General features: G+C 36.6%; 41 protein-coding genes (2 of these 41 running past the window's edge). 19 read left to right on the forward strand and 22 right to left on the reverse strand.

Annotated elements, in window-relative coordinates; all coding sequences use genetic code 11:
• Both mnmE and rho read right to left on the reverse strand, forming a co-directional pair.
• Window positions 1-156, reverse strand: partial view of a tRNA uridine-5-carboxymethylaminomethyl(34) synthesis GTPase MnmE gene (mnmE, locus tag ACFIMK_RS05455; protein ID WP_375638143.1) — the beginning only. Its footprint begins 1,152 nt before the window's first position; 156 of the gene's 1,308 nt are visible here — the first part of the coding sequence; it begins with the start codon at window positions 154-156; its stop codon lies off the left edge, out of view.
• Window positions 157-187: 31 nt separating this feature from the next.
• Window positions 188-1,453, reverse strand: coding sequence for a transcription termination factor Rho (gene rho, locus ACFIMK_RS05460; RefSeq protein WP_015857121.1), 1,266 nt, complete (start codon window positions 1,451-1,453; stop codon window positions 188-190).
• Window positions 1,454-2,005: 552 nt separating this feature from the next.
• Between rho and ACFIMK_RS05465 the strand changes: the two genes are divergently transcribed.
• From ACFIMK_RS05465 to polA, 6 genes are all read left to right on the forward strand, one after another.
• On the forward strand, window positions 2,006-2,845 hold the full coding sequence (locus tag ACFIMK_RS05465; protein WP_375612767.1) for a pyruvate, water dikinase regulatory protein: 840 nt from the start codon (window positions 2,006-2,008) through the stop codon (window positions 2,843-2,845).
• Window positions 2,842-3,438: a Maf family nucleotide pyrophosphatase gene (locus ACFIMK_RS05470; RefSeq protein WP_375611343.1), complete on the forward strand. Its 597-nt coding sequence runs from the start codon at window positions 2,842-2,844 to the stop codon at window positions 3,436-3,438. The genes ACFIMK_RS05465 and ACFIMK_RS05470 overlap by 4 nt, the downstream gene beginning before the upstream one ends.
• Window positions 3,431-4,303 (forward strand): shikimate dehydrogenase, encoded by an 873-nt coding sequence (locus ACFIMK_RS05475; protein ID WP_375629126.1) that lies wholly within the window; start codon window positions 3,431-3,433, stop codon window positions 4,301-4,303. Before ACFIMK_RS05470 ends, ACFIMK_RS05475 begins: the two co-directional genes overlap by 8 nt.
• On the forward strand, window positions 4,300-4,887 hold the full coding sequence (gene coaE / locus ACFIMK_RS05480) for a dephospho-CoA kinase (protein WP_375612770.1): 588 nt from the start codon (window positions 4,300-4,302) through the stop codon (window positions 4,885-4,887). Before ACFIMK_RS05475 ends, coaE begins: the two co-directional genes overlap by 4 nt.
• A 4-nt stretch (window positions 4,888-4,891) precedes the next feature.
• Window positions 4,892-5,599 (forward strand): DNA polymerase III subunit epsilon, encoded by a 708-nt coding sequence (gene dnaQ, locus ACFIMK_RS05485; RefSeq protein ID WP_375629128.1) that lies wholly within the window; start codon window positions 4,892-4,894, stop codon window positions 5,597-5,599.
• Window positions 5,600-5,897: 298 nt separating this feature from the next.
• On the forward strand, window positions 5,898-8,825 hold the full coding sequence (gene polA / locus ACFIMK_RS05490; RefSeq protein ID WP_375668168.1) for a DNA polymerase I: 2,928 nt from the start codon (window positions 5,898-5,900) through the stop codon (window positions 8,823-8,825).
• Between the two features lie 5 nt (window positions 8,826-8,830).
• On the opposite strand, the gene ACFIMK_RS05495 is transcribed toward polA, so the two are convergent.
• The 7 genes from ACFIMK_RS05495 to ihfB all read right to left on the reverse strand — a co-directional run bounded on the left by ACFIMK_RS05495 (window position 8,831) and on the right by ihfB (window position 14,740).
• Window positions 8,831-9,694: an endonuclease/exonuclease/phosphatase family protein gene (locus ACFIMK_RS05495; RefSeq protein WP_375612773.1), complete on the reverse strand. Its 864-nt coding sequence runs from the start codon at window positions 9,692-9,694 to the stop codon at window positions 8,831-8,833.
• A gap of 112 nt (window positions 9,695-9,806) precedes the next feature.
• On the reverse strand, window positions 9,807-10,580 hold the full coding sequence (locus tag ACFIMK_RS05500) for a Bax inhibitor-1/YccA family protein (RefSeq protein ID WP_375611347.1): 774 nt from the start codon (window positions 10,578-10,580) through the stop codon (window positions 9,807-9,809).
• Window positions 10,581-11,700: 1,120 nt separating this feature from the next.
• Window positions 11,701-12,204 carry a signal peptidase II gene (gene lspA / locus ACFIMK_RS05505; protein WP_375611348.1) on the reverse strand — a complete coding sequence of 168 codons (504 nt, stop codon included), beginning with the start codon at window positions 12,202-12,204 and terminating at the stop codon, window positions 11,701-11,703.
• Window positions 12,194-13,048, reverse strand: a complete 855-nt coding sequence (locus tag ACFIMK_RS05510; protein ID WP_375668167.1) for a TrmH family RNA methyltransferase — start codon at window positions 13,046-13,048, stop codon at window positions 12,194-12,196. Before ACFIMK_RS05510 ends, lspA begins: the two co-directional genes overlap by 11 nt.
• 2 nt (window positions 13,049-13,050) lie before the next feature.
• Window positions 13,051-13,983 (reverse strand): class I SAM-dependent methyltransferase, encoded by a 933-nt coding sequence (locus ACFIMK_RS05515; protein ID WP_375611350.1) that lies wholly within the window; start codon window positions 13,981-13,983, stop codon window positions 13,051-13,053.
• 174 nt (window positions 13,984-14,157) lie between these two features.
• Window positions 14,158-14,454: a lipopolysaccharide assembly protein LapA domain-containing protein gene (locus ACFIMK_RS05520; protein WP_273790185.1), complete on the reverse strand. Its 297-nt coding sequence runs from the start codon at window positions 14,452-14,454 to the stop codon at window positions 14,158-14,160.
• A gap of 7 nt (window positions 14,455-14,461) precedes the next feature.
• Window positions 14,462-14,740, reverse strand: coding sequence for an integration host factor subunit beta (gene ihfB / locus ACFIMK_RS05525; RefSeq protein ID WP_273790186.1), 279 nt, complete (start codon window positions 14,738-14,740; stop codon window positions 14,462-14,464).
• 183 nt (window positions 14,741-14,923) lie between these two features.
• Here ihfB and lptC point away from each other — a divergent pair, with 183 nt between their 5' ends.
• From lptC to rlmN, 6 genes are all read left to right on the forward strand, one after another.
• Window positions 14,924-15,568, forward strand: a complete 645-nt coding sequence (lptC, locus tag ACFIMK_RS05530) for an LPS export ABC transporter periplasmic protein LptC (protein ID WP_375611351.1) — start codon at window positions 14,924-14,926, stop codon at window positions 15,566-15,568.
• A gap of 76 nt (window positions 15,569-15,644) precedes the next feature.
• Window positions 15,645-16,244, forward strand: a complete 600-nt coding sequence (locus tag ACFIMK_RS05535; RefSeq protein WP_375611352.1) for an LptA/OstA family protein — start codon at window positions 15,645-15,647, stop codon at window positions 16,242-16,244.
• Between the two features lie 6 nt (window positions 16,245-16,250).
• A complete protein-coding gene (lptB, locus tag ACFIMK_RS05540; RefSeq protein WP_012754448.1) occupies window positions 16,251-17,045 on the forward strand; it encodes an LPS export ABC transporter ATP-binding protein in 795 nt (264 codons plus the stop codon).
• Between the two features lie 912 nt (window positions 17,046-17,957).
• Window positions 17,958-18,422, forward strand: coding sequence for a PTS IIA-like nitrogen regulatory protein PtsN (gene ptsN / locus ACFIMK_RS05545; protein ID WP_375638147.1), 465 nt, complete (start codon window positions 17,958-17,960; stop codon window positions 18,420-18,422).
• Between the two features lie 1,885 nt (window positions 18,423-20,307).
• Window positions 20,308-20,811, forward strand: coding sequence for an invasion associated locus B family protein (locus ACFIMK_RS05550; protein WP_375611465.1), 504 nt, complete (start codon window positions 20,308-20,310; stop codon window positions 20,809-20,811).
• Window positions 20,812-20,852: 41 nt separating this feature from the next.
• Window positions 20,853-22,079 carry a 23S rRNA (adenine(2503)-C(2))-methyltransferase RlmN gene (rlmN, locus tag ACFIMK_RS05555; protein ID WP_375682866.1) on the forward strand — a complete coding sequence of 409 codons (1,227 nt, stop codon included), beginning with the start codon at window positions 20,853-20,855 and terminating at the stop codon, window positions 22,077-22,079.
• Between the two features lie 790 nt (window positions 22,080-22,869).
• On the opposite strand, the gene ACFIMK_RS05560 is transcribed toward rlmN, so the two are convergent.
• Window positions 22,870-23,511, reverse strand: coding sequence for a LysE family translocator (locus tag ACFIMK_RS05560; RefSeq protein ID WP_375612781.1), 642 nt, complete (start codon window positions 23,509-23,511; stop codon window positions 22,870-22,872).
• 170 nt (window positions 23,512-23,681) lie between these two features.
• Here ACFIMK_RS05560 and ACFIMK_RS05565 point away from each other — a divergent pair, with 170 nt between their 5' ends.
• The 6 genes from ACFIMK_RS05565 (at window position 23,682) to trxA (ending at window position 36,009) form a co-directional block, all read left to right on the forward strand.
• Window positions 23,682-24,917 carry an argininosuccinate synthase gene (locus ACFIMK_RS05565; protein ID WP_375612782.1) on the forward strand — a complete coding sequence of 412 codons (1,236 nt, stop codon included), beginning with the start codon at window positions 23,682-23,684 and terminating at the stop codon, window positions 24,915-24,917.
• Window positions 24,918-25,290: 373 nt separating this feature from the next.
• Window positions 25,291-26,952: a lysine--tRNA ligase gene (locus tag ACFIMK_RS05570; protein ID WP_375620882.1), complete on the forward strand. Its 1,662-nt coding sequence runs from the start codon at window positions 25,291-25,293 to the stop codon at window positions 26,950-26,952.
• Window positions 26,952-28,526: a peptide chain release factor 3 gene (locus ACFIMK_RS05575; RefSeq protein WP_375638149.1), complete on the forward strand. Its 1,575-nt coding sequence runs from the start codon at window positions 26,952-26,954 to the stop codon at window positions 28,524-28,526. Before ACFIMK_RS05570 ends, ACFIMK_RS05575 begins: the two co-directional genes overlap by 1 nt.
• 386 nt (window positions 28,527-28,912) lie before the next feature.
• Window positions 28,913-32,035, forward strand: a complete 3,123-nt coding sequence (gene addB, locus ACFIMK_RS05580; protein ID WP_375682594.1) for a double-strand break repair protein AddB — start codon at window positions 28,913-28,915, stop codon at window positions 32,033-32,035.
• Window positions 32,032-35,508, forward strand: a complete 3,477-nt coding sequence (gene addA, locus ACFIMK_RS05585; RefSeq protein ID WP_375682867.1) for a double-strand break repair helicase AddA — start codon at window positions 32,032-32,034, stop codon at window positions 35,506-35,508. Before addB ends, addA begins: the two co-directional genes overlap by 4 nt.
• A gap of 177 nt (window positions 35,509-35,685) precedes the next feature.
• Window positions 35,686-36,009 (forward strand): thioredoxin, encoded by a 324-nt coding sequence (trxA, locus tag ACFIMK_RS05590; protein WP_273790200.1) that lies wholly within the window; start codon window positions 35,686-35,688, stop codon window positions 36,007-36,009.
• 680 nt (window positions 36,010-36,689) lie between these two features.
• Here trxA and tsaE read toward each other — a convergent pair.
• From tsaE to gyrB, 11 genes are all read right to left on the reverse strand, one after another.
• Complete coding sequence (gene tsaE, locus ACFIMK_RS05595) at window positions 36,690-37,160, reverse strand: tRNA (adenosine(37)-N6)-threonylcarbamoyltransferase complex ATPase subunit type 1 TsaE (protein ID WP_375612787.1); 471 nt, start codon at window positions 37,158-37,160, stop codon at window positions 36,690-36,692.
• A 51-nt stretch (window positions 37,161-37,211) separates the two neighbouring features.
• Window positions 37,212-39,677 (reverse strand): ATP-binding protein, encoded by a 2,466-nt coding sequence (locus ACFIMK_RS05600; RefSeq protein WP_375628512.1) that lies wholly within the window; start codon window positions 39,675-39,677, stop codon window positions 37,212-37,214.
• 34 nt (window positions 39,678-39,711) lie between these two features.
• Window positions 39,712-41,109 (reverse strand): adenosylhomocysteinase, encoded by a 1,398-nt coding sequence (ahcY, locus tag ACFIMK_RS05605; RefSeq protein WP_375612789.1) that lies wholly within the window; start codon window positions 41,107-41,109, stop codon window positions 39,712-39,714.
• A 713-nt stretch (window positions 41,110-41,822) separates the two neighbouring features.
• Window positions 41,823-42,821: a complex I NDUFA9 subunit family protein gene (locus ACFIMK_RS05610; protein ID WP_375671718.1), complete on the reverse strand. Its 999-nt coding sequence runs from the start codon at window positions 42,819-42,821 to the stop codon at window positions 41,823-41,825.
• Window positions 42,822-42,865: 44 nt separating this feature from the next.
• Entirely contained in the window at window positions 42,866-44,185 is a 1,320-nt protein-coding gene (locus ACFIMK_RS05615) for a bifunctional folylpolyglutamate synthase/dihydrofolate synthase (RefSeq protein WP_375675477.1), read from the reverse strand.
• 4 nt (window positions 44,186-44,189) lie between these two features.
• The gene (gene accD / locus ACFIMK_RS05620; protein WP_375611366.1) at window positions 44,190-45,110 is read right to left on the reverse strand and encodes an acetyl-CoA carboxylase, carboxyltransferase subunit beta; all 921 of its coding nucleotides are present in this window, start codon (window positions 45,108-45,110) and stop codon (window positions 44,190-44,192) included.
• Between the two features lie 986 nt (window positions 45,111-46,096).
• Complete coding sequence (locus tag ACFIMK_RS05625; protein WP_375612793.1) at window positions 46,097-46,816, reverse strand: sulfate transporter family protein; 720 nt, start codon at window positions 46,814-46,816, stop codon at window positions 46,097-46,099.
• 1,888 nt (window positions 46,817-48,704) lie between these two features.
• Complete coding sequence (coaBC, locus tag ACFIMK_RS05630) at window positions 48,705-50,126, reverse strand: bifunctional phosphopantothenoylcysteine decarboxylase/phosphopantothenate--cysteine ligase CoaBC (RefSeq protein WP_375668161.1); 1,422 nt, start codon at window positions 50,124-50,126, stop codon at window positions 48,705-48,707.
• Window positions 50,127-50,194: 68 nt separating this feature from the next.
• The gene (gene ubiB / locus ACFIMK_RS05635; protein WP_375682868.1) at window positions 50,195-51,781 is read right to left on the reverse strand and encodes a 2-polyprenylphenol 6-hydroxylase; all 1,587 of its coding nucleotides are present in this window, start codon (window positions 51,779-51,781) and stop codon (window positions 50,195-50,197) included.
• 2 nt (window positions 51,782-51,783) lie between these two features.
• Window positions 51,784-52,566 (reverse strand): bifunctional demethylmenaquinone methyltransferase/2-methoxy-6-polyprenyl-1,4-benzoquinol methylase UbiE, encoded by a 783-nt coding sequence (ubiE, locus tag ACFIMK_RS05640; protein ID WP_375612796.1) that lies wholly within the window; start codon window positions 52,564-52,566, stop codon window positions 51,784-51,786.
• 118 nt (window positions 52,567-52,684) lie between these two features.
• Window positions 52,685-55,117 carry a DNA topoisomerase (ATP-hydrolyzing) subunit B gene (gyrB, locus tag ACFIMK_RS05645; protein ID WP_375611371.1) on the reverse strand — a complete coding sequence of 811 codons (2,433 nt, stop codon included), beginning with the start codon at window positions 55,115-55,117 and terminating at the stop codon, window positions 52,685-52,687.
• Between the two features lie 1,228 nt (window positions 55,118-56,345).
• On the opposite strand from gyrB, the gene ACFIMK_RS05650 reads away from it, so the two are divergent.
• Entirely contained in the window at window positions 56,346-57,251 is a 906-nt protein-coding gene (locus tag ACFIMK_RS05650) for a transporter substrate-binding domain-containing protein (protein WP_375632130.1), read from the forward strand.
• A gap of 11 nt (window positions 57,252-57,262) precedes the next feature.
• On the opposite strand, the gene ACFIMK_RS05655 is transcribed toward ACFIMK_RS05650, so the two are convergent.
• Window positions 57,263-57,671, reverse strand: partial view of a YifB family Mg chelatase-like AAA ATPase gene (locus ACFIMK_RS05655; protein ID WP_375612798.1) — the 3' end only. Its footprint extends 1,124 nt past the window's final position; 409 of the gene's 1,533 nt are visible here — the last part of the coding sequence; its start codon lies beyond the right edge, outside the window — the gene reads right to left on this strand; its stop codon occupies window positions 57,263-57,265.

Raw genomic sequence — 57,671 nt, forward strand, 5'->3', positions numbered from 1 at the left:
ATCACGAGCAGTAAGATTTCCATAATGCATAAAACGTGCTTTAGGTAAACGACCACAAAGCGTTTTAACTATATCCACAACATGAGGACCAGAAAGCCGAATGACTGCAACCCCTGAAGGTAACAATCCACTCGAAACAGCAAAGATTGTATCCACAGGTTTTATCCTAATAAAAACTTTAATGACTCTACGTATTCATTGAATCAAAAAATTCACTATTGTTTTTTGTTTGCTTTAATTTATCAATCAAAAATTCAATTGCATCTGTTACATTCATAGATGCTAAAATACGACGAAGAACAAAAATTTTGTGTAAATCTTGTCGTTCTACCAGAAGTTCTTCCTTACGCGTTCCTGACTTTAAAATATCCATAGCAGGGAAAATACGTTTATCAGCAACTTTTCGATCAAGAACAATTTCCGAATTACCTGTTCCTTTAAATTCTTCAAAAATAACCTCATCCATACGACTTCCTGTATCAATCAAAGCCGTTGCAATAATGGTTAAAGATCCGCCTTCTTCAATATTACGTGCTGCACCAAAAAAACGCTTTGGACGCTGGAGGGCATTTGCATCCACACCACCTGTTAAAACTTTACCTGAAGAAGGAACAACTGTATTATATGCACGCCCAAGACGTGTAATAGAATCGAGAAGAATAACAACATCACGCCCATATTCAACAAGACGTTTGGCTTTTTCAATAACCATTTCTGCCACTTGTACGTGACGTATTGCAGGTTCATCAAAAGTAGAAGAAACCACTTCTCCTTTTACTGAACGCTGCATATCAGTAACTTCTTCTGGTCGTTCATCAATTAAAAGAACAATGAGATAACATTCAGGATGATTAGTGGTAATAGAATGAGCAATATTTTGAAGTAAAACTGTTTTTCCCGTCCGAGGAGGAGCTACAATTAACCCTCTTTGTCCTTTTCCCAATGGAGATATCAAATCAATCACGCGTGATGACATATCTTTCTCTGTAGGATCTTGTATTTCCATTTGGAAACGTTCATTTGAATAAAGAGGAGTAAGATTATCAAAGTGGATTTTATAACGAATCTTTTCAGGTTTTTCGAAATTAATTGTATTAATTTTAAGGAGAGCAAAATAACGTTCTCCCTCTTTTGGACTGCGTATGGGACCTTCAATTGTATCGCCTGTTTTTAAAGAAAACGACTGTATTTGTGCAGGTGAAAGATAAATATCATCAGGACCAGGAAGATAATTAGCATCAGCAGATCTCAAAAATCCAAATCCGTCTTGTAAAACTTCAACAACACCTTCTCCTATAATTTCAACGTCTTGTAGAGCAAGTTTTTTCAAGATAGCAAACATTAATTCTTGTTTGCGCATAAGGGAGGCATTTTCAACTTCTAATGTTTCAGCAAAAGAAACAAGCTCAACGGGATTTTTGCTTTTAAGTTCTTGTAGTTTCATTTTTTGCATGAAATATGCTCTTTGTAATTAAGGAGAAGATTGTTCTAAATAATTTATGGAAATTTATGAGTGAAATATTATTAAGAAAAAATATCCTACACTCAATTTTTTTAATCTGCAAGTACCATTTATATGAAATTTGTTCCTGTAATATTAAGTAATTATATGAAAAACTTGAAAAAATATAAAATCCAAATAGTATTTAATTATTTTAATAACAAAAATGTGAGTTAGGATTATAGCATTAATGAAATGCTATTCAAAAGTATTTTTTACAGAAATTTATATTAATAAATTTATATTAAAGAAAGGATTATTCTTATTTATAACTGTGTTTAGTGTGGATTATTATTTATCCTCAATTTTATCCACAAAAGGAACTGAAAAAAGAATAAAAATATCACTATCTTAAAGATATTATCCCCTCTTTTTTTATAAGAGGGATTAAATTATCACAAGCATTTAATTTGTGCATAAAAAAGGAGAATTTTTCATAAATTTTAGTTTTATAAAAAACGGTGAGGATATATACACATGTCTTAACAAGGAGTTAAAATTTTTGTGACAAAAGAAAAAAAATTCTTTCATTTACACATGCTTTCTGATGCAACAGGAGAAACATTAATTTCTGTTGGAAGAGCTGTAGCATCGCAATATGCAATGATTCAGGCAACAGAGCATATCTATCCTATGATTCGTAATAGAATACAGTTACAGAAAGCTCTTGATGAAATACAACAAGAGCCAGGTATTGTTCTTTACACAATGATTGATGAAGAACTTAAACTACTCCTTCAAAAAAAATGCAAAAAAATAGAAGTTCCCTGTATTGATATATTGCATCCTGTTTTAAATGCTTTTCAGTCTTACCTTGGAATGCCAACACATTTACGTGCGAGCGCACAACATGATCTTAATGCAGATTATTTTCGCCGTATTGAGGCACTGGATTTTACAATAGAGCATGATGATGGACAGTCTTCCAGTAGCTTATCCGAAGCAGATGTGATCCTTGTGGGAATTTCAAGAACCTCTAAAACACCAACAAGCATCTATTTAGCAAATCGCGGAATCAAAACGGCTAATGTTCCTCTTATTCCAGGAATTGATTTGCCAGAATCTCTTTTAGAGGTAAAAAATTCTTTAATTATTGGTTTAATTGCTTCAGCTGAAAGAATCTCACATATTCGTCAAAATAGAGATTTAGGAGAAGGTTTTGCTCTTGATAATTATACTAATCGTATCAACATAGCTGAAGAATTAATCCATGCAAAACGCATTTGCGAACGTTTTGGTTGGCCTATTATTGATGTCACAAGACGTTCTATTGAAGAAACTGCTGCTGCAATATTTGAACTGTTATCACGATTTCGTGAAGGAAATGAGAGAAAATTCTCATGAACGCAGATACTTTAATATTAGCATCTCTTAGTTTTTATCGTGCAAAATTATTAAAAAAAGCAGGCTTAAATTTTTCCATTGAAGGAGCTTCTTTTGATGAAAGAGAAGTAGAAAAAAAAGCAAAAGAAAAAACACCTAAAGAACTCAGCTGTTTTCTTGCGAGCGCAAAAGCAAAAAATGTTTCAGACCGTTTTCCTGATGCTTTCGTTATTGGTTGTGATCAAGTTCTTGATTTTGAAGGTCAAGTTTTTCACAAAGCAACAAATATTAAAGAAGCACATCAACGTTTATGTGAATTATCAGGAAAAACCCATTCTCTTCATAGTGCGGTAGCTTTATTTAAAAATGGTCAAAAAATTTGGGTTGAAGCTTTTAGTGCACATATGTCCGTCCGTTTACTCTCATCAGAATTTATTGAACGTTATTTAGCACGCGTAGGAAAAGATGTTTTAAACAGCGTGGGAGTATATCAAATTGAAGGAGAAGGAATTCATCTCTTTGAAAAAATTGAAGGAGATTTTTTTACCATTGTTGGTTTACCTTTGCTGCCTCTACTCATAAAACTGCGCCACTTAGGAATTATTGATGGTTGACTTAACAATAAAAAAAACAAATTATCCGCGTGCTTTTGTTGTTGGTTCTCCAATTCATCATTCAAAATCGCCAAGAATTCACAATTTTTGGCTTAAACAATATGGTTTACAAGGAGAATATCTTGCACAAGAAGTAACATCTGAAGAGTTCAGTCATTTTATTGCGTCTTTACAAAAAATAGGCTTTTGTGGAGGAAATGTTACTTTGCCTTATAAACAGGAAGCTTTTCGTTTAGCAGATTATAAAGATGAGAGAGCAACAATGATTGGTGCTGTTAATACACTTTGGTATGAAGGAGATAAGCTTTGTGCCACGAATAGTGATGCCTATGGTTTTAGCGCTAATCTTGATGATTTTGTATCTGATTGGGGAGGGGAAACAGCTCTTGTTTTTGGAGCAGGTGGTGCCGCACGCGCTATCATATATGCCTTAAAAAGACGCGGATTTGAACAGATTTATTTAATTAACCGTACAAAACAACGTGCTGATAATTTAGCTCAGCATTTTGGAAAAATCATTAAAGTTTACGATTGGCATAAAATCCATGAAATACTTCATCAAGCTGATTTGATTGTTAATACAACCTCTATTGGCATAAAAAGTCCAGAAGAAAAAAGTGATTCTTTTTTTTGCGATTTTCATAAAGCAAAAAAAACGGCATTAGTAACAGATATTATTTATACACCATTGATAACTCCTTTTTTACAACAGGCAAAGGCTTGTGATCTCAAGACGGTTGATGGACTTGGGATGCTTCTACATCAGGCTGTTATAGGGTTTGAACAGTGGTTCGGAATAAGACCACAGGTAACAAAAGCGTTACGGACAGCTATTTTAGAGGATATGAGTGAAAAAAGAGAATGAAGATCATAGGATTAACGGGATCAATTGCTATGGGAAAATCAACAGTTGCTGATTTTTTCAAGCAAGCGGGTATTTCTGTTTTTAGTGCTGATGAAGCAGTACAACAGCTTTATAAAAGTGAGCCAGCTTTGTCATTCATAGAGCGTATTTTTCCTGGTGTGGTTGAAAACGGAGAAGTTAACCGTTTGAAACTTTCTGAAATTTTGATTGATGATAAAGAAAAATTACAAACATTAGAAAAAATAATTCATCCTTTGGTGCAAGAAAAAGAAAGGGAATTTATTGATATAGCGCGTGAACAAGGGAAAAAATTAGTTATTCTTGATATTCCACTTCTGTTTGAAAAAAATGGTGAAAGTCGTGTGGATAGCGTTATTGTTGTTTCTGCTCCACCAGAAATACAAAAAGAACGTGTAATGATTCGCCAAGGTATGAATGAGAAAAAATTTGCCTTTATCAACGCTCAACAAATGCCAGATGAAAAAAAACGAGAACGCGCTGATTTTATTATTGATACAGGGAAAGATTTAGAGAATACACGTCAACAGGTTTTTGATGTGATAAAAAAATTGCTAAAGAATTAAAATTATGCGTGAAATTATTTTTGATACAGAAACAACAGGTTTAGATAAAGAGAAAGATCGCATAATCGAAATTGGTTGTGTAGAAATGGTTGATCGTTATCTCACAGGACGCCAATTTCATGTTTATTTAAACCCTGAAGGCGTTATTATTCCTGATGAAGTTGTAGCAATTCACGGATTAACCAATGAACGCTTGAAAAACGAGAAAAGTTTTAGTGATATTGTTGATGAATTTTTGGAATTTATCAAAGACGCGACAATGATTGCGCATAATGCGAGTTTTGATATTGGTTTTATTAATGCAGAATTAAAACGCGTCAACAAACCGCTTATCAGTGTTGATAATATTCTTGATACATTGGCTATGGCGCGGCGTAAATTTCCTATGGGTCCTAATTCTCTTGATATTTTATGCAAACGTTTTGGAATTGATAACAGCCATCGTGTTCTTCATGGTGCTTTGCTTGATGCAGAGATTCTAGCCGATGTTTATATTGAGCTCATCGGTGGAAAGCAAGGTGTATTGGGTTTTGATAACAGAAGGGGTATTGATGAACATATCCAGAACGATAAAGATACATCTTATGCCGTTAAAATTCGCCCGCAGGCTTTACCTTCGAGATTGAGTATGCAAGAAAAAAAGTTACACGCTGATTTTATCTACAAAATGGGTGAAAAAGCTCTGTGGAATAACTTCAAAATTCATGAATAACATCATCTTTTATCTAAAAGAGTCACGATTGAAATTAAAGAATATCGATGTCAAAAAAAACGGTCGTTGTGGGGAGGGGAACACCACAACGACCCTGTCGCTACATCGTACCTCAGCTATCATAGGAGGAGCAAAATGAAAGCTATTAATCCTGTAACAGCAAAGAAAAGCTCTAGGTACTTAATATAAAGTGCAACGACTTCACGTCTTATGAAGAGAAAAAATGGCTTTTTAGAGGCAAAGTGAAAAAATATATAAGGGTAATTTGTTTTTTTAGCTGAAATGGAGAAAAAATGTCATGAAAGCAACAGATCATCTTTTTTTGGTTGACGGATCAGGCTATATTTTTCGTGCTTATTATGCTTTGCCGCCTTTAAAACGTAAAAAGGATGGACTTCCTGTAGGAGCAGTAGCTGGTTTTTGCAATATGTTATGGAAATTACTTTGTGATGCTCGTAATACAGCTACGGGTGTTGTTCCAACACATTTTGCTGTTATTTTTGATTATTCATCTGATACTTTTCGTAAACAAATTTATCCTGAATATAAAGCGAATCGCGTTGAACCTCCTGAAGATCTAATTCCTCAATTCGCGCTAATACGCCAAGCAACGAAGGCTTTTAATTTGCCTTGTATTGAAAAGGAAGGCTTTGAAGCGGATGATTTAATTGCTACCTATGCAAAGTTGGCAACAAAGGTTGGGGCAAAAACAACCATTATTTCTTCCGATAAGGATCTTATGCAACTCGTAAATACGCATGTATCTTTGTATGATGGAATGAAAGATAAGCATATAGGTATCTCAGAAGTTATAGAAAAATGGGGTGTTGCGCCTGAAAAAATGATTGATTTACAAGCATTAATTGGAGATTCAACGGATAATGTACCGGGTATTCCAGGCATTGGTCCAAAAACTGCAGCTCAGTTGTTAAATGAATTTGGTTCTCTTGATCTTCTATTGCAAAACGTAACAGAAATTAAACAAACAAAACGACGTGAAAACATTCAAGCTTATAGAGAACAAGTTAAAATATCTCGTGAACTTGTCAGGCTTAAAACAGATGTTCCTATAGATAATGATTTAGATGATTTTATTTTGGAGCCACAAGATGGTCCACGTTTAATTGCTTTTTTGAAAGCGATGGAGTTTTCAACATTAACGCGTCGCGTGGCAGAGGCAACAACATGCGATGCAGCTGTTATTGACGCACTTGATATAAATGTTGAATGGGAAAAACTAAGCCCCAGGAATGATTCTGATATCAGGCATGATTCTGATATCAAGAATACTGAGCGCGCATCCCTTCATAATTTTTCTGAAAATTCTCCACAAGTTTTTGCACAAGAACGTAAAGATCAAGCGCTGACTCAAAAAATTACAAGAGATGCTTATACAACAATTCTTGATGAGGAAATTTTAAAAGACTGGTTATCACAAGCACAAGAGCAGGGTTTTTTCGCTTTTGATACTAAAACAACATCTCTTGATCCGATGCAAGCAAAGCTTGTTGGTTTTTCACTCGCATTACAGCCGGAAAAAGCAGCTTATATACCTCTTGAACATTTTGATGAAGGAGAAGAGGACCTTTTGAGGGGCGGGCGCATTGCTTCACAGATTGGGGCTCGAAAAGCTTTAGCACTTTTAAAACCGATATTAGAAGATTCAGCGGTGTTAAAAATTGGTCATAATATAAAATATGATTGGTTGGTGATGAAGCAATACGACATTATGATAAGCTCTTTTGACGACACCATGCTTTTATCATATGCTTTTGATGCTGGAATGTTAACCCATAATATGGATGATTTGTCTGAACGTTGGCTTGAGCATAAACCAATTGCCTATAAAGATTTAACGCATAACGGGAAAAAAATTACTTCTTTTGCACAAGTAGATTTAAAACAAGCAACCCTTTATGCGGCGGAAGATGCTGATATAAAGCTACGTCTTTGGCAAGTATTGAAACCGCAACTTGTTGCTCGTGGAATGACAAAAATTTATGAGCGTCTTGATAGACCTCTTGTAGAAGTTCTTGCAAGAATGGAAGAACGGGGGATTCTTATTGATCGGCAGATTTTATTGCGTCTTTCAGGAGAGTTGGCACAAGCTGCTTTGATTCTAGAAGAGGAAATTTACAAACAAGCTGATGAAAAGTTTAATCTTGCTTCGCCAAAGCAATTAGGGGATATCCTTTTTGGCAAAATGGGATTGCCTGGAGGCGCTAAAACAAAGGGTGGACAATGGTCAACTTCTGCACAGACCTTAGAAGAGTTGGCTGCTGAAGGTCATATTTTACCGCGTAAAATTATTGAGTGGCGTCAACTTTCAAAGCTAAAATCTACCTATACAGACGCTTTGCCTTCTTATATTTTTTCAAAAACAGGGCGAGTTCACACGAATTATTCTTTGGCAATAACATCAACTGGTCGGTTATCATCATCAGAGCCAAATTTGCAAAATATTCCAGTGCGAACTGCTGAAGGACGTAAAATTCGAACAGCTTTTATTGCTCCCAAAGGATATGTGTTACTTTCTGCTGATTATAGTCAGATTGAGTTGCGCATTCTTGCACATATTGCGGATATAAAAGCATTAAAAGAAGCTTTTGCTAAAGGGCATGATATTCACGCTATAACGGCATCACAAATGTTTGGTGTTGCGATAGAAGGAATGCATTCAGATATACGACGGCGTGCAAAAGCGATTAATTTTGGTATTATTTATGGTATTTCAGCTTTTGGATTAGCCAATCAATTGGGAATTTCACGCCAAGAAGCGGGTCGTTATATTCAACTGTATTTTGAAAGATTTCCAGGAATTAAAGATTATATGGAGAAGACCAAAATCTTTGCACGTGAAAATGGTTATGTAGAAACAATTTTTGGACGTCGTATCCATTATCCAGAAATAAAAGCAAAGAATGTAAAAATTCGTTCTCTTAATGAGCGGGCAGCTATCAATGCTCCAATTCAAGGTTCTGCGGCCGATATTATTCGCCGCGCTATGATACATATGGAAGATGCTTTAAAAGCAGAAAAACTATCAGCAAAAATGTTGCTGCAAGTTCATGATGAACTGATTTTTGAAGTACCAGAAGAAGAAAGTAAAAAAACCATGACTGTTGTTAAAAATGTTATGGAAAATGCTACAATACCGGTTCTATCTTTATCTGTACCGCTTGAAGTAAAAGTTATGACGGCTCAAAATTGGGATGAGGCACATTAATTTTTTTATTTATTTTTAAGAATATTGATTGCGTTGGAAAGATTAAGATAGGCTTTGATAGGCAAATGATCTGAAGCAATGCGTGCAAGTGGTGAATAATGATTTTCAATACTTGTTACCAATTGGTGGGGAAAAGAAAAAACTCTATCAAGGGCTAACAAAGGAAAACGAGAGGGAAAGCTTGGTACAACTTCAAAAGTGCTATCAAAATAGGGAGAAAAATGATTTAAAGATGAGCCTTTTCCCATTCGCCATTCATTAAAATCTCCTATGAGGAGTGTAGGCATAAGGGGGCGTTTTTGGAAAATTTCAAGGAGCATTTTTGTTTGTTGTTTACGAGAGTAACGTAATAAGCCAAAATGAGCCGCAATAATACGAATAGGGCCTGCTGCCATTTCCAACTCTACAATTACAGCCCCACGTGGTTCAATACTAGGAAGAGTGACTTGTAAAGTATCACGTACATATCCCTTTCGCAAAAAAAGAGCATTCCCATGCCAACCATGGCCATGAGGTGACATAGTATTAAGAGGTACAGGAATCAAACCGGTTTCAGCTTTTAATAGCTGAAGATTAATCAAACCGATGCGTTCCCCAAAACGTTTATCTGCTTCTTGAAGAGCAAGGATATCAACTTGTAATTCAGTAATAACACGGACAATTCTTGTAGGATTAAAAACTTTATCAACACCTACACATTTATGCACATTATAGGAAGCAACGGTCAGATCATAATTACTATTTTGATTGACGATGTTTGATTGATGATGAGAGCGGCTGTGAATTGTATTTAAAAAGGAGCTATGGAGTTTTTGTTGGATAAAACCGGTAAACCAAGGGAATTTTTGCTTATAAGGGATTTTTGTCATTTTGCGAAAAGAATAGTTTCTAAGAAGCAGAGGGTAAAGATTTACACTAAAAACAAAAGAACCTTGTTTCTTTTAGAAACAAGGTTCTTTAATTAAGTAATGATTTTTGCAATCAATCACGGTTTGAGCCAAGAAACTGTAGCAAGAAGACAAACATATTGATGAAATCAAGATAAAGATTCAGCGCGCCCATAATAACTTTACGTCCTCTGGTATCGCTTTCATCTCCTTCATAATACATCAACTTAATGCTCTGGGTATCGTAGGCTGTTAAACCAGCAAAGATAAAAACACCAATCACAGAGATAGCAAACTGCAAAGCGCTTGATCCAAGAAAAATGTTCACAATCATGGAAAGCAACAAGCCGATCAATCCAATGAATAAGAATGAACCGATTGCTGTGAGATCACGCTTTGTTGTGTATCCATAAAGTGAAAGAGCTCCAAAAGTTGCGGCGGAAATGACAAAGGTTTGCACAACACTTTCTGTCGTATAGCGCAAAACGATTGAAGACAGTGAAAGACCAACCAGAGCAGCATAACCAAAAAAGAGACTACGAGCAGCATTTGTGCTCAATGTATTAATTTTAAAACTGAGAAATAAGACTGCTATGAGTGGTGCAAACATAACAATATAAGAGAATGGCGATGTATAAAATGTTACTCCAAATGGTGTTAGATAAACACTGCTATTGATTTGAGCTGCTGCTTGGCTCATATCTGTTGTCGTTGCTAATGATACAATTGCATAAGCGGCAGCAGCTGTAATAAGCAAACCAATGGCCATTGCATTGTAGACACCCAACATATAGTCGCGTAATCCCTGATCAATTGATGCATCGGCATGAGAAGCAGGTGCCGAACGTAAATCTTTAAAATTAGCCATAATATAAAATCCTTTAGCATATGTTCTGTCAGGTATAGGGCTTTAAAGGTGTCTCTGTCATTACACAGATAAGCTTGGTATAAGCCTTAATTGGGCAAATACAAAAACCCTTAAGAATCACTGACAGAATTCCAGCATATATGCTCTTATTATGGAGATTTATTTAAAAATTACAAGAGATTTATATGAAGAAGGAACCTTACAAATTGGTAAGGAAATAGTTCATTTTAATAAAAAATATTCCCATTTTTTGCCATATTTTTGCAAGATAAAAAGACTACACTCAAAATTTTTTATATTTTCACAAAAACTATGTAATACAATCCCTTATAAAATATTCACTATTTTTGCGTTTATGAGAAGAGCGGCAAGTATCATCACACTATTTTCAACCTCTAATATTGCATCTGTTTTGCACGTTTATAAGAGCTATTGAATTGGATTTTTATATAATATATTGATGTATAATGATAAATTGTCTTTTTGAATGCTAAATGATACTCCGAATATCGCAAGATTCTCTGGTTGAAAATCTGTTCATATTAAATCAATCAAGATTATTGACTTGTGTCTTGCAAGAGACATTGTTTTAATGGATTCAACATGAACAGATTCCAAATAAAAGAGATTTAGGATAGTAAGGGCTTTTATTCAATATGAAAAACGGTAATTTATATTTATAATCAATATGTTGCTTTAACAAGACACCATTGAAAATAGTTGAAAAAATGTTTTTTATTAAACAATATATAAAATAAAAAAGGAGAGTTTTTAAACGAAGCACTTAAGAAAGGCTCTGTAAAATCGATATCTGTAAAAACTAAAAAACGTACGAAAATCAATTGTTCAAATCAAATAAACAGAACTTCAAATGCTGTGAAATGTCTCCTCAAAAATTGTGATGTAGGACACATGGATAAAAAAATATTGATTCTATTTGAGTTCATTTCTTTTGCACTAACTAAGTGTAGAAATGTAAAGTTGAAAAGAAAGTAAGATTTTATAGTCCCATGAAGAGAAACACGTGAAATGACGAGCAACAAGAATTGATTAAGAGAAATCAATGCGTAATCAGACTTGTGACGGTCAATAATCTCTGTTTTCTAAGGCACTGAACATATCAGTGAGAAGATGTACTATTGGAATGACGCCTTGCTTTCATCCAAGTACGCAATTCTTCAATAAGGATGGCAATAACACCGAGAGTGATAAAACTATCTGCAAGGTTGAAAATAGCAAAATAAAAAATATCATCAATATGAAAAAGTATGTAATCAGTGACATGATGAAAGCGAATACGATCAATGAGATTGCCGATGGCTCCCCCAATAATAAGAATAAGGCCAAAGCGCATTAAAGACTTATTATATTCAGTATTTTTCCATAACCATAGAAGAAAGATAATCACAATGATCGTGATGGCGATGATTCCCCACTGAGAAAAGGAAGAAAAAAACGAAAATGCAATGCCAGAATTGCGCACATGATAAAGGGAAAGAAAAGGAATAAGCGAAATTTCTGTTCCTAAAGGCATATTGTGCATAACCCAGTATTTGACAGCTTGATCAAGTACTACTGTAAAAGCCAAGCCCAAGAGAAGAAAAGGGAGTGATTTACGAATCATGTTTTTCCTCACATGGTTCCAGTATTAAATAGGGGCGACGGATTTCATAAAGCATAACAGCTGTTGCTACAGCTAGATTAAGCGAGTCTGCTCGTCCGCTTTGTGGAATACGCGTAAGTTTATCACACCGATTCGTAAGAAGATCTGATAATCCCTGTTTTTCATTCCCCATTAAAAGGATAACAGGACCATTTTTGAAATCAAGTGTCCGATAATCCAGAGATCCTTTGAGATGCGTGCCAACGATCATGCCTTTAAAGTGAGAAGACCAGTTTAAAAAGCCGTTTTCATCAAAACGATAAAGTGGTACAGAGAAAATAGATCCCATGGTTGCACGGACTGTTTCAGGCGAGAAAGGGTCTGTTGTCTCGCCAATTAAAATAACACCTTTAGCACCTACAGCATCAGCGGTTCGAATAATGGTACCAAGGTTTCCAGGATCACGTACACGATCAAGCGCGATGTAAACATCTTTAATCTGCCCTTTTATCATTTCAAAAGAGTGCCATTTTTGCTTGAAAATACCAATAACTGTTTGTGGATTATCGCGTCGGGTAAGTGATTCCATAACCTTTTGTGAGGCTTTAATAACAAAACCACCGTTGGCTACAGCACGTGCGGCAGTATTTTCGATAGTAGCATTACCGATTTCACTTTTAGAAAAAATAAGCGTCTGTATTGTCCAGCCAAGATTGAGAGCATCAATGACCAATTTCAATCCTTCTGCCATGAAAAGACCTTCTCTATTACGGTTTTTCTTTTGGCTAAGTGCTTTAAGATTTTTTATGATGGGGTTGCTAAGAGAGGTAATTTCTTTCACTCTACCAGTTTTGGGTCTACACATATTCAAGCAATCCAACGGCTAAAAAGAGAAGTAGAAAGAGCACGTCCTGCAACTTCTTCACGCAAAATGAGTTCTCCTGATTCGACCGTACCACCAAGATTTACAAATGCATCACGCATTAAAGCATGAAGTGCAAAGAAGGAAGCACGAATAGAATAAGCTGTAAGGACAACAGAGAGCGGTTTATCAGAGAGAAGTTTACGACAATTTGTGATCATGGCGGGTAAATGATCAAACAGTTGCCAAATTTCACCATGGGGTCCACGCCCATAAGCAGGGGGATCAAGAAGAATCATATCATAGCTTTTTTTACGACGCAGTTCACGCTCGACAAATTTCATAGCATCATCGCAAATCCAGCGAATAGAATGATCTGGTAATCCTGCTCTTTCTTGATTAGCTTTTGCCCACGCAATGGCTTTTTTAGAAGCATCAACATGGGTAACATTCGCACCCGCTCGTGCTCCAATCAAAGAGGCAATACCTGTATAGCCAAAAAGATTCAACAATTTTATAGGGCGTTCGGCTTTAACAATTTGTTCTTCCATAGAGCGCCAATGGGCATCTTGTTCAGGAAAAACCCCCACATGACGAAAGGAAGTAAAACGGCCTAGAAAAGACAATCCATTCCAAGCAAGAACCCATGTTTCATCAAGTGGCTTTTTAGGAAAATGCCAACGCCCAACCCCTTCTTCATCAAGGTTTCCTGTGAAAATAGCATCAACATCAGCCCATTGTTTTTGTGGTAAAGCGGGTTTCCATAGTGCTTGACCTTCTGGTCGAATAATGCGGTAAGCTCCATAACGTTCTAATTTTTGTCCATGACCAGAATCAATGAGAGCATAGTTTTCGCTTATACCCGTTTCTAAAATAAGGGGCAGCTTTTCCTGCGGATATCTATTGTTATGGGAGAATTGAAAGCATTGTGCAGGCATGTTTTGTATCACGGTATATGAGGTATAAAAATATATTATAAAGCTCTTAAATGTTTCGTAAAAGTGCAAAAAAGCTAAAGTCAATTAAAACAATGTATAAAAAAAAGAAAAAGAGCACTTTTAACTCTGTACTGAATATAGAATACAGAGAGAAAAGATTTCATTTAAATACCATTACACCAAATTTGTGATAGATGTTTTCAATTTTTCAATCTCGGCTTTACTTTTTTTGAGAGCTTTTTTGTATTTGTGATAGGAAAACCAACTGATCAGATTTCCTAATAAAATACCAAAACCAAAGAAAATAAAGAGCCATATAAAGAGGGGAGCATGATAAGTAAAACTTTCAGGATTTGCTCGAAAAGGATCAAGGGTTAACGGAACCATTTGACGATTAGCCACGATAAAAACAATCAAAACCGCTGCGAGAATCACACCGATACTTGTTAGAAGAATACGTTTAATTATCATAAGTTTCTCACTGATTAAGACGGTCGCGTAAATCCTTGCCAGTTTTAAAAAAAGGAATCCACTTTTCTTCAACAGAAACGGCTTCACCTGTTCGTGGGTTACGTCCATTACGGGCTGAACGGCTTTTTACAGAAAAAGCTCCAAATCCACGAAGTTCAACGCGATTGCCATTTGCAAGTGCTGTTGCAATTTCCTCAAAAATAGCGTTTACAATATTCTCCACATCCCGTTGAAAAAGATGCGGGTTATGACGAGCGATAATTTGTACAAGCTCTGATTTTACCACAATAGCCTCACTTTCACACAAAAAAATTTTGTAATTGTGCACTCCATGCATATTACAATATATAAACGGATAAAAGCAAAATAAAATCAAGAAAAAACAAATTGCAAGAAACAAAATTTGAAAATACCTTCTATAAAGGGTATACAGATTAAAAATGCGGAGGATTTAAGAGATCAGGAGAGTATGTCCGTACACAATCATTATAAAGCCTTTTCAACGCAATCATCTTTTGGAGATGTTTTAAAAAAAGCATCCCGTCATTCGCGTCGCATTAGCATATTAAAAATTTTTTTACCTCTCTTAGCGTTGATTTCAGCGCTGGTTTTTTGCTGGTTTACGTTTTTCTTGGTTCCCGTTACTTCTGATTCTATGCCTTTGAATAATGGAGAAAGTGGCGTGATGAATTTGACGATGCTCAATCCAAAATTAGAAGGGTATACGCGTGCTCATGAACCTTATTGGCTTAAAGCAGAAAAGGCATTTCAAGATCATACCCACGCTGGAATGATTGGGTTGCAAAACATTACAGCTAGAGCATTTATGGGCCAACAAAGACAGGTTTTTCTCGTCGCACAAGGGGGGGTTTACGATAACATTAATGGTTTTTTACAGTTGGATAAGCCATTCACGATTACGACGAATGATGGGATGATGGTACAATTTATGTCAGCTAGTATTAACTTATCCGAGGGACAGTTAAAAACAGATCAACGTGTTAATATTCAGCAAGCCGGTTTGAATCTTGCCGCAAACGCCTTACAAATTCGAGAAAAAGGAAAAAACATATATTTCCATGGTGGTGTGCATTTAGTGCTTCAAAAGCAATAACGCAATATCAATACAAATCTTTAAAGGATATTTATAAAGAGAAGTATGTGTATATACAAACAGAAGAATTGAAATAATGAAATCGTACAAAAGATGGATAGGTGTGATGTTAGCTTTTAGCATGGGAATGTTAGGAGAAGGAGCAGTTTTAGGATATGCTGAAGTGGCTCATTTTGGAATAAGTCTATCAAGCGATAAAGAACCGGTAGAACTTCATGCAGATTCTTTGGAAATACGTGATAAAGAAGGGATAGCGCTTTTTAAGGGTGATGTTTCAGTGGTACAAGGTAAACGTCTTTTAAAAACGGCAGAATTAGTTGTTTACTACGATAAAGCATATAAAGAAATTGATAAAAACAAGGAAGATACAAAGGCATCATCTGTTTCTTTATTTGGTTCGTCGAGTATACAAAAAATGGAAGCTTTAGGAAAAGTTTATATAAAAATTGCTACGCAAGTTGCTACGGGTGATAAAGGCGTTTTTGATGGAAAGTCAAAAATGATGAGTTTGACAGGGAATCATGTTGTGTTAACTGATGGTGACAATGTGGCAACGGGGTGCAAACTAACGGCAAATATGGAAAGCGGAAAGGCTTTTTTAGAAGGTTGTGAGACGCCTAAGAAAAAAGGTCGTGTTTCTATTATTTTAAAACAAAATCAAAAGAATGGTCATTAAGATTTCATGTTTGGAATCAAAAGAAAAAAACAGACCGATAGGTATAATCTTGAAAGTGAAGCTTCAAAAAATCCCTTAAAAGGGACCTTGATTGCCAGTAATTTGATTAAAGTTTATCGAGGAAGACGAACTGTTAATGGTGTTTCTTTTGGCATTCGTACGGGAGAAGCCGTTGGCATTTTAGGGCCCAATGGGGCAGGTAAAACAACTTGTTTTTATATGGTGACAGGGCTTATAAAATCTGATGGAGGATCCATTAAAATTGATGGATTTGATATTACGCATCTTCCGATGTATCGACGTGCGCGTTTAGGTATTGGATATCTTCCACAGGAAGCGTCTATTTTTCGTGGTCTTTCAGTAGAAAATAACATTAAAGCTGTTTTAGAGGTCGTTGAAAAAGATCGCCTTAAACAACGTGAAGAGTTAGATAGCCTTTTACATGAATTTAAAATTGATCATTTACGTAAAATGTCTGCACTTTCGTTATCTGGAGGTGAACGTCGGCGACTTGAAATTGCGCGCGCTTTAGCTTCTCGTCCCCATTTTATGTTACTTGATGAACCATTTGCAGGAATTGATCCTATCGCTATTTTCGATATTCAACAACTTATTCGTCATTTAACGAGGCGTGGCATTGGTGTTTTAATAACGGATCATAATGTGCGTGAGACATTAGGGCTTGTCGATCGCGCTTATATTATTCATACAGGGCGGGTGTTAGTTCACGGTTGTCCTAACGATATTATCAACAACGTTGATGTACGCAGAATTTATTTGGGAAATCAGTTTTCTCTTTGATTTTACAGCTTTCACGAGTTTCCATTTAAGTTTAACCAAACATTATTACTGAAAATTTCCTTATTTATGCCAAAACTTCTTTTATGACTATAACCTTAATGTTGTTATTGAGTGGTGAAAAAGGCTTCATCATTAGAGGTTAGTTTGTTGTTTTATAAGTTTAGCTTACTCATAATTGTATCATAGAAAAGATATCACTAGATTAACGTGATAATGAGTGATAAACGAAGCTCTCAATAAATGCGTGTGTTATTGAAAGGTAAGAGATATTTATCATATTTTTCTCTGTCGAATCAAAAAATATATCGATGATGCTGTTTTAGGTATTTTGATGGGAGCACCGGTTTATATATTGCGGTTATTCAATAGGAGTTGTCGTATTTTATTGGTTTATATCGCCTATTTGAAAATAGGAGCTTGGCTACAGATATCAGGCTAAATCTATAAATCTTTTAAAATAATCATTAAATTTCTAAAAATCTTTATATTCTTGTTATAAGTCGATGTTCAAGCTATACAGTAATTTTCAAAGTAAAGGTCCATTTTGCTCAGTATGCTTTTCATCTTAATTTAAGGGCTCATTGTTTAAAGAAAGAAAAACTCTGATGGCGGATTATACATCAACTCTTATGACAAGTTTAATAAGTTTATGAATAATGGCCTTTTCTAGAGTCGTAAGGAAATTAACTTTATGAACAACTTCATTTGTTTGGTTTCTCATGCCGTTAATGATGATCCGAATACTATTTATTATTGTTTTAGAAGTGATATGAGATGTATTGAGCCATCACCCATTATAAATTGAAAAGTAAAAACACATGCGATGTTGCGAAAAGTGAAAGAACATTAAGTATCTATAGCGTTTATAGGTTTATTGATGAGCATTTTAGCGTGTAAGAGGAAAATTAAAGTATGAATTTGAGTGAGTTAATAGCACCGGAAGCGATCATTCCGGCTCTTAAGGCTAATTCGAAAAAACAGGTTCTGCAAATTTTAGCCGAAAAAGCTTCCAAGCTAACAGGTCTTAGTGAGCATGTGATTTTTGATGTTGTTTTACAACGCGAGAAGCTTGGTTCAACGGGTTTGGGTGGAGGTATTGCGATTCCTCATGGAAAATTACCTGATATTAATCGGATCATTGGTATATTTGCACGTCTTGAAAGTCCTGTTGATTTTGAAGCTCTTGACGACGAACCTATAGATCTCGTTTTTCTCCTTTTAGCACCTGAAAATGCTGGTGCAGATCACTTAAAAGCTTTATCACAGATCGCACGTGTTTTGCGTCACACTGAAGTTGTACAAAAGTTGCGCAGTACGCATAATGCCAATGCGCTTTATGCTTTATTGATTCAAACTTCAGAATCAAATGCAGCTTAAAAGTTATTATGAGCGTATAAATTGCGAGGTATGCACTACAGAGCGTAGGAAATAATATAATTTGCATCTTAAGACTAATAATAAAAGGTTATGTCATGAGATTTAAGAAAATTACTTCTAATTGAACCTTCTTTTTAAAGAGCAACCAACAAAAACGAAGGGCTTTTCCTTTCTTGTTCTCGTATATTAAAGCATCTAATTATTATGTTCGTGGATTCTTTTATCCTGTTATACTGTAAAAACACTATCATTTGAGATATGGTGAGATAAATTCTGTAAGTCTTCTTAATATATTAAGTGCTTTTAGAGTGCGTGGTAAATATTTTTAAACAGGACTTGTCTGTAGAGCCTTTAGTTAAGTGAATCACATGAGTGGGAAGAAAAGAGGAGATCGCTCGACAAGAATCCAAACTTTTTCAGTCCAGATTGGATTAAGAATCTTCGTCCTTTGAAAGCGGGAAAGAAATCAACAGAAAAGTTTATTTGTGCATTGAATTTTTTTGTAAGTTGAGTTTGAGTGTTTAGGGATAATATTTTAATGCTCAAGAAGAAATAAGAGATATATTGTATCTTCAGTATAGCAAGATATTGATTTTAAATATAATTCACTATTTCGCATGTTGGATGAGAGATCCGAATATTGTAAAATTCTCTCATTCCAAACTTGTTTATGTTGAATCAATCAAAACCATTTCCTTGCACGTTGTAAACGGAATTAGCGTGTGGATAAAAACTGTACAAGAAAGGGGTAAAAATGCTTCCTATGAATCGTCTAAAGTATCGAGAGTTGTGCAAAACATTGGGAGCTGGAAAATAGTGTTATGGTGCCAGCTTTCTTCTTCACAAGTGGAGAGATCAACTATTTTATAGATATGATTTAGATGTCTGCTGTTGTATAGAGCTCATGCTAAAGAACAATTTTGTACGGTAAGAATGAAAATTATACCTTTAGGTTGGGTGAAAGAGTTTTTATGCATAGGAAGATTTATTTAAGTGTCTTTAATTGATTAAAATATTGTTTAAAAAACGGTAATGTTAGAACTGCTATAGAAAAAAGTTTTATATTTCTTTTTATAAATTACTTAGAAATAAGATAAGGAGACTTTCCCAAAGAATTCTTAAGAAGTTTTTTATAACAGAAAGAAAAATATCGTCTAATACATTAAAATAATACGATTAAGCTATTATAAGCTACTAAAATCATTTTAGAAATTAATAATTGGAGATGAAGTATATAGGGAAATAAGATCAAAAGAAACAAAATTGTATGTGATTATTGAGATAGAATCTAAATTCTTTATGTTTTATTATTAATATCTTGATAATATTTTATTATTTTTACAAGGTCTTTTGAAGATTGAGAAAAAGTGTTATCGGGACGATATTGAATACGAAATATGAATGCACTATAATGAGTAAAAGATGGAGTATTCTGCGAACATAAATGTATTGAATGCATAAAGTCGAGAAGTGATATTCGTAAGGCGATTAAGCTTTTTTGCGGGGAGTCCGGGGTGTATTTTCAAAATTTTGCATCAGATTGCTTGTGATATAAAGAGTATGGTTTATTTCTTAACAGAGTGATGGTATATTTTCATCTCGTTTTGAAGTTCTATAGCTTAAAGAAATCGTTTTTTATACAAAAACGAAATAAGTAGCGTAAAATGAAGATATTATTTTTTAATGTGGTTATTGAATAAGAAGTTTATGTTTTGGTAACGATTAAAAGGTCACAATGAAACGTAGAAATCTATTTTGATTAGTGTGAAAATATTTCGCTTATTGAAGGAATTAGGACAATAACACATGAATATCGAGGAGTTTTTGTTGAATTTTTCCAATGAAGAAAATCTTGTTAGAGACTAAAGAAGTGAGCTAAATGAAGATGTTTGAAAAGACTGTTATTGCTGCATCTGTAATGGTTCTTGTTACAGCGGGAGTGGCATATGCACAAACGCCAAGCCGTTTAAATCAATTTGAAGCGTGGGGAGCCTATTCTTATAAATCGCCCAAAAATACGATTTGCTATGTGTTATCGGTACCTTTGAAGGCTCTTCCAACGACAGTTAATCATGGTGATAACTTTTTCTTGGTTACCAAGCGTTCTCATTCACCTATTTCGTTTGAACCGCAGTTTATGGCTGGTTATACCCTTCAAGAAGGGTCGAGAGTGACAGTGACCATTGGAGGTAAGGACTTTGATTTTTTCACGAAAGATTCCTCAGCTTGGCTGGCGTCATCAGAGCTAGAAAAGCAGCTTGTTTCTGCTATGCGTGCTGGAAGCAATATGACAGTGCAAGCGATATCAAAACGAGGAACGCATACCACTTATACTTATTCCTTAAAAGGGGTCACTGCTGCATTAAATGCAGCTCAAAAGTGCCATTAAGGTTTCGATAACTCTAAAATAGTGATGTGAATTGGAAAGCAATGGCCATTTCTTATGACCTTAGACCAGTTGGTTCATGTTTTGCACGAAAAACAGATAATGTGGTCGTGAAGGAGAGTTCTAAGCTCTCTTTAATTGGTTTGTCGCAAGATGAAATGATGCAAGCTTTAAAGACAGTTGGTGTACCAGAGCATCAAACGCGTATGCGTGTGCGTCAGCTTTGGCATTGGCTTTATGTGCGTGGTGTTTCAAATTTTGATGAGATGCTGAATATTTCTAAAGCAATGCAAGAAACACTTAAGTGTCATTTCTCCATTGCGCGCCCAGAAATTGTTGGAGAACAAATATCAAAAGATGGTACGCGTAAATGGCTCTTACGTTTTCCTGCACGTGGAGCTGGAAGGCCTGTTGAAATTGAAACGGTTTATATCCCTGAAGAAGGACGTGGTACTTTATGTCTTTCATCGCAAGTAGGGTGTACGTTAACCTGCTCTTTTTGCCATACGGGAACGCAGACGCTTGTTCGTAATCTGACCGCAGAAGAAATTTTGGCACAATTATTGGTTGCACGTGATTGTTTGGGTGATTTTCCTGATAAGAATACCCCTGATGGAGCAATTGTTCCCATTGAAGGACGAAAAATTACCAATATTGTTATGATGGGAATGGGAGAACCTCTTTATAATTTTGAAGCTGTTAAAAAAGCTTTATTGATTGCCTCTGATGGCGATGGACTTTCTTTATCAAAACGTCGAATTACGCTTTCAACTAGTGGAGTTGTTCCTGGAATTATCCGAACTGGAGAAGAAATTGGTGTTATGTTAGCAATTTCACTCCACGCAGTACACGATACACTAAGGGATATGCTTGTTCCCATTAATAAAAAATATCCGCTTGCTTTACTAATGGAGGCTTGCCGTAATTATCCTGGTCTTTCCAATGCAAAACGAATCACATTTGAATATGTTATGCTGAAAGATATCAATGATAGTTTAGATGATGCTAAGCGATTGATTCAGTTATTGAAAGGGATTCCTGCTAAGATTAATTTAATCCCTTTTAATTCGTGGCCAGGGAGTAATTATCAATGTTCTGATTGGGAGCAAATCGAGCGTTTTGCTGATGTCGTTAATCAAGCGGGCTATGCTTCTCCTATTCGGATACCGCGTGGACGCGATATTTTAGCTGCATGTGGACAGCTTAAATCAGCTTCAGAGCGCTTACGTAAATCTGAACGTTTACGACTTGAAAATGCCATTGGTCATTAGGTAACGCAATTTTCAGCGATATCGAGGCCTATACTTTTTTGTTTGTAATTTAATATCCAAACTTCATGCGATGGCATATGTGAGACAGAGATTAAGATGGATAAGTGCTAGACGAACAGTTTCAGCGTTTATATGCTAAATGGGGTAAGAGATTGTCTATAGTCTGTTTACATAATCTCTGAAATAAGAAGGAAACCTAATTTAGAGGGAATATGAGGTCTTAAGGATTATAACTAATTTCTACCTTATTATCATACTCGTTAATTCGGTTTTATGTCTTTTAAAAGCATCTACGGTAATATCTTTTAAAAAGTGGAGATTGTGCACTGCCTCATGCTTTTGTTTATTATTTTCTTAAATAAGATCACGCATCACAAGCAAAACAGAGGATCTAAAATATAAATACCATTGAGTTATCCATTGATATGTTTTTTAAGTATCTCTTAGTACACTCTTCATATCACGATAATGCTTGTGAGGAGTATAACAAAAAGCTTCTGTGAATGTATTGTACTCCTACACCTTTATGTTTAATAAAGGTGTAAATTGGTACCACCATTCTATTTTTCAGCTCCCAATGTTGTAACAGCTTTTAGTACTTGAGATGGTTTATAAGAGGTGTTTTTATTCTTTTCTTAGATAGTTTTTATCCATACGAAAACTCCAGCTTCTCTTGTGATGTACAAAGGAAAGGTATTGTTTTATCCAAAACAAACAGGTTTGAAATGAAAAAATCTTATAATATTTGTTTTTTTTATTTAAATTAAAAGCGATACATTACACGTATAAATCAATGTTTTGTAACCACAAGGAGATGGAGGGCAAAGCTGGTAAAAGTACCAGCAATAAGCCAGTCGAGAAAGCGAATATAAAGAGGGTTCTTTTTGAGAGTTTTGGTAAGTTTATGCGCTGTAAAAACGATTGCAATTGTAATGGGGAAAGAAATAGGAATATAAGAGAGTCCTAAAAAGAGCAATTTTTGTGTTGCCATAGGATCATTCGCATTGATAAATTGTGGTAAGAATGTCGCGTTAAAGAGTATAACTTTAGGATTGAGAAGATTAATTCCAATACCAGCAAGATAGTTACGTTTAGCGCTTTGAGATTTAGAAGATGTCTGTTCAAAGGAAAAAGTGGGGTTTCTCCGTAAAGCTTGAAAGGAAAACCATAAAAGATAAAAGGCGCCAACAATTTTCAGAAGAACAAAAGTATGTGGTGCAGCAAAAATAAGCGCTGATAAGCCAAGTGCTACAGCGGTAACCTGAATGGCAAACCCTGTTGCACTACCCAAGGCGCACATAATTCCAGCTTTTTTGCTTTGTGTAATGGTTCGTCCTACAGAAAGCATCATATCTGGTCCTGGAATAAGTGCTAAAATCAACGATGCTAAAGCAAATTGTACAACAATAGACCACTCCGGTAGAAATGACACGTAAATCTCCTTTTATTTTTAAGCAGTGTTCACTATTTATACTTTGAGGCACCTTTATTTACGCTTTTTGCGTCTTTTTAATGTTGCTTAAAAAGAATTTATTTTTATATTTCTTGCATCGTTTTGATTTTTGGGTAGAAATAAAAAAGTAGCTCATATAGAACGTTAAAATGAAAAAGTGGCAAAATATTAGAAAAGTTGTTTTGGCTTATTCAGGTGGATTGGATACGTCAATTATTCTTAAATGGTTGCAAAGTGCGCTAGGTGTTGAAGTTGTAACTTTTACAGCAGATTTGGGGCAGGGGGAAGAGCTAGAACTTGCTCGTCGTAAAGCTGAAATGCTAGGTGTTAAAGAGATCTACATTGAAGATTTGCGCGAAGAATTTGTGCGTGATTTTGTGTTTCCGATGTTTCGAGCCAATACCGTTTATGAGGGGACTTATCTTTTAGGAACATCAATTGCACGTCCACTTATTTCAAAACGCCTTATTGAAATTGCTGAGGAAACAGGGGCAGATGCCATTGCTCATGGAGCAACAGGAAAAGGCAATGATCAGGTACGCTTTGAGCTTTCCGCTTATGCGCTTAATCCTGATATAAAGATTATTGCTCCATGGCGTGATTGGGATTTTAAGAGTCGGACAGATCTCTTTGAATTTGCTCGTATTCATCAAATTCCTGTAGAAAAGGATAAGCAAGGTGAAGCGCCTTTTTCAGTGGATGCAAATTTATTGCATTCTTCATCAGAAGGAAAGATTTTAGAAGATCCAGCACTTCCTGCTCCTGAATATGTCCATATGCGTACTCTTTCGCCGGAAGATGCTCCAGATCAAGCAACCAGAATTACTCTTGGCTTTAAAAAAGGCGATGCTGTTTCAATCAATGGAAAAAATTTATCACCTGCAACTTTACTTGCAGAGTTAAATCATTATGGGCGCGATAATGGTATTGGTCGGTTAGATTTGGTAGAAAATCGCTTTGTGGGTATGAAATCACGGGGTATTTATGAAACACCAGGTGGAACCATTCTTTTGACGGCTCACAGAGCTATAGAATCTTTAACGTTAGATCGTGGCGCAGCTCATTTAAAAGATGAATTGATGCCACGTTATGCAGAACTCATTTATTATGGATTTTGGTTTTCGCCGGAACGTAAGATGTTGCAGGCAGCTATTGATTTATCTCAAGAACATGTTGAAGGTGAAGTCACGTTAAAGCTTTATAAGGGGAATGTAATTATTGAAGGGCGCCAAAGTAAAAAATCACTTTATTCCAGTGAGTTAGTAACTTTCGAGGATGATCAAGGTGTTTATGATCAAAGAGATGCAACTGGTTTTATTAAATTAAATGCTCTACGTTTGCGTACATTAGCAATGCGTCATCAAGGTGATAAAGAAAAGAAATAGAAAATTACGGTGACAAGTGTAATATGGATTAGTGCTTTTGTATGAAATGCCTAGTTTAAGCATTTTTCTGTTGGTTTTTACCGTTCTTTCGTTCAATACTAGAAGCTTATCTTCTGCGCTAATAAATATAATAAGCAAAACCCATGATAATAATAGCAATGAAGGCTTCGATAATCAAAACAGGTCAATTTTGCTTTATAATATTGAATGTTTTTGATTTTTATCAGAACAAAATATATTTATAACGAGGGCGGTTTTTGTATAGTGACTTAAGAGTATAAAGAAATTTTCATCTTTTTGCTTGCTATTATTGACGAATAAATTCAAGAACCATACACCCTATTTTGAAAGAGTGTAATTTTTAGGATAAATAATGATGCGTGATCAGTGTGATACCCTCAACCTTACGCCTGAATTAAAAGATGCAGCTTCTCAATCGAGAACTTGGCCATTTGAAGAAGCACGTAAGATTATCAAACGGTATGAAAAAACGGGTTATCCAGACAGTGTGATATTTGAAACAGGTTATGGCCCTTCTGGTTTACCGCATATTGGAACTTTTGGGGAAGTTGCACGTACAACCATGGTGCGTCATGCATTTCATATTCTCACGGAGAATAAAGTAAAAACAAAATTACTTTGTTTTTCTGATGATATGGATGGTTTGCGCAAGGTTCCTGAGAATGTGCCTGATCGCGAGAGGATGGAACATTATCTTGGTCAACCGTTGAGCCGTGTACCCGACCCTTTTGGAGATGATTATCCTTCTTTTGGAGCGGCAAATAATGCGCGGTTACGGGCTTTCCTTGATCGTTTTGGTTTTGATTATGAATTTGCAAGTGCTACGGATTATTACAATTCCGGTCGTTTTGATGAAACACTTTTGAAAATCCTTGCCTGTTATGACAAGGTTATGGCAATTATTTTACCAACATTAGGTGAAGAACGGCAAGCGACCTATTCACTCTTTCTACCGATTTCTCCCTTTTCTGGAAAAGTATTACAGGTACCGATGATTGCGCGTAATGTTGAAAAAGGGACTGTCACTTATATTGAACCTGAAACAGGAGAAACCATAGAAACAGAGGTTACGGGGGGCAAAGTTAAGTGTCAGTGGAAGGTAGATTGGGCAATGCGTTGGACAGCACTTAGCATTGATTATGAAATGGCCGGAAAAGACCTTATCGATTCCACAAATCTTTCTTCTAAAATTTGTAAAGTATTAGGTGGAACCCCCCCAGAAGGATTCAACTATGAGCTCTTTTTAGATGAGAAAGGGCAGAAAATTTCCAAATCCAAGGGAAATGGCTTAACCATTGATGAATGGCTTACTTATGCCCCAACAGAGAGTTTAGGGCTTTATATGTTTTCAAAACCTAAAACAGCAAAAAGGCTTTATTTTGATGTTATTCCTAAAGCTGTAGATGAATATTATGCTCATCTTTCTGCTTATGGTCGTCAAAAATGGCAAGAACGGCTCAGTAATCCTGTATGGCATATTCATAATGGTTGTCCACCGCAGGTTGATTTGCCTGTATCCTTTGCGATGCTTTTAAATTTGGTAAGTGCTTCAAATGCAGAGAATGCAGAAGTTCTTTGGGGTTTTATTTCTCGTTACGCTAAAGAAGCAAATGCACAAACTTATCCAGAACTTGATCAATTGGTGAAGTTTGCCATTAAATATTTTGATGTTTTTGTTAAACCAAACAAGAAATTTCGTATACCAGATGATAGCGAACGAGCAACATTAGCACAAATTGATGAAAAATTAGCTCATTTACCTGAAACTGTTGATGGCAACATATTACAAAATATGCTTCTTGATGTTGCAAGGTTAACGGAACGCTATCAAGATCATAGCAAAAAAAGCCCTGAAGGTGGGCCTGGTGTTTCTAATGTTTTTTTTCAAATGTTGTATGAAGTCCTTCTTGGACAAGAGCGAGGTCCACGATGGGGATCATTTATAGCGCTTTATGGGATTAATGAAATGCGTGCACTGATTGCTGAAACACTTGCACGTCCTGTGGAGGAATAATGGAACGAAGAGTGCAGGAAGTAAAGCGACGCCGTACATTTGCAATTATTGCTCACCCAGATGCGGGGAAAACAACATTAACAGAAAAGCTTTTATTGTTTGGTGGTGCTATTCAACTTGCAGGAGAAGTAAAAGCCAAAAAAGATCGTATTCAAACCCGTTCTGATTGGATGAATATTGAGCGTGATCGTGGTATTTCCGTTGTGACTTCGGTGATGACGTTTGAATATGAAAATCATATTTTTAATCTCCTAGATACTCCAGGACATGAGGACTTTGCGGATGATACGTATCGCACTCTCACAGCTGTTGATAGTGCTATCATGGTATTGGATGGGGCACGCGGAATTGAGCCAAGAACACTGAAATTGTTTGAAGTATGTCGGATGCGGGATATTCCTATTGTTACTTTTATCAATAAAATGGATCGTGAGGCACGTGATCCTATAGAGCTTTTAGATGAAATTGAAGAAAAGCTTGCTCTTGATACCGCCCCCATAACATGGCCCATTGGGTCGGGTAAAGATTTTGTCGGGACCTATGACCTTCATCATAACCGTTTTCGCCAAAAAGATGATGAGATAACACAGCGGATCGTTTCAAATCCCAGTGAGGTTGTCCATTTACTTCCCCAATATCAACGTTCCACTTTTCTTGAAGGAGTAGAACTCGCTCAAAGTGTTTGCAAGAATTTTGATCTTCAAGCTTTCCGTGAAGGTCATATGACACCGGTTTATTTTGGTTCAGCTTTGCGAAATTTTGGTGTTCGTGATTTGATCAATGCGCTTATAGATTTTGGTCAAAGTCCTCGTGATCAAAGTGCAGATCAGCGCAATGTCATAGCAACTGAACCTAAAATGACGGGATTTGTTTTTAAAATTCAAGCGAATATGGACCCTAATCATCGTGATCGTATTGCATTTTTTCGGGTATGTTCTGGAACACTTGAACGTGGTATGAAAACAAAGTTGGTTCGAACAGGAAAACCGATGACACTTTCGGCTCCACAATTTTTCTTTGCGCGTTCGCGCCAAATTGCTGATCAAGCCTATGCTGGTGATATCGTAGGGATCCCTAATCATGGAACATTGCGTATCGGCGATACTTTGACTGAAGGAGAAGATATCCTCTTTAAGGGAGTACCAAATTTTGCACCAGAGATTTTGCGTCGTGTTTGTTTAGGCGATCCAATGAAAGCAAAAAAGCTCAAAGAAGCTTTGCAACAAATGGCTGAAGAAGGGGTTGTACAATTGTTTATTCCTGATGATGGGTCGCCTTCTCTCATTGGTGTTATTGGTGCTTTGCAAATTGATGTCTTAAAAGAACGATTAAAAATAGAATATTCTTTGCCAGTGAATTTTGAGTCTGCGCGCTTTAATTTATGCCGTTGGATTTCAGCGCAGAGCAAAGATGAGTTGCAAAAGTTTCTCAGCAATCACCGCTCTGCTATTGCGTATGATTTAGAAGGTGATCCAGTTTTTTTAGCGGAGAACCATTTTTCATTAAATTATGAAGCAGAAAGAGCTCCTAAAATAAAATTTTCTGCTTTTAAAGATTATCAAGTACGCTCTTAAAATAAAGAAGAATTTTTTATGTAACAATTTGGTTGATAATGATTTTTCATATTGAGTTGGGGATCTGAATATTGTTATTTTTTCTGAAAACAAAAGGAGTATGTAAAGAACACTTTCAGATTGCACTGTATAAAGAATACGGTAAATTTATTTTATAATATTCAATAAGTTATAATATATTTGTAATTGTAACGTCTTTTAAAATTTTGATATATTTTTTCACAATAGCTTAAGACAAGGTCATATATTTCAGTATTTTGAATGTCAGCTAAAAATCTCCTGTATAAATAGAGCTTTTCAGTTTTTTCTTGTATGAAAATTGTATACAGTCAAAATAAAGCAAATAATCAATAAGATGAAATTTGTTATTCCCAATATGAGATCATATGACTTATAAACCACGTGTCTTTTCTATATCTTCTGGAATGGCTTTTTTGCCTCACTTTGTTGAGGCACTGCTCTCCGGTACCCTTATTGATAATTTCGCTCCCAATGGAGACATTCAAACTGCCCTTGCCGATAGCCTTATTTATGTTCCGACACGTCGTGCTGCTCGCGCTTTACGTTTAGCCTTTGTTGAAAGAAGCGATACACAATCAACTTTCTTACCAACCATTCGTGCTCTAGGAGATGTCGATGAAGACAGTTTCCTTTTTGTTGAAAATCATACCAGCACTCTGAATCCACCCATTGGAAAAAGTGAACGCTTACTGCTTTTAGCGCGCCTTATTCGCCCATGGCGTGAAAATTTACCTGCGCATCTGCGTGCCATGTTTGGTACAGAAGATGTACTTATTCCGGCTCATAGTGCTGATGCAATTTGGCTTGCTCAGGATTTAGCGCATTTGATGGACGAAATTGAAACAGAAGGAGCAGATTGGTCGAAACTTAAAGATATTGCACCTGATATGGTCGCTGAATGGTGGCAAATAACGCTCGACTTTCTGACTATTGTTACGCAAAATTGGCCACAAATCTTGACCGAAAGGCAACGAAGCAATCCCGCGGAATGGCGTAATCAAGCACTCACAATGCATGCAGAGACTTTGCGATGCACGCAGCCTGATAAACCTATCATTGCTGCTGGTGTGTCAGGTTCTATGCCCGCAGTTTCTCATCTTTTAAAGGTTATAGCTTCTCTGCCCAAAGGGGCTGTTGTTCTTCCTGGCCTTGATCTTCATATGGATGAAGAACAATGGAATGCACTAAGCACAAGCAATAAAGAAAAAACAGCTTGTGATTTTTTTGATCCTGCAGAAAATGTTTTTAGCCATCCTCAATATCATTTAAAAAAACTTCTAACTCTCATGGAGTGTCAACGTCATCATGTTTGCGAAATTGGCCAACAAAGTATAACAAAGAAAAAACGAATGGCTCTTTTATCAGAAGCACTCCGACCTGCTTCTACAACAGATAAATGGATACAAATTATCCGTGATGATTATGAAAATCTTTGTGCAGATTGGTCATTTATTGAAGCTATAAATGAACGTGAAGAAGCTCTCGCTATAGCTGTTACCTTACGCAAAGCTATTGAAGAACCTCAAAAAACTGCAGCCCTTATTACAAATGACCGTAATTTAGCACGCCGTGTTGCTGTGGAATTACAGCGATTTGGAATTGAAGCAAATGATTCAGGCGGAATACCACTTGCACAAACATTGCCTGTAACTCTCTTACGACTTATCTTAGAAAATGTATTGCAACCTGATGATCCCATTGCTTTTCTTTCTCTTCTTAAACATCCCCTTACAACACTCCAACAAAATCGTCATCGTTTACGGGAAATGGCAGAAAATTTTGAACTTTTTGTTCTTCGAGGGAATACAGGGCGTATTAATCTTTGCGAATGTGATCAATTTCTTGAAAAATGGATTGAAACATCTTTTCATAATAGTTCTGAAAATAACACCCTTGATCAGCAGAAATGTGAAGAAGCACGTCTCTTTTGTCATCTTTTAAAAAAAGCTGTTGAGCCTTTAACGTCTCTTATGAAACAAGAGAAAGAATGCACCATCAATGAGGCTGCAATAGCAACTGTTGAGGTTTTTGAAAATTTTGGTCGCAATGAGGATAATTCTCTTGCACATCTTTATCAACATGAAGCAGGACAAGCCTTATCAAATTTTTTGCGTGAATTGGTCAGTGATCAATCGGGATTAACATTTCATCTTTGTGAATGGCCCGCTATGTTTTCTGCCATAATAGCAACCCGTTCCGTCGCACCTTCGCCTGGAGGACATCCACGTTTATTCATCTGGGGTACTTTGGAATCGCGTTTGCAAACGGTTGATACAGTGGTCATTGGTGGTCTTAATGAAGGATCATGGCCGATATCAACCCGAAATGATGCTTTTTTATCGCGACCGATGAAAATGATGTTAACTCTGGAACCACCAGAACAGCGTATTGGTCTTTCCGCGCATGATTTTCAATGGGCGATGGGAATGGATAAAGTGGTGATGAGCCGAGCACTACGAGTTGATCATGTTCCTTCTCTCCCTTCACGCTGGCTACAACGCTTAGAAACTGTCGTAGGACAACAAGTTTGGAAACAAATCCGTGCACGAGGTGAAAAGATACGCCATTGGGCAAAGATGCTTGACAATACGGACATGTCTGCTTGTGCAACACGCCCTTGCCCTGTGCCACCCATTGCAGTGCGTCCACGTCATTTTTCCATCACCGAAATAACAACGTTACGCCATGACCCTTATGCCATTTATGCTAAAAAAATCTTAAGGCTCAAACCACTTAAAGCCCTTATTCATGACCTTGGTGCTTCTGAACGCGGAACACTTTATCACGCTATTCTTGCAGATTTTTGCACACAAATAAAAAATCTAAATGCTGCAAATGCATTAGATGTGTTGCTCGCTATTGGACGTAAAGAATTTGATAAGTTTAATTTGCCTGCTGATGTTGAAACAATCTGGTGGAATACATTTGAAAATCTTGCTCCCTTTATTTTGCAATGGGAACAAAGTCTAGAACCCCGAATACGACATTCGGAAGTGGAATCGCAAAAAATACCCATAGGTACAACAGGGGTAACTCTTTCAGGACGTGCTGATCGTATTGATATATTGCCAAACAAAACGGTTGAAATACTTGATTTTAAAACGAGTACACCCCCTTCATCAAAACAGGTTCGCGAATTATTATTTCCACAATTAGCATTGGAAACCGCTCTATTAATGAGAGGAGCTTTTACAGATTTTCAAAATCTGTCCCCCTCAAAACTATTTTATATTCCTCTTAATGGAAAAGGTAAGATTACTCCTCAATTAATTCTTTCAGAAAAAGCGGAAAAAGATCACCAAAATGTTATTAATCTTGGTGAAAGGGCGTGGGAACATCTTATCGCGTTAATGGAGTATTATCAAAATCCACAACAAGGCTATCTTTCACACGCAGTCCCTATGTTAAAACAATATGAAAGTGACTATGATCATCTGGCACGCTTATGGGAATGGTCAAATGGATTTCATAAAGGAGATCAATCATGACTCTTTTTTCTATTCCTGAAGCAGCCCTTGATGCACAAGCAACAGCAACACATCCAAAAACACATGTATGGGTTTCTGCAAATGCAGGATCTGGAAAAACCCATGTTCTAACCGAACGCGTTATTCGTTTGCTTTTAAACGGTACTTCTCCAGCACGTATTTTATGCCTTACTTACACGAGAGCCGCCGCCGCTGTTATGCAATCGCGGATTTTTCGCACACTCTCCAGCTGGAATGAACTCGATGATGCACAGCTTAAAGAAATCTTATCGAAGTTTGAAAACAAACCTATCAGTGCAACAAAAATAACCTATGCGCGCCAACTCTTTGCTCGTGCTTTAGAAACACCTGGTGGTTTGAAAATACAGACTATTCACGCATTTTGCGAATCTCTCTTGCATCAATTTATGCTAGAAGCCAATATTGCTGGACATTTTGAACTCATAGATGATATCAACCGCAAGAAATTACTACAAGAAGCCCGCTGCCAACTTTTAAAGCATCATGATATACAACCCGCTCTAAAACAGCTGCTTAAGGTTATCAGTGAACATACTTTTAACCAATTGCTGTATGAAGCAGCTGAAAAGCAACATAAACTGTCTGATTTTTTGTCTTCTCTTCTGTCTGAAAATGGAGAAGAGAAATTGCGGGCGCTGTTTAATTTAGCACCTGATGATACAAATCAGCAATTACTAGAAAAAATTCAACAGACTGCTCGTCTTCCTCTTTATGCTCTTAACCATTGTGAAACCCATGGGAATAAAAACACTAAGAGTATCATTGAAAAACTTCCCCAATTAGAAACTGCTTGTGATGAAGAAACTATCATTGATATTGTTTCAAATATTTATTTTACAACAGAAGGTAAACCTCGTAATTTTGCACTTATATCGTCTAAAAAATCAGATGAAATTTGGCCTTTTATTCAACAATTGATTAAAGATAAACAAAGCAAGCTTTCTGTTCTTTTAGAAAAATATCACTGTGCAAAAGTTGCCACCCTCAATATGGCTGCTTTTCAGCTTTGTGCCCTTTATCTCAAAATTTATGCAAATTTAAAAAAAGCCAATGGTTTTTTAAACTTTGATGATCTCATTGAGCGCACACTCCATTTGTTACAGCGCAAAGGTGCAAGCCAATGGGTGCACTATAAACTTGATAAGGGTCTTGATCATATTTTGCTTGATGAAGCACAAGATACGAACCCTGATCAATGGAAAATTATTCAACTTTTAGCGCAAGAATTTTTTACAGGTCATAGTCAACGTGACAATATACGTACTCTTTTCGCTGTTGGAGATGAAAAACAGTCTATTTATTCCTTTCAGGGCGCTGCACCAGAAAATTTTGCTGCAAATGGCAAAATTATTCAAAAAAAAGCACAACAAGCAAAGCAGAAATTTGAAAAAATACAATTGAATTACTCTTTTCGCTCCACAGCCGATGTTCTTAAAAGTGTGGATCTTGTCTTTGAAACACCAGAGAATTATAAAGGGCTTTCAGCAGAAAATACAAAAACCATACACGAAGCTATCCGTACTCACAGTCCAGGTGAAGTTATTTTATGGGATGCCATTTCTAAAGAAAAAGACGAATTTCCTGATGATTGGCATGTAACTGTTGATCATTTAGATATACCAGCAGTACGTTTGGCAGAAAAAGTTGCTGAAACGATTGCAGGCTGGTTACACAAAGGAGAAATGCTTCCAGCAAAAGGGCGGTTATTGCGTGCTAGTGATATTATGGTTTTGGTTCGTAAGCGTGATCAATTTGCCCTAGCGCTTTCTCGTGCCCTTAAACAACGCAATATACCCGTCGCTGGTGCAGACCGTTTACAGCTTATAAAACATATGAGTGTGCGTGATTTAATGGCACTCGGACGTTTTGTTTTGCAACCACAAGACGATTTGTCTCTTGCTTGTGTTTTAAAAAGTCCACTCTTTGCGCTTAGCGAAGAGGAACTTTATCAACTTGCCGCTCACCGTACAGGCTCCCTTTGGAAAAGCCTTTGTGAACAGGCATCGTCGCATATTCCTTTTAAAGATACTTTTGAAAGCTTGAGTCAATATCGTACTTTAGTGGATAAAATACCAGTCTTCGAATTCTATAGTCATATCTTAAATGATGATAAGGGACGACAAAAAATTTTAGCGCGCTTAGGCTCGGAAGCCAATGATGTGCTTGATGCTTTTATGGACTACACACTCGCGATTCAAAAAACGGGGTTACCAGGATTACAAGCTTTTTTGGAAACATTAAGTGTCAGTGAACCAGAAATTAAACGTGAGTTTGACCAAAATCATGAAGAAATTCGCATCATGACTGTTCACGCCGCAAAAGGACTGGAGGCTGCTGTTGTATTTTTAGTTGATCCCGGTAGTGCGATTTGGCATCCCCAGCATTCACCTCACTTGCTTGAAGTTCCCTTGAACAATGCATATTTGAGTGACCAACAAGCTTTTATCTGGCGCCCTAATGCAGAATTCGATACAATGCCTTCTAAACAAGCAATTTTGCGTTTAAAAGAGCGTGCTGAAGAGGAGTATAGGCGCCTTCTTTATGTAGGAATGACACGCGCTGAAGATCGCTTGTTTGTTTGCGGGTATAAAGGTCCGAAAACGCCATCTCATACATGGTTACAACTGGTAAAGAGAGCTCTCGAACCACATGCGGTAGCTATAAAAGGTCCTGCGGAAGATATTGCAGCTTGGCGTTATTGCATTACACCGCCTTCTTCTACTTCTATAAACCAAAAAATTTCTTCCGTTGAGTGCCAAACACTTCCACCTCTACCAGACTTTTTCTCCCATAAAGTACCAGCAGAACCAGTGTTACCAAAACCGTTAAAACCGTCAGTGGCGAGCCTTTCCATTGAAGCTGATACAGAGCTGTCCTCAAGTCCAAAACAGCTTACCACTTCACCTGTTTTAGGAGCCATGAACACAAACAGAGCTTTTTCCATTGAATATGGTAATCTCGTTCACCGATTGTTACAGTATTTATCCGATTGTCCCCCACAAAAACGTCGAGATTATGCTCGAAACTATCTCAATATCAAAGCCTCTCATTGGCATGAGAGCCAAAGAGAAGATGCTCTTTGCCATATTTGGAAAATATTAGATCATGTTTATCTCAAACCCCTTTTCTCTGAGCATTCACGTGCTGAGGTCTCCTTAATGGGTATTGTGAAAATTCGTGGAAAAGAACAAGCAATCTCTGGTCAAATTGACCGTCTCTACATCACGCAAAACAGCGTTATCTTTGCAGATTTTAAAACAGGAACCCCGCCAGAAAATGAAGCTGCTATTGCTTCTCATCATTGGTTGCAAATGGCTCTTTATCGAAAGTTATTGCAAGCTATTCATCCCGATAAAGATATACAGGCTCTGCTTATCTACAGTAAAGAAGCCAAAATTTTTAAACTTCCTCCAGAAAAACTTGAGGCATTTCTTAGTGAAGTTGCCTTATAAGTTACTCTTTTCCTTGCAAAGCATTTTTACATTTTATTTACTTTCATAAAATCGCTCAAACAAACACAACGCACAATCCCTAGTGTAAAAAAGTCCTTTAATAATTTATCTTTGCAATAACTTGATATGAATTGTTATTATACCAATCTATAAAAGGTGAATATAAAGGATAAATCAATGACGTGTATAAAAGTTGATAAGGACAATTTCGAAAGTGAAGTTCTAACTTCTTCCACCCCTGTTGTGGTTGATTTTTGGGCAGAATGGTGTGGCCCTTGCAAAGTGATTGCTCCAATGTTGGATGAAATTTCAATAGAAATGCAAAATCAAGTTAAAATTGCTAAGGTAAATATTGATGAAAATCCGGAACTGGCTACCCAATACGGAGTACGTTCTATCCCTACATTATTAATGTTTAAAAATGGAAATATTTCATCGAATATGGTTGGCGCTACCTCTAAAGGACGTCTTTCTGAATGGATAAAAGATGGGCTTAGTTAATTCCACGTATAATTACTATAAAGGAGAGAAATTTTGTCTCTCCTTTTGACTTTTTTAAAATATTCTTTTTTGCATTATGTTATAATGAAAAGACAATAAAAATCAAAATTTTAAATGAATTTAAGAATTCGTGCTTTTATGCATGATTCAATTGGCCATTTTTTATAAAAAATTGCTTTGTATGAAGAATATATGCAATTCTTTCCTTATAGGCGCGTTAAAAATATTGGGTGAATGATAATTTCATTAAAGGTATTTCTTCTTAGATAAGACTATTGAGATAGATAGTGTTTTCAACACATAAAGGGAGATTTTAAGCAAAAACTTTGCAAATTACTTTTCTGAAGCTCACAATTTTTAAGCAGAAAGAGACAAGCAATTCACTACAGGTTATATAATGCTCTTCTAAAGGGTTATCACTTCAATTTAAAATTCTCTTATACTATTCTCTAAAATCAAAATTGTAGGTATCAGATTCTCTAAAATAAATTGATGAATTTCTATAAATTAACGGCTGTCCTTTGCAATTTATGTCATTGTTATATAAAAGAGTCATCATTTCGTTTCATCTTCCATGGTTGGTGCCTCCATGAAGCCTTCTTTATGTTGTCTATCATCTCAGATTTCATAGGTAGTACTGAGGTATTATCAAATTAAAAAATGATGATGTTCATGTTTTTTTAAAATGTACGAATTGTAAAAGACTGTTGCAAACATTCAATGGAATGTTGCGCTGATCTAACTGTTACATGACGCCCATGTTCTTTATAGTGTAAGGTGAGTGCAAAAGTGGCGAGTTCTAAAAGAGCTGTATTTCTTTCTGGCCATTCAACAAGTAAAATATTTTTCTCACGAGCTTCATGAAGCCCTAATTCATCAATTTCTTCTGCCATAGAAAGGCGATAAAGATCAGCATGAATAATTTCAAACTTTGGAAGTTGATAGCTTTGCACAAGAGTAAAAGTAGGGCTTGGAACATCCATAGTGTTATCGTTCGCAAGTGTTTGAATGATTGTACGTGCAATGGTTGATTTTCCAGTTCCAAGATCTCCTTGCAGCGTTACAAGATCTCCTGGCTTTAAAGAAAGAGCTAAATTTTGTGCAAAAAGCTTTGTTGCCTCTTCATTTTCAAGAAAAAAACTAAAATTCATTAAAAGTTCCATGAAATGGATGAAAAATTTTTGTTATCATAAAGGTTAAAATTAAAAAATCGTATCTCCTTTGGAGAGTGGGAAAAAACATTTAACTGTTGTTCCTTTTCCAGAACCGGTAAGAATTTCAACATGTCCACCGTGTAGTTCAACGAAACTTTTTACAAGGGAAAGGCCAAGACCCGCTCCCGCACGCCCACCATGGTGTGAATGGGAAGAAAAACGTTTAAAAATACGATCAAGAACGTCTTCTGGGATGTCAGAGCCCTGATTGTGAACGCTAAAGACAATGTTATCATCTTGTTCATCGACGCAAAATTCAATAGTACTCGCCTCCGTTGCAAAATTAATAGCATTACTCAGTACATTCACAAAAATTTGATGCAAGCGCTTTTCATCAGCAGAAATAGAATTTAAGGAAGGAGAAATTTGTTGTAAAAGCGTAATATGCCGTCCATTAAGGCGATCTTCTACACGTGCTACTGCTTGTATCATAGCATCTGCAATATTAACCGATTTTATGTCCAACTCCATAATGCCTGCATCAAGGGTAGCAAGATCAAGAATATCGTTAACAATATTTAAAAGAGTTCCTGATTCTGAATGAATATGCCCAAGATATTCTTGTTGACGTTTATTGATAGAGCCGAAAATTTGATCACGTAAAATATCGGAAAATCCAATAATATTGGTGAGAGGTGTACGCAATTCATAGGAAACATGTTGGACAAATTCATTACGCAAACGATCAGCACTTTCTAATGCTTCATTTCTTTCTTGAAGAGCACGTGCAACATGGACAGTATCTGTAACATTCACAAAAGTAAGCATTGTTTGTCCATCGGGAAGAGGAACCAGAGTATAGTCAATAATCATATCATTTTTAAGATCTATACGACCTGAATATGTTTCACGTTTTTCAGCAAAACCGGTAATGAATTTGGTAAATTGATCCCATTCTTGTCCTAAGGTTAAGGCTGAACAATGGCTTTGTAACTGTGTAATATGGGTCCCTTCTACCAGTAAATTATAAGGAAGAGACCACAATTTCGACAAGGCAGGATTCGATAAACGAAGGCGTCCATCAGTACCAAAAACAACCACGCCTTCGGAAAGTTTATCAAGTGTTTCACCTTGTATTTTAATAAGTGTATTATAACGGCGTTCAAGATCAATTTTTTCTGTAAGGTTTTCGTAAAGCCAAGTGACACCTCCTTGTGGATGAGGGTTCGAGATAACACGCACCGTACGCCCATCTGGAAGATTCCAAATTTGTTGGTTCGATTCTGTTTGTCGATAGGCTTTAAAAAGTTCTTCTTTCCATGCGCGCCAATCGGGGTGTTCAGCAATGAGCCCTTTTTCACGTAGACGTTCAAGAAATAATGTATGGCTTGGTTCACTTTCTAAAAAGGAAGTCTCCAACGGCCATAAAATTTTAAAAGCATGATTACAGAATTTTAATTTTTGGTTTGTATCAAAAATAGCTACAGCTGTTGAAATTTGGTCAAGTGTTTCACAATGGCTTTGAAGAACATAACTTAATTCATGAGCAAGATTTTCATATGCGCTGTCATCACGCGCAAAAGCTGCCATCCCTTCGGCTGTTGTAATACGTGTGAGATGAAAACGATGTCGTTCTCCATCAATAACTGTGTGAACATGTTCTTGAAAAATTGTTTCTATTTCATCTGTTTTGCGTTGTGTATTTTCATTGAAAAGATCCCCCACTTCATCACTGCCTTCACGAAAATCTGTCATTTCTCTAAAGGCGCGATTGATAAAACAAACTTTTCCTTCACAATCTTTTATCCATACGGGCTCTTGAATAAGATCAAGAAGATTACGCTGCATTCTCAGTTCAGTAAGAAGGCGGGCGATATCTTTCTGTAAACGAGCATTTTCACTCTGTTGTTTTGAGATATCTTGAAAACGAGCAATAGCGACTGTTCCTGCGATGACTCCTGTAACTTGTAGCGGTACATTGTTTGTGGTGGTGATAGAAAGATCAAAAGGGTGACATTTACAACGTAGTTGAGTCAATGCATAATCAAGTTCTCGCAGAGAATTTTCTTCAACCCAGAGCTCAAAACGCTGAAAATCTTTCTGGTCGATTCCTATTTTTTGCAATGCAGAAAGGGCACCAACGACACGGGGTAAGGTTGTTGGATTTTCCCAAATAAGAAGGAATTGCTCGGTTTCTTCCAGAAGCCATTCATAATATTTAAGTTTTTCAGAAAAATTTGCCTGAATTATCTTCAAAGGCTTCTGTGCAGTTTTTTTTGCACGCATAATAACAGCTAGGCACGTGAGAAGTGAAGCACAAGAAATTCCTCCACACAGCGCTAAAAGCAGCCATGGACCATTCGGCAAAGTGAAGAAAAATGGTAAATAACCTTCCAATGACTGAGCAAAAGCGCATGTTGGAGAAAAAAAGAAAAAAAGGCAAAATATATACGTATAGATTCGGATCTCTTTTTGAGCTTTTTCTTTGGGGTTATAGTCACCAAAGCTGAGCACGGCATCTTTCCCTTTTTTAACCCAAGGAAACGTATTAGTAACGATAATGGTTTGGTTTATAAGGTCCTTGTGGTGAGACTCCAATATAAGCGGCTTGTTCTTCTGATAAAACACTTAATTTTATTCCTAACCGATCCAGATGTAGACGTGCAACCTTTTCATCAAGATGTTTAGGCAAAACAGTGACTTCATTTGTATAGTGTTCTGAACGGGTAAAAAGTTCAATTTGCGCTAAAACTTGATTAGTAAACGAGGCTGACATGACAAAAGAAGGATGCCCAGTCGCATTCCCGAGGTTTAACAAACGCCCTTCAGAGAGCAAAATGATGCGTTTTCCATCGGGAAAGGTGATCATATCAACTTGTGGTTTAATATTTGTCCATGGCAAATTTCTAAGGGCAGCGACTTGGATTTCGTTATCAAAATGACCAATATTTCCAAGAATACACATATCCTTTACTTGTCGCATATGATCTAAACGAACAACATCTTTATTGCCTGTTGTCGTGATGATAATATCAGCACTGGAAGCAGCATCATCCAAATTAACAACTTCATAGCCATCCATAGCGGCTTGAAGAGCGCAAATAGGATCAATTTCTGTTATTTTAACACGAGCCCCAGCACCAGAAAGAGATGCTGCTGAACCTTTTCCTACATCACCATAACCACAGACAATGGCAGTTTTACCAGCGATCATCACATCTGTTCCACGTCGAATACCATCGACCAATGATTCTTTACATCCATATTTATTATCAAACTTTGATTTAGTGACGCTATCATTAACATTAATAGCAGGAAAAGGTAGAAGTCCTTCTTTTTGTAACTGATAAAGACGGTTTACACCTGTTGTGGTTTCTTCGCTTACACCTTTAATTGCCGCGCGCTGTCGTGTAAAAAAAACTGGCGTTGCATCCATACGCTTTTGTATTTGTTTGAAAAAAATTTCTTCTTCTTCTGTTTTGGGATGCGATAAAATATCTTTATTTTGTTCTGCACGACTTCCCATTAAAATATAGTTTGTGGCGTCAGCTCCATCATCTAAAATAAGATTGGAAGGATTACCATCTGGCCATTGGAAGATTGCATCTATATAAGTCCAATATTCTTCCAATGTTTCACCTTTAATGGCAAATACAGGAATGCCTGTTGCGGCGATAGCTGCTGCTGCATGGTCTTGCGTAGAAAAAATATTGCTAGAGCTCCATCGTATATCGGCGCCAATCGCTTTTAATGTTTCAATTAAAACAGCTGTCTGAATTGTCATGTGCAATGAGCCAGAAATACGCGCTCCGCGCAAAGGTTGGCTGGAAGAAAACTCCTTACGACAAGCCATCAAACCAGGCATTTCAGTTTCAGCAATATCAAGTTCTTTACGACCATAAGCGGCAAGTGCAATATCTTTGACAACAAAATCTTGAGCTGCCATTCTTCATTCCTTTAAAATAAGTTTTTCCAAGACGGTAGGAGAAATTAAAAAAAAATGCAAGACAAGAAGAGGACTTCTTTATGTGAAAAAGCTCTTTTAAAATCTCCATAAATTTGTGCAAAAAATATGCATTTATGGATCTGAATAGTGATATTACTGACAGAATAAGAGATCTTCATGATAAGTCTTATTATATAAACAAAATTCTATCCTTTTCACGTAACTTTAAAGCTTTTAAAAGTCTCCAGAGGGAATACCTTTTAAATAATAAAAATGGTGCATTGCTTTACAGTTTTTATATTGATTTTTATGGGATAATATCGAAAGTAGTATACTCGTATTCTACTCACTTATGCGGTTGTTGAAAAAGGAAGAATTACTTTAATCTCATTATTAAGCTTTTTAGCAAAATAATATAAATGCAAAGCCATAGATTATCATGTTTATGGATAGGCAGTTCAGAATCGGTTCTTTAGGATTCCAATGTTGAACCTGCTCTTTGATAAAGACAGTTTATAAGAAGTGCTTTTCTCCTGTTTTCAACGATTTTTATCAAAAGACTATAGATATACGATTAAACATTTTTAGTGATACTAAATGGAGCATTAAAAATGCAAAAACATCACTCTATTGAACACTCTGATTCTAAAACCGCTAACAACGCGCTATGAATTATAAATCAAATAATTAACTCAGTTTTGGAAGAATTTATTCTAGACGAGTAGGTTTTGGGAAAATTGACCATGTGGACGAAATCGCCAGAGATAACTTGGCAAGAATGCTGCCATTGCTCTAGGAGTAACTCCTACTCCTTCTAGCGTATATCCATTCTCTATAGCTTCTTTAGAGACAATGTTATCCATTTGCAAAAAACGTATCTGATTGGCTGTTACGAGTGTTGGTACAAAAGGCAATTTACCGATTGTTCCCAAAATTCCTCCAATCAATAGACCGACAGAAAGAGGCATAGATAGGATTGTTTTTTTACGACGAATGATTTTAAGTATATTTTCAAGAGCATTTTGGAGGGTGATAATCTGGGGACCACCAAGATCATAATTTTTTCCCCAAGCAACCTGTCCATCTAAAGCGCGCACGATAAACTCAGCAACGTCACCAACATACACGGGTTGCAATTTGCTTTGTCCACCTCCAAAAAGAGGCATAATTGGTAAAAAACGTGACAAATCTGCTAAGGTGTTAAAGAAACAATCCTCTGGTCCAAAGATAACGGATGGACGGATAATAATTGCTTGAAGATGCTTGTTATGAATGATTTGTTCACCCATAAACTTAACACGTGCATAAAGACATGAAGCATTCTCGTTAGCCACAAGTGTTGACATATAGATGAGCGGAATACCAGTTTCTGCTGTTAATTCAGCAACATTGTAAACACCATCAATTTGTGTGTTTTTAAAATTCGATTGATTTGCTTGTTTTAAGCTACCGGGTAAAAACACTGCCGCATCAGCTCCAAGCAATGCGCGTGCAACAGAGGCACGATGCTTGATATCTGTTTTAAGCATTTGGGTTTGTCCTACTTCTCCTATTTGGAGCATATAATAAGCTTTTTGTGGACAACGAACAGCGATGCGAACGCGATATCCCCGCTTAGTCAAAGTTTCAACGACATGTCGTCCTACAAAACCGGATCCGCCAAAAACAGTAATGAGTTTAGGATGTTGATAAAGTGCACAATCAAGTTGCATGATTAAAAAGTCTATCTTTCAAAGCTTTAAAAATAGTTAATTATCTAGCACGGTGGTGTTTTATTGTCACGCAAAATATCACCCGCAAGATAAAGAGAACCACTAATAAGGACAATAGCCTCTTTATATTCCATTTTAATTTTATGCAAAGCATCTTGTAGGTGCGCTTTTGGGGCAGCAGGGATTCCTACTTTTTGGGCTGATTCAGCTAAGTCTGTTGGAGAGATACTGGCATTATTGTCAAGCAGCGGTATCGTATATACTTTATCGACAAGGTTAGCTAAAGGACGAAAATAACCGACAGCATCTTTGGTATTAAGCATGCCAGCAATCATAATAATGGGGCGATCTGTTTTTTTTCTCCATTGTGTAAGTTCTGCCGCAATAACTTTTCCTGCAGCAGGATTGTGACCACCATCTAACCATAAATCAATATCAGGAGATAGTTGATCAACCAAAAGTCCTTGGGTAAGATGCTGCATTCGTGCGGGCCAATAAATATTTTTTAAAGCGTCATTTATGGTTTGTTCTGAAAGTTGAAAACCCGCTTGATAAACTGCTTCAAGAGATGCACCAGCATTGGCAACTTGGTGGTCTCCAATAAGGTTAGGAAGGGGAAGATCCATGAGACCTTGATTGTTTTGAAAAACCATACGTCCATGTTCTTTATAACTTTGATAATCTTGATCAAAGAGAGCATAAAATGCTTTATTTTTATTAGCAAGGGGTATTAAAGTAGCAAGAGTTTCTTCATAATTTTGCTTCCCAATGACTACAGGAACGTTTGGTTTGATAATCCCTCCTTTTTGAAAAGCGATTTGAGCAATTGTATTTCCAAGAAAGCTCTCATGATCATAATCAATGGGCATAATAAGCGATACAGCTGGTTTGTTAACGACATTGGTAGCATCAAAACGTCCTCCCAATCCAACTTCTAAAATGACAACATCAGCTGGATGTATACTAAACAGCATAAAGGCAGCGGCTGTAAAAATTTCAAAAATAGTAATCGGCTCTTGACGATTTACTTTTATAATTTCACGGATTGTCTCAGCCAATTGGTTTTCTGTAACAAGTTGACCACCTCCTTTTTGACCTAACCGGCAGCGTTCATTCCAGTTGACGAGATGAGGTGAGCTATAAACATGAACGCGGTATCCTGCACTTTCCAAAAGAGCACGGCAAATTGCTGAAGCAGATCCTTTGCCATTTGTTCCAGCGATGTGAATAACAGGGGCAAGTTTTAAATGTGGGTTACCAAGACGCTCTAAAAGGTGAACAATACGCTCTAAAGAAAGATCAAATTTTTTCGGATAATTTTTTAGTAAATCATCCACCACCCTTTGTATTTGACTTTGTTGCATAAACTTAAGCTGCTTTTGTCCTAGAAAGCGATGTTTGAGAGTCTGTTGGGGATGGATCGGAAGGGTTAAAAACAGCAGGGCGTTTCATCATCAAGCGTAAAATACGCGCAATTGTTGTTTTCATTTCTAAACGCGATACAACCATATCAATCATACCATGTTCAAGCAGATATTCACTACTTTGAAAACCTTCTGGTAGGGTTTCGCGTATAGTTTGTTGAATCACACGTGGACCAGCAAAACCAATCATAGCGCCAGGCTCGGCAATGTGAATATCACCAAGCATGGCGTAAGAAGCAGTAACACCACCGGTGGTTGGATTAGTCAGCACAACAATATAGGGAAGCTTTGCTTCTTTCAACATTTCAATCGCTACTGTTGTACGGGGCATTTGCATCAACGAGAGTGTTCCTTCTTGCATGCGTGCACCACCAGAAGCAGCAAAAAGAACCAGCGGACGCCTTTCAGCAATGGCAGTATCAAAAGCTTTGATAATAGCTTCTCCTGAAGCCATACCAAGTGATCCACCCATAAAGGCGAAATCTTGAACAGTTGCAATAATTGGCAAACCCTCAATCGTACCACGTGCACTTAAAATATTGTCATCAACCCCAAGTTTAGAACGATAATCTTTTAACCGGTCAATATAGCGTTTTTCGTCACGAAATTTTAAAGGATCTGTTACAACTTTTGGATTTTCAAGAGCTGTATAAACACCATCATCAAAAAAATGCATGAGACGATTTTTAGCACTGATACGCATATGATGACCAGAATTGGGAGCTACAAATTGATTAGCTTCCAGATCTTTATGGAAGACCATTTCACCACTGGTAGGATCTTTAATCCATAGATTTTCTGGAATTTCACGGCGCCCCAATATAGAGTTAATTTTAGGACGAACATAATTTGTAATCCAGTTCATCTTTATAACCTTCCTTTAAATATTGTGCATCTTTTGCATGATTTGAAAGAATATAGAACTTAAGCAGTCACATTTGCTTTACCGGTTGAACAAAGGAGTCTATTTAATACTTTTATCAGCGTACGTATAGCTTGTTTTTTAATTTTTAATTTTTCCCATATTATAACAATCATATGCATCATGAAGAGTATTCCCTATAATAAATTTCTCATAAGTTTTAAGAACTTACATGTTTGTATTTTTTACTTTGGTGTTAAAATTTACTCCTTGCGATGGTTAACAAACGCCTTATTTTTTAATAAAAATGAATATCCAATTAATCATTCGTATCAACAGTTTTGAAGAAAAGAAACCTTATAGTATAAGGCGCTAACAAGGCTAAAATAATCCATTAAAGATAATGAATACAATAACGCTATATTAGCGAAACGCTAACATCAGAGCAAGATTTTTTTCAAAAGGTTTCTTTAAAGCGCACGCTTTTTACAATTAAAATAGAATACGCTCAAAATACCATTATATTACTCATTTACGTGCTTGTTTTACACAGATATCTTTCAATAATTTCCAAAACTCTCTTATGAAGAATATACACTCTCCATGAATGGTATAAAAGACATTATGCTATCCGTTTTTACTGAAATAGAAGGTACAAAGCGGCACCATCATATTCTTTTTCAGTTTTCAATACGACGATAATGTTTGCATTAAGAGGATTCATATAAAGATATTTCACGCCTTTTTGAAAGTACTTTTATCCGCACACCACCTCCGTTTATGACATTTCAACAAACGATTTCAATTGATCCAATATGAATAGGATTAAAATGAGAAACCCTCATAATATTTAGGTTTTTCACTCATGTTGTGAAACGATAAGTTATCATTATAAATCAATATATTGCTTTAATAAAAGATAAAGCATAAAATTTTATATTATGCTTTCTTTGGCTGGCAAGTTTTATTAACCTTAAAGTCAAGGAACACTATTTTTGTGTAATGCGTGCTATGGTCTTTTGGGAAAGCATTTTGTGTAAATGTGTCATAAAGGCGGCGGCAAAAAGCGGTGTTGCTAGATTAATAATAGGAATCGAAACAAAAATCGCTATCAATAATCCTGCGCCAAAAACTGTTGTGTAATGAGTATGTAAAAAAGCACGCGCATTTTGCTCTGTTCGAAAACGGTAAGCCGCAAACAAGAAATATTCATGACCGAGCAAATAACCATTAATAAGATAAAAAGCAATTAAATTAATACCTGGTATGAAGAATAAAATAAAAGCAATTCCATTACCAAGAAGGCTTAAAATAACAAATTTAAAGGAAATGATAAGAGAACGCTGAAACGGCAAGGCTTGTCCAATAGGCTCGTTTGGGTAATCCTCCTTTTCAATGATTTCAGCAGCAGAGTCAATGAAAAAACCACCAATCATAGCTGTGATGGGTGCAATCAAAAAAGCCAACAAAAGAGCCAACCCAAGATTAAAGATGATAAGCATGCTAAAACCAATCCATCCCGCCCAACTAGGGAGTCCAGGAAGAAATTGAGCAATCCAGGGCCAAAAGTAAGACACAAAAAGTTGGTGCACACATAACCATAAAATGGTGAGAATGAAAAAAGTAACCCCCAATGCTTTCAGTATCATAATACGATATTGCGAGGTCAGAAGACGTTGTAAAGCACGATAAGCAGCAGTAAAAATCATAGATTAATAAACTAAGGAAAGAAGCAAAAAAAACAAGAAATATATTTAAAGTATGTACAGTGTAATTTTTTCTTTCTTTGAATTACAAGATTTTTTTCAAGAACATTATAAAAAACGGTTAAGGTTTCTTTGTTAAAAATAAAGTTTGAATAAATAGAAATTTTGATTTTTAAAAACAAAGAAGAATTTAAAAAGTAGCTGTTGTAGAAGAAATTTTTAGTATTTTTGTACATAGTGTAGATTATTGCGTTTATATGATATATGTAAAAAATTAAGGAATAAGAACTATTTGGGAGAAAAGTTGTTTACTTCTATTTATTCAGTAGAGTTATCTAACTTCGTTTATCTAAGTGCTTAATTGTTTTGCACAATTCCTAAAATTCTGTACTTTTCTACTATTTGGCGGCATGCTTTTGCCTCTCGCTTTCAAAAAAATATTGAGTTCAATGGAATAGGGGTAACGTAGTAGCTCCGTAGATATTCTAATTTTGGGCAACAGAATGATTAATATGATAGAAGTGGAAAAAATAAGCTTAGGCGATTGACTGTCAGATCCCATAGAAGAGCAGTTTTTTGAGAAGAAGCAAAGAAAGGGAGATGTCACTGATGCTTAAAAATGATGAGATTTTGAATTTTAAAAGCCATAAGTGCAATGAAGTAAGAATTCATTGAAGCACTTTTCATACAAGTGGTTCACTGTATCAAATAATTTTTAGATAATAACACCACTAATTTATCGAAGAGAATTGATCATTTTCAACTTGAATAAAATCCCAAATATAGAAATATTCTTTAATTTCAAAGACTCTATTCAACATCAAAAAATTATTTACGTACACATTATAGGCGAGACCAATGTATGGATACAAAGCTTTCGATAAAGGAATAAAAATGCTTCTCATGAAACATCACAATGTGAAGATATCATGGATAAAATTCTAGTCTTTGTGGTCTTGGTATTCTGGAGAGAGGACACAGACATTTAATCTTAAAGACCGATCACTGAGGAAAATAATAAAGGCTTCAGTTTCATAAACTTATAGACAGTGGTACAATGAATTTTGTCTACATTCTTTATGAGCGTCAGCATGAAGTATGCTTAAAATTGCATTGAGATGTTATAATATCATTGATTTATACATTATTTTTCATAGCGAATAAGAGCTCAAAATAAAGTTGTCATATTTTCTCATTAGCTGCTCTCATCATGAAACAATCAAAATCATTTATTTGCATATCATAAATATGACCAATATGTGGATAAAAACATTGAAGAAAGAAAATGCTTTTTATAAATTTTATCCATTACAAGAGCTTTGTCAAAATTGATGGTAGCCAAAGTGAATGATAGCTTGTTTTTTTATAAGCTGGCGAGACAGTGGTGCAATAGATCCTGCTTTTATGAAGGCTAGGGTGAGATAGGATTTTTTAAAAAAACATTTCCCAACGGCTCATCACACCCATTTCGCAACAGCGTTTGTGAATGGTATATGGGTAAAGCTCTCGTGAATAATATAAAACTTATAGGGCATCACTAACTTTACGCTTAATAAAAAGAGCACGTTGGCACCATCATCCTCAGTGTTGTCCGAGACAAGCCCTTGGTTCTTGAGACGGTCCATTATAAGCGCTTTTAGTTCTTTCTGAAACGTTTTGTATTCATACAGTTATCCTTGTTTACAACGTGCAAGAAAATGATTTTTATTGATTCAACATGAGAGAGATTAGGAATGAGAGAATCTTATGATATCTGGGATTCTAATTTAATATGAACAATGCGATATTATCATTATAAACCAGAAATATTATATACTAATTGAGATGGATAGACACATATTGTCAGTTCTATTTTATAAGGTGTTTTAATATCAACGCGTTTGAAGAGTTCTTATTTGCAAAGGGGTATATTTTCCTCATGAGGAGTAGGTGTTTTGGGGGCAAAAAATGATACAATCACGTTTGCTAATTTTTGCGCTACGTGTTGTTTACTCATATGGGGCCATTGTTCAACTTTTTTTCTACTTACGAGATAAACTTGATTTGTATCAGCACCCATGACACTTGTACCATCTAGTTGAAGAGAAATATCATTAGCAAGAATGAAATCAGCTCCTTTTTCAACACATTTTTTTTGCGCATTGGCAATGATATCACATGTTTCAGCAGCAAAACCAATGACCAATGAGGGGCGGTTTGGAGCGTGTCCAATCGTTGCTAAAATGTCAGGATTTTCAACCATATGAAGGGATGGTGGTATTTTATGAGCATTCTTTTTAATTTTGTGTAAAGACTGCGTTTGACTGCGCCAGTCACAAACAGCGGCAACAAAGATAGCACCATCAGCAGGCAATGCGGTTTGAACGGCTTGTAACATCTGTTGTGCTGTTTCAACATGAATGGTTTTTACTTCTTGTGGGTCTGCAAGATTAACAGGTCCACAAATAAGTGTTACTTTTGCACCCAAATGCGCAAGAGCGGTTGCGATGGCATGGCCTTGTTTACCTGAAGACCGATTAGCAATATAACGCACTGGATCAATTGGTTCATGGGTAGGGCCAGAGGTAACGATGAAATGGCGGCCAAAGAGAGGTTTTTCATGCACATTCAAAAGATTCTCTATAGCAGCGATAATAGTTAAAGGTTCGCTCATACGTCCATATCCAATCTCGTCACGTTCAGCCATCTTTCCGATTTCTGGTCCGATGATATGAACGCCATCTGCGTGCAATTGTGCAACATTACGAATAGTTGCTGGATGCACCCACATGGACGGATTCATGGCGGGTGCAATCAAGAGTGGACAGCGTGCTGCTAAAAGGACACAATCAGCCAGATCATCTCCTATGCCATTGGCTATTTTTGCAATGCGGTTGGCTGTAGCAGGAGCTAAAATAATCAGGTCAGCATCACGTGCTAATCGGATATGTCCGATATCGTGTTCTTCTTCACGTGAAAATAAATCAGTATATACAGTACCACCGCTTAAAGCTTCAGCGGCTAAAGGCGTAATAAACTTTTGCGCTGCTTTTGTCATCACAACTTTTAAATGTGCTCCACGTTCTTGTAAACGGCGAATCAAATCAAGGGCTTTATAGGATGCAATACTTCCACCAATAATAAGAAGGAGAGATTTTGATTTCAATGATTGCACTTCAACAGCACTAGTATGAAGGGGTTGTGTGGTGAGAGGAGTGGGATTGCTTAAAAGGCGTCGAACTTCTTCTTCCATAGAAATACCATTTTGCGCGGCGCGTATGCGTAAAGCTTCTTTGGTTTCAGGAGACAGGTTACGAATGGTAATACTGGCCATAAAATACCTCCAAGAAATAAAATGATTGCAATGATTTCATTGTTGATATTTTTAGCATATTAAGGAGATTAGAAAAGGTGAAAAAAGTAAAAAGTAAGACAAGCGCAACAAAGTGCAATGATGAAAAGACTATAACGACCATAACGGTTTCTGTGACTTTGTTCTACAGCAAGTTGTTTGAGGGTAGCAGGAGAAAGATTAAAACCTGTTTTTCTCATTTGATTGAAATCTTCTTCTATTTGTTGGAAATTTTGAACCAATTGTGGTGTTTTGCGTGCCAGCGAAAGGAGAGCTTGTGCTCCTTCACTAAAGTCTTTTACAACGCCTACGGGTCCTAAATTTTTACTAATCCATTCTTTGACAATGGGTTCAGAAGCTTTCCACATATTAAAAGTGGGGTCTAATGTGCGGGCAACACCTTCCACGACAACCATCGTTTTTTGCAGCAATAAAAGTTCAGGTCGCGTTTGCATGTCAAATAATTCAGTGACTTCAAACAATAAAGTGAGCAATTTAGCCATGGAAATGCTTTGTGCTGATTGTCCGTGAATTGGTTCGCCAATAGCGCGGTTGGCTTGCGCAAAGCTTTCGATATTATGGTGTGAAGGAACATAGCCGGCCTCAAAATGGGCACGTGCAACTCGATGGTAATCGCGGGTAATAAAGCCGTAAAGAATTTCAGCAAGGAAATGCTTTTCTTTTTTGCCAAGCCTTCCTGTAATGCCTAGATCAACAGCAACAATACATCCTTTTTCATCTACAAATAAATTACCAGGATGCATATCGGCGTGAAAAAAACCATCACGCAGTGTATGACGAAGAAAAGATTGAATAAGCGTAATAGCAAGCGCCTTCAAATCAAATCCTGCTTCTTTGAGTTTGGAAGTTTCGGATATTCTTATACCATCAATCCATTCCATTGTAAGAACATTACGTCCTGTCCGTTCCCAGTCAATACGTGGAACCCGAAAGCCTGTATCATGTTGAATATTTTCAGCCATTTCAGATATAGCTGCTGCTTCTAAGCGTAAATCCATTTCAAGTCGTGTTGTTTGTGCTAAAGTATCCACCACACAAACAGGACGAAGCCTTCGAGAGGCAGGGATATAGCGCTCTTGTAAATGAGCAATGAGATAGAATCCTCTAAGATCTTTAGAAAAACGTGCTCTGATATTGGGACGAATAACTTTTACAGCACATTTTTTCTTATGGCCAGTTTCATCACTGTATTCAGCTGGATGAACTTGAGCAATAGAAGCGGCGGCAATGGGGGGATAAAAATTTACGAATAAATCATCAATAGAGCGACCAAGAGAACTTTCAATTTGAGCAATAGCGGCAGTGCAAGAAAATGTTTGGACACGATCTTGTAGCTGTGACAAATCTTCCGCAATATCACGCCCAACAATATCAGGTCTTGTGGCAAGAAATTGACCAAGTTTTATGTAAGAGGGTCCAAGCTTATTAATGGCATATGAAATATTTTCAGATCGCTGTTTCTTTTTTGTTTTGCGTCGTGCTAATGCACTCGCTATACGATGACATAGCGCTGGAAATCCTTGAAGATCATCATGAGGAAGAGCACTTAAAACACCTTCACGTGTTAAAACCCATCCTACACGCATCAATTGAAAGTAAGGGGAAATTTGCACCATTTTTAAATTTTCCAACCTGAATGCAGCGCTGCAATCGCACCGGTGAGATTGCGGTACGATACCCGCGAAAACCCCGCATGCTTGATCATATGGGAAAAATCATCTTGCTTAGGAAATTTGCGGATAGATTCAACCAAATAACGATAAGCATCGCCATCATTTGCGATAAATTGACCTAGCTTAGGGATAGCATGGAAAGACCAAAGATCATAAATTTTATCGAGCCAAGGCATCTCGACATTTGAAAATTCTAAACATAAGAAACGTCCACCGAGCTTTAAAACACGAAAAGCTTCTCTAAGAGCTTGATCAATATGAGGAACATTGCGAATTCCAAAAGCAATCGTGTAAGCGTCAAAGCTTTGATCTTCAAAAGGTAGATTTTCTGCATTGGCTTCAACAAAATCAATCAGAGGGGCAAGACCATTTTTTTGTGCGCGTTTTTTGCCAACGCTGAGCATTGAGCCATTAATATCAAGCACTGTAGCATGGGCTTTTTGGCGTGAAGCATTAAGAATACGAAAAGCAATATCACCTGTACCGCCAGCGACATCAAGAACTTTCCAATGAGAAAGTGCTGGTGGGGAAAGCCAAGCAATCATGGAATTTTTCCACACACGGTGTAGCCCTAAGGATAAGATATCATTCATCTTGTCATAATTTTCAGCAACAGAATGAAACACACCATCCACCATGGATTGTTTTTGTGTTTCATCTACTATTGTAAAACCAAAAGAGTGCTCCATGCCACCCTTGGTTCCTACACGTTCTGTTTCAATTGCCATGTATATGATCTTCCTTATTTTTCTTTTATCGTAAATGAAATAGAGAGGGAATGTTCAACTACGAAAAAACAACGTATAAAACTACGACGTTTACACAGCCAAAAACAGAAGAGTACCTTTAGATATCAAGATTGGCAACGCTTAAGGCATTGTCTTGAATAAAAATACGTCTAGGTTCAACTTCATCACCCATGAGACGAGAAAAGAGTGAATCTGCATCGGTTGCATCATTAATCTTTACTTGTAAAAGAGAACGTGCATTGGGATCAAGCGTTGTTTCCCAAAGTTGTTCAGCATTCATTTCCCCAAGACCTTTATAACGTTGAAGAGTAACACCTTTTTTACCGTTTGTAAAAATGCTCTCTAAAAGGCTCATAGGACCAAAAATACGCTCTGTTTTATCTTTGCGACGTAAAAGAACAGGAGGATGATATATGTCGATAAAATTTTGGGAAATGCGATCAATTTGGCGTGCGTCAGTTGAATTTATAAGTCCCACATCAAGCGTAACAACATCTTTAACACCACGCAAAATACGCTCAAAACATAAACTTCCATCTGCTGTATATTGTCCACTCCAACCTTGTTCCATATCATCAGCAATCAGATTAAGGCGGTGTGCTGTAGTATCTGCTATTTTTTGCGCTTTTTCTTGTGTTGCAAAGACTTCAAGATTAAAAGCGCCAGCAATTGCTGCTTGTTCAACAATATTACGGTCATAACGGGTATGAAGACCATTTAAAAGTTGACGTAATATACGAGCATCTTTAGCGAGTTGATACAAATCAGCCCCTGCACGAACTTCTCCCGTTGAAAGCTCAAGCGTTGTTTCTTCTAATCCAGTATCGATCAAGAATTCTTCAAACGCTGCTTCATTTTTAATATATTGGGAAGATTTTCCACGCGATACTTTATAAAGAGGAGGCTGAGCAATATAAAGATGTCCACGTTCAATCAACTCGGGCATTTGTCTAAAAAAGAAAGTGAGCAGCAGAGTACGAATATGGGCTCCATCAACGTCCGCATCCGTCATGATAATAATCTTATGATAACGTAATTTATCCGGCGAAAATTCATCCTTACCGATAGACGTTCCAAGAGCTGTAATAAGTGTTCCAATCATATCAGATGAGAGCATGCGGTCGAAACGTGCTCGTTCAACATTGAGGATTTTACCACGAAGGGGTAAAATTGCTTGATTTTGACGTGAGCGCCCACTTTTTGCTGAACCGCCAGCCGAATCCCCCTCGACAATAAAGATTTCTGATTTTGCGGGATCTCGTTCTTGGCAATCGGCAAGCTTTCCTGGTAGAGAAGTGATATCAAGCGCCCCTTTTCGTCTTGTGAGTTCACGTGCTTTGCGTGCTGCTTCACGTGCTGTTGCAGCTTCTACCACTTTACTAATGAGAAGTTTTGCTTCATGAGGATGTTCTTCCAGCCATATTGAAAGACCTTCATTGACCAAACTTTCAACAATAGGGCGCACTTCAGAAGAGACTAACTTATCCTTTGTTTGTGAAGAAAATTTTGGATCAGGAACTTTGACAGAAAGAATAGCTGTTAATCCTTCACGGCAGTCATCACCGGTTAAGTTCACTTTTTCTTTTTTAGCAATACCTGAAGATTCAGCATAGCCATTAATTTGGCGTGTAAGGGCACTTCTGAAACCTATCAAATGCGTTCCACCGTCACGCTGAGGGATATTATTGGTAAAACACAAGACCTTCTCATGATAGGAATCATTCCACCACAGGGCAACATCAACGCTCATACCATCCTTTTCACTTGCAATATAAATAGGAGTATCAAGCAGAGCTTTTTTTGATTGATCAATATATTTCACAAACTCTATTAATCCACCTTCATAATGCAATTCAACGGATTTAATATCAGCATGACGCTCGTCAACAAGAAGAATATAAACCCCAGAATTTAGAAAAGCTAATTCCCGTAAACGACGCTCTAAAGTTTCAAAATCAAACTCAACCATAGTAAAGGTTTCAGAGCTTGGTAAAAATCTAATTTCTGTTCCACTTTCTTGATCGCAATCGCCAACAACTTTTAATGGAGCATCAGCTACCCCGTGGGTAAATGATATTTCATGAATTTTACCATTGCGTTTGATTTGCAATTTAAGCCAAACGGATAATGCATTCACAACAGAGACGCCAACACCGTGTAATCCGCCTGAAACTTTATAAGAGTTTTGATCAAACTTTCCACCGGCATGAAGCTGTGTCATAATAACTTCAGCGGCAGAAATACCTTCTGTTGGATGGATATCTGTCGGAATTCCACGTCCATTATCACGAACAGAACAAGAACCATCAGCATGGAGTGTGACGTTTACAAGAGTTGCATGACCGGCTAAAGCTTCATCGATAGCATTGTCTACAACTTCATAGACCATATGGTGTAACCCCGATCCATCATCAGTGTCACCGATATACATACCAGGACGTTTGCGTACAGCATCAAGACCTTTGAGAACTTTGATAGAAGCGGCATCATAGTTATTGCTTTGTGCTGGTGAGGTTATTTCATCACTCATAAGTTAGTCCATTCCTGTGTTCAATTTACAATATTTTATCCGCTTTTTTTAAAGCTCAATGTTCTGATCAGTTATTTATGGAATAACCACATTAAATATTTACCGTATATCAGATCTAGATTCAATATCTGTCGATATATAATGGAGAGAATGATAAAATGATAGTGTACTGCTATGCTGTAAAACACTAGGGCGGTGATATAAGGCGAATAAACACTTATGACTTATACAAAAAGCTGTTTCATAAACGATGCTATTTACTTTGTTTATTTTTGCATATGCGTAATGTTTCAGAATTAGTTATGCATTTTTGTGTTACACTAATAAAGGTCTCACTTGTTTTATCCATAAATCAATTTTTCAATCCTAATTCTACCATATATTTAAAACAAAGGTTGCGAGCTCTCTAAGCAGTTCAAACTTTTGTATGTTAGATTGAGGCGAAAATATTGTGTATATTGGTTTGTGTCATCTTTAAAATGTGAAAAAAGCTTCATTTGAGGAAAATATAAATGCGTAAATGTAAAAACACGTTTCCACGATCATCTTTTATATTCAACTTTACAATTTAAAAAAACGTCTACGGTGATGTTTTTGAATAATGAGGGTAATGACGAATTATCTTACGCTTTTGTTTCTTGCATTCTCGTGAGGTTGCATCGCTCATTCAAAACAAAACGCCATTGTACTGTTTATTCACGCGCTTTTTTAAGGAGCATCTCTCAATGTTCCCAAACTCATTTTACAACGATGTTTGAATAGTATAACGCAAAATACCCTGTGAATACTACAAGATTTATGTCCCCCATCTTTCCCATCGTGACAATAAAGTGCAAATCAGAATCATCATTTTATTTTTCAGCTCTTAAATGTTGATGCAACCTTAATGTTGAGAAAACCCTCGGCATTTGAGGGGTATTTTTACTCTTTTCTTCAATATATCTATATACTTCCCAGGTTGTGATACGCAAGGAAATGGTCTTAATATTTTAAGATACGCAATAAAGTATATACAGCTTATTTCTTATATTAAAAAATTAAATCGCTTTTCTCTAAAATTACTTTTTATATATTCATTTTGGAAAATTAACATCAGAAATCTAAGCATTTTCAATGGTTTCAAAAATAGCAAGAATTTTATTTATTAAACGCCAGATATTTTGGTGAAGTGCGTTAGATAATAGTTAAGAAGTGTTGCATCTTAGTTTTGAAAAATGGGGGAGAGATTTTGAAAATAAAAAAATCTATATATGTGAAACATCTTCAATTGCGTTTACAGTACTTTTTATTCAATAATCCATACAATATTTTTATTCGTATTTTATTTGTAGCGGGGGGGGTTCTATTTTCCTCTTACGCAGAAGCTGAAAGGTTGCCTTCTTTTTTTGATTCGCATGAACATTTGGTACAACCTGATACAACGGATATCTTTCGTTTGCGTTTTGTAACAACTTTTGATTTTCCTCCTTTTAATTTTATTGATCAATCGGGGTATCTTGCAGGTTATAATATCGATTTATTGCGTGCTATTTGCTCAAAATTAAAATTAGAGAAGCTTTGTGAAATAGAAGTGATTCCTTGGAAAGAGCTTGTAGAACATGTTAAAAATGGTGGTGCAGAAGTCATTATTGCGGGTTTAAAAGAAACAAGTAAAACCCAGCAAGATCTTGTTTTTACAAAGTCATATTTGCGCTTTCCAGCGCGATTTGTTGCTTCTCGACGTTTAAATCTCGATGAGCCAATAAGCGATCAATTGATACATTTAACCAGTGGTGTTTTGTCTAAAAGTGTTCACGAAAAACTCTTTCAATATTATTTTCCTAAAGCCAAATGGCAAGGGTTTAAAAAGAGAGAAGAGCTCTATAAAGCATTACAAGAGCGTAAAATTGACCTTATTTTTGATGATGGATTTGCTTTATCATTATGGTTCAAAAAACAAAAATCTGTTGATTGCTGCCATTTTGTTGGGGGGGCATATATGGCGCCACAGTTATTGGGGCAAGGAATGCAGCTTGCTGTTGCAAAAAAGAATGAAAAATTGGTTGATATACTCAATTATGCGCTGAAATCTCTAGAAGAGGATGGTAAACTTACAGAACTTTATTTGCGTTATTTTCCAATAAGTTTTTATTGATGAGTAGTTTTTTAATTAAGGGCTGTTAATCTTTCTGCGCCTAGTCGATAGGAAATAGCTTCTGCGAGATGATAGCGTGAAAGAGTATCTGATCCGTCAAGATCAGCAATTGTGCGTGCAACTTTGAGAATGCGATGATAAGCGCGTGCGGAGAGGTGCATTTTTTCACTCACATCTCGTAAGAGTATGGTCGCACTTTTATCAGGAATGGCAATCTGTTCTATAATTTTGGCAGGGCAATCGCCATTGGTACGAATATGATCAAACCCCATTGTTGAAAAACGTTTAGCTTGAATGGTACGGCACCGTGCGACGCGTTTGGCAACGTCGCAGCTTTTTTCTGATTGTTCTGGTTGCATAAGGTCCATAGCCGTCAAAGCAGGGACATCAATCCGTAAATCAATTCGGTCAAGCAGAGGA

Origin of the sequence: Bartonella sp. AP280QHHD (assembly GCF_042196125.1) — a bacterium.
Taxonomy (GTDB): Bacteria; Pseudomonadota; Alphaproteobacteria; order Rhizobiales; family Rhizobiaceae; genus Bartonella.

What these genes read in the sequence shown, in the direction of transcription:
- rho (WP_015857121.1), bottom strand. Translation starts at nt 1,453, where the DNA reads ATGCAAAAAATGAAACTACAAGAACTTAAAAGCAAAAATCCCGTTGAG.
- ACFIMK_RS05470 (WP_375611343.1), top strand. Translation starts at nt 2,842, where the DNA reads ATGAACGCAGATACTTTAATATTAGCATCTCTTAGTTTTTATCGTGCA.
- ACFIMK_RS05475 (WP_375629126.1), top strand. Translation starts at nt 3,431, where the DNA reads ATGGTTGACTTAACAATAAAAAAAACAAATTATCCGCGTGCTTTTGTT.
- coaE (WP_375612770.1), top strand. Translation starts at nt 4,300, where the DNA reads ATGAAGATCATAGGATTAACGGGATCAATTGCTATGGGAAAATCAACA.
- dnaQ (WP_375629128.1), top strand. Translation starts at nt 4,892, where the DNA reads ATGCGTGAAATTATTTTTGATACAGAAACAACAGGTTTAGATAAAGAG.
- polA (WP_375668168.1), top strand. Translation starts at nt 5,898, where the DNA reads ATGAAAGCAACAGATCATCTTTTTTTGGTTGACGGATCAGGCTATATT.
- ACFIMK_RS05495 (WP_375612773.1), bottom strand. Translation starts at nt 9,694, where the DNA reads ATGACAAAAATCCCTTATAAGCAAAAATTCCCTTGGTTTACCGGTTTT.
- ACFIMK_RS05500 (WP_375611347.1), bottom strand. Translation starts at nt 10,580, where the DNA reads ATGGCTAATTTTAAAGATTTACGTTCGGCACCTGCTTCTCATGCCGAT.
- lspA (WP_375611348.1), bottom strand. Translation starts at nt 12,204, where the DNA reads ATGATTCGTAAATCACTCCCTTTTCTTCTCTTGGGCTTGGCTTTTACA.
- ACFIMK_RS05510 (WP_375668167.1), bottom strand. Translation starts at nt 13,048, where the DNA reads ATGTGTAGACCCAAAACTGGTAGAGTGAAAGAAATTACCTCTCTTAGC.
- ACFIMK_RS05515 (WP_375611350.1), bottom strand. Translation starts at nt 13,983, where the DNA reads ATGCCTGCACAATGCTTTCAATTCTCCCATAACAATAGATATCCGCAG.
- ACFIMK_RS05520 (WP_273790185.1), bottom strand. Translation starts at nt 14,454, where the DNA reads ATGATAATTAAACGTATTCTTCTAACAAGTATCGGTGTGATTCTCGCA.
- lptC (WP_375611351.1), top strand. Translation starts at nt 14,924, where the DNA reads ATGTCCGTACACAATCATTATAAAGCCTTTTCAACGCAATCATCTTTT.
- ACFIMK_RS05535 (WP_375611352.1), top strand. Translation starts at nt 15,645, where the DNA reads ATGAAATCGTACAAAAGATGGATAGGTGTGATGTTAGCTTTTAGCATG.
- lptB (WP_012754448.1), top strand. Translation starts at nt 16,251, where the DNA reads ATGTTTGGAATCAAAAGAAAAAAACAGACCGATAGGTATAATCTTGAA.
- ptsN (WP_375638147.1), top strand. Translation starts at nt 17,958, where the DNA reads ATGAATTTGAGTGAGTTAATAGCACCGGAAGCGATCATTCCGGCTCTT.
- ACFIMK_RS05550 (WP_375611465.1), top strand. Translation starts at nt 20,308, where the DNA reads ATGTTTGAAAAGACTGTTATTGCTGCATCTGTAATGGTTCTTGTTACA.
- rlmN (WP_375682866.1), top strand. Translation starts at nt 20,853, where the DNA reads ATGGCCATTTCTTATGACCTTAGACCAGTTGGTTCATGTTTTGCACGA.
- ACFIMK_RS05565 (WP_375612782.1), top strand. Translation starts at nt 23,682, where the DNA reads ATGAAAAAGTGGCAAAATATTAGAAAAGTTGTTTTGGCTTATTCAGGT.
- ACFIMK_RS05570 (WP_375620882.1), top strand. Translation starts at nt 25,291, where the DNA reads ATGATGCGTGATCAGTGTGATACCCTCAACCTTACGCCTGAATTAAAA.
- ACFIMK_RS05575 (WP_375638149.1), top strand. Translation starts at nt 26,952, where the DNA reads ATGGAACGAAGAGTGCAGGAAGTAAAGCGACGCCGTACATTTGCAATT.
- addB (WP_375682594.1), top strand. Translation starts at nt 28,913, where the DNA reads ATGACTTATAAACCACGTGTCTTTTCTATATCTTCTGGAATGGCTTTT.
- addA (WP_375682867.1), top strand. Translation starts at nt 32,032, where the DNA reads ATGACTCTTTTTTCTATTCCTGAAGCAGCCCTTGATGCACAAGCAACA.
- trxA (WP_273790200.1), top strand. Translation starts at nt 35,686, where the DNA reads ATGACGTGTATAAAAGTTGATAAGGACAATTTCGAAAGTGAAGTTCTA.
- tsaE (WP_375612787.1), bottom strand. Translation starts at nt 37,160, where the DNA reads ATGAATTTTAGTTTTTTTCTTGAAAATGAAGAGGCAACAAAGCTTTTT.
- ahcY (WP_375612789.1), bottom strand. Translation starts at nt 41,109, where the DNA reads ATGGCAGCTCAAGATTTTGTTGTCAAAGATATTGCACTTGCCGCTTAT.
- ACFIMK_RS05610 (WP_375671718.1), bottom strand. Translation starts at nt 42,821, where the DNA reads ATGCAACTTGATTGTGCACTTTATCAACATCCTAAACTCATTACTGTT.
- ACFIMK_RS05615 (WP_375675477.1), bottom strand. Translation starts at nt 44,185, where the DNA reads ATGCAACAAAGTCAAATACAAAGGGTGGTGGATGATTTACTAAAAAAT.
- accD (WP_375611366.1), bottom strand. Translation starts at nt 45,110, where the DNA reads ATGAACTGGATTACAAATTATGTTCGTCCTAAAATTAACTCTATATTG.
- ACFIMK_RS05625 (WP_375612793.1), bottom strand. Translation starts at nt 46,816, where the DNA reads ATGATTTTTACTGCTGCTTATCGTGCTTTACAACGTCTTCTGACCTCG.
- coaBC (WP_375668161.1), bottom strand. Translation starts at nt 50,126, where the DNA reads ATGGCCAGTATTACCATTCGTAACCTGTCTCCTGAAACCAAAGAAGCT.
- ubiB (WP_375682868.1), bottom strand. Translation starts at nt 51,781, where the DNA reads ATGGTGCAAATTTCCCCTTACTTTCAATTGATGCGTGTAGGATGGGTT.
- ubiE (WP_375612796.1), bottom strand. Translation starts at nt 52,566, where the DNA reads ATGGCAATTGAAACAGAACGTGTAGGAACCAAGGGTGGCATGGAGCAC.
- gyrB (WP_375611371.1), bottom strand. Translation starts at nt 55,117, where the DNA reads ATGAGTGATGAAATAACCTCACCAGCACAAAGCAATAACTATGATGCC.